55 protein-coding genes and 1 pseudogene (2 of these 56 cut by a window edge) are annotated in these 57,671 nt (G+C 38.5%); 16 read left to right on the top strand and 40 right to left on the bottom strand.

Annotation, left to right across the window (positions count from 1 at the left end; all coding sequences use genetic code 11):
* Positions 1-239, top strand: partial view of a Cof-type HAD-IIB family hydrolase gene (locus RQ973_RS00255; protein WP_311522307.1) — the 3' portion only. The gene continues 571 nt to the left of window position 1, outside the view; 239 of the gene's 810 nt are visible here — the last part of the coding sequence; its start codon lies off the left edge, out of view; it ends in the stop codon at positions 237-239.
* A 51-nt stretch (positions 240-290) separates the two neighbouring features.
* On the opposite strand, the gene RQ973_RS00260 is transcribed toward RQ973_RS00255, so the two are convergent.
* The 6 genes from RQ973_RS00260 to glmU form a co-directional block, all read right to left on the bottom strand.
* Positions 291-551 carry a SemiSWEET family transporter gene (locus RQ973_RS00260; RefSeq protein ID WP_311522310.1) on the bottom strand — a complete coding sequence of 87 codons (261 nt, stop codon included), beginning with the start codon at positions 549-551 and terminating at the stop codon, positions 291-293.
* Positions 552-865: 314 nt separating this feature from the next.
* Entirely contained in the window at positions 866-3,154 is a 2,289-nt protein-coding gene (pcrA, locus tag RQ973_RS00265) for a DNA helicase PcrA (protein WP_311522312.1), read from the bottom strand.
* A 140-nt stretch (positions 3,155-3,294) separates the two neighbouring features.
* Positions 3,295-3,990 carry a 5'-methylthioadenosine/adenosylhomocysteine nucleosidase gene (locus RQ973_RS00270; RefSeq protein WP_311522313.1) on the bottom strand — a complete coding sequence of 232 codons (696 nt, stop codon included), beginning with the start codon at positions 3,988-3,990 and terminating at the stop codon, positions 3,295-3,297.
* Positions 3,991-4,000: 10 nt separating this feature from the next.
* The gene (macP, locus tag RQ973_RS00275) at positions 4,001-4,312 is read right to left on the bottom strand and encodes a cell wall synthase accessory phosphoprotein MacP (RefSeq protein ID WP_060955683.1); all 312 of its coding nucleotides are present in this window, start codon (positions 4,310-4,312) and stop codon (positions 4,001-4,003) included.
* Positions 4,305-4,868, bottom strand: a complete 564-nt coding sequence (locus RQ973_RS00280) for an NUDIX hydrolase (protein ID WP_311522314.1) — start codon at positions 4,866-4,868, stop codon at positions 4,305-4,307. The genes macP and RQ973_RS00280 overlap by 8 nt, the downstream gene beginning before the upstream one ends.
* A 9-nt stretch (positions 4,869-4,877) precedes the next feature.
* Positions 4,878-6,257 carry a bifunctional UDP-N-acetylglucosamine diphosphorylase/glucosamine-1-phosphate N-acetyltransferase GlmU gene (gene glmU, locus RQ973_RS00285; RefSeq protein ID WP_311522316.1) on the bottom strand — a complete coding sequence of 460 codons (1,380 nt, stop codon included), beginning with the start codon at positions 6,255-6,257 and terminating at the stop codon, positions 4,878-4,880.
* Positions 6,258-6,413: 156 nt separating this feature from the next.
* Between glmU and RQ973_RS00290 the strand changes: the two genes are divergently transcribed.
* The 5 genes from RQ973_RS00290 (at position 6,414) to lysS (ending at position 10,900) form a co-directional block, all read left to right on the top strand.
* Positions 6,414-7,214, top strand: a complete 801-nt coding sequence (locus RQ973_RS00290; RefSeq protein WP_311522317.1) for a glycoside hydrolase family 25 protein — start codon at positions 6,414-6,416, stop codon at positions 7,212-7,214.
* A gap of 109 nt (positions 7,215-7,323) precedes the next feature.
* A complete protein-coding gene (locus RQ973_RS00295) occupies positions 7,324-8,166 on the top strand; it encodes a DUF368 domain-containing protein (RefSeq protein ID WP_311522318.1) in 843 nt (280 codons plus the stop codon).
* A complete protein-coding gene (locus RQ973_RS00300) occupies positions 8,166-8,645 on the top strand; it encodes an aminoacyl-tRNA deacylase (RefSeq protein ID WP_075230859.1) in 480 nt (159 codons plus the stop codon). The genes RQ973_RS00295 and RQ973_RS00300 overlap by 1 nt, the downstream gene beginning before the upstream one ends.
* A gap of 3 nt (positions 8,646-8,648) precedes the next feature.
* Positions 8,649-9,269, top strand: coding sequence for a histidine phosphatase family protein (locus tag RQ973_RS00305; protein ID WP_311522319.1), 621 nt, complete (start codon positions 8,649-8,651; stop codon positions 9,267-9,269).
* A gap of 140 nt (positions 9,270-9,409) precedes the next feature.
* Positions 9,410-10,900 (top strand): lysine--tRNA ligase, encoded by a 1,491-nt coding sequence (gene lysS, locus RQ973_RS00310; protein WP_075230861.1) that lies wholly within the window; start codon positions 9,410-9,412, stop codon positions 10,898-10,900.
* A gap of 90 nt (positions 10,901-10,990) precedes the next feature.
* On the opposite strand, the gene RQ973_RS00315 is transcribed toward lysS, so the two are convergent.
* The 3 genes from RQ973_RS00315 to RQ973_RS00325 form a co-directional block, all read right to left on the bottom strand.
* The gene (locus tag RQ973_RS00315; protein WP_311522320.1) at positions 10,991-12,661 is read right to left on the bottom strand and encodes a formate--tetrahydrofolate ligase; all 1,671 of its coding nucleotides are present in this window, start codon (positions 12,659-12,661) and stop codon (positions 10,991-10,993) included.
* 171 nt (positions 12,662-12,832) lie between these two features.
* Positions 12,833-14,308 (bottom strand): hypothetical protein, encoded by a 1,476-nt coding sequence (locus RQ973_RS00320; protein ID WP_311522321.1) that lies wholly within the window; start codon positions 14,306-14,308, stop codon positions 12,833-12,835.
* Entirely contained in the window at positions 14,289-15,488 is a 1,200-nt protein-coding gene (locus RQ973_RS00325) for a hypothetical protein (protein ID WP_311522322.1), read from the bottom strand. The genes RQ973_RS00320 and RQ973_RS00325 overlap by 20 nt, the downstream gene beginning before the upstream one ends.
* Before the next feature lie 141 nt (positions 15,489-15,629).
* On the opposite strand from RQ973_RS00325, the gene RQ973_RS00330 reads away from it, so the two are divergent.
* From RQ973_RS00330 to RQ973_RS00340, 3 genes are read left to right on the top strand one after another with little or no spacing between them, the layout of a single operon-like run.
* Complete coding sequence (locus RQ973_RS00330; RefSeq protein ID WP_075231313.1) at positions 15,630-16,319, top strand: phosphopantothenate--cysteine ligase; 690 nt, start codon at positions 15,630-15,632, stop codon at positions 16,317-16,319.
* An 11-nt stretch (positions 16,320-16,330) separates the two neighbouring features.
* On the top strand, positions 16,331-16,882 hold the full coding sequence (gene coaC / locus RQ973_RS00335; RefSeq protein WP_311522323.1) for a phosphopantothenoylcysteine decarboxylase: 552 nt from the start codon (positions 16,331-16,333) through the stop codon (positions 16,880-16,882).
* Entirely contained in the window at positions 16,866-17,429 is a 564-nt protein-coding gene (locus tag RQ973_RS00340; protein ID WP_001042711.1) for an ECF transporter S component, read from the top strand. Before coaC ends, RQ973_RS00340 begins: the two co-directional genes overlap by 17 nt.
* A gap of 192 nt (positions 17,430-17,621) precedes the next feature.
* Here RQ973_RS00340 and udk read toward each other — a convergent pair whose 3' ends face one another.
* The 3 genes from udk to RQ973_RS00355 all read right to left on the bottom strand — a co-directional run bounded on the left by udk (position 17,622) and on the right by RQ973_RS00355 (position 20,386).
* Positions 17,622-18,260, bottom strand: coding sequence for a uridine kinase (gene udk / locus RQ973_RS00345; protein ID WP_007555045.1), 639 nt, complete (start codon positions 18,258-18,260; stop codon positions 17,622-17,624).
* 124 nt (positions 18,261-18,384) lie between these two features.
* A complete protein-coding gene (gene ptsP / locus RQ973_RS00350; protein ID WP_025171271.1) occupies positions 18,385-20,118 on the bottom strand; it encodes a phosphoenolpyruvate--protein phosphotransferase in 1,734 nt (577 codons plus the stop codon).
* Between the two features lie 4 nt (positions 20,119-20,122).
* Positions 20,123-20,386 carry a phosphocarrier protein HPr gene (locus tag RQ973_RS00355; RefSeq protein ID WP_000146952.1) on the bottom strand — a complete coding sequence of 88 codons (264 nt, stop codon included), beginning with the start codon at positions 20,384-20,386 and terminating at the stop codon, positions 20,123-20,125.
* A 363-nt stretch (positions 20,387-20,749) separates the two neighbouring features.
* On the opposite strand from RQ973_RS00355, the gene nrdH reads away from it, so the two are divergent.
* The 6 genes from nrdH (at position 20,750) to RQ973_RS00385 (ending at position 28,263) form a co-directional block, all read left to right on the top strand.
* Positions 20,750-20,968: a glutaredoxin-like protein NrdH gene (gene nrdH / locus RQ973_RS00360; RefSeq protein ID WP_000259242.1), complete on the top strand. Its 219-nt coding sequence runs from the start codon at positions 20,750-20,752 to the stop codon at positions 20,966-20,968.
* Between the two features lie 68 nt (positions 20,969-21,036).
* Complete coding sequence (gene nrdE / locus RQ973_RS00365) at positions 21,037-23,196, top strand: class 1b ribonucleoside-diphosphate reductase subunit alpha (protein ID WP_311522326.1); 2,160 nt, start codon at positions 21,037-21,039, stop codon at positions 23,194-23,196.
* Between the two features lie 173 nt (positions 23,197-23,369).
* Positions 23,370-24,332 carry a class 1b ribonucleoside-diphosphate reductase subunit beta gene (gene nrdF / locus RQ973_RS00370; RefSeq protein ID WP_049526102.1) on the top strand — a complete coding sequence of 321 codons (963 nt, stop codon included), beginning with the start codon at positions 23,370-23,372 and terminating at the stop codon, positions 24,330-24,332.
* A gap of 128 nt (positions 24,333-24,460) precedes the next feature.
* Positions 24,461-25,228 carry a DeoR/GlpR family DNA-binding transcription regulator gene (locus tag RQ973_RS00375; RefSeq protein ID WP_311522327.1) on the top strand — a complete coding sequence of 256 codons (768 nt, stop codon included), beginning with the start codon at positions 24,461-24,463 and terminating at the stop codon, positions 25,226-25,228.
* A 274-nt stretch (positions 25,229-25,502) separates the two neighbouring features.
* The gene (locus tag RQ973_RS00380) at positions 25,503-27,842 is read left to right on the top strand and encodes a Xaa-Pro dipeptidyl-peptidase (RefSeq protein WP_311522329.1); all 2,340 of its coding nucleotides are present in this window, start codon (positions 25,503-25,505) and stop codon (positions 27,840-27,842) included.
* Entirely contained in the window at positions 27,793-28,263 is a 471-nt protein-coding gene (locus RQ973_RS00385; RefSeq protein ID WP_311522330.1) for an arginine repressor, read from the top strand. The genes RQ973_RS00380 and RQ973_RS00385 overlap by 50 nt, the downstream gene beginning before the upstream one ends.
* 141 nt (positions 28,264-28,404) lie before the next feature.
* Here RQ973_RS00385 and tnpA read toward each other — a convergent pair whose 3' ends face one another.
* The 16 genes from tnpA to RQ973_RS00465 form a co-directional block, all read right to left on the bottom strand.
* Positions 28,405-28,869 carry an IS200/IS605 family transposase gene (tnpA, locus tag RQ973_RS00390; protein WP_311522332.1) on the bottom strand — a complete coding sequence of 155 codons (465 nt, stop codon included), beginning with the start codon at positions 28,867-28,869 and terminating at the stop codon, positions 28,405-28,407.
* A gap of 185 nt (positions 28,870-29,054) precedes the next feature.
* The gene (locus RQ973_RS00395; RefSeq protein WP_311522333.1) at positions 29,055-29,219 is read right to left on the bottom strand and encodes a hypothetical protein; all 165 of its coding nucleotides are present in this window, start codon (positions 29,217-29,219) and stop codon (positions 29,055-29,057) included.
* Between the two features lie 9 nt (positions 29,220-29,228).
* Positions 29,229-30,539, bottom strand: a complete 1,311-nt coding sequence (gene obgE, locus RQ973_RS00400; protein ID WP_153224708.1) for a GTPase ObgE — start codon at positions 30,537-30,539, stop codon at positions 29,229-29,231.
* 75 nt (positions 30,540-30,614) lie between these two features.
* Complete coding sequence (locus tag RQ973_RS00405) at positions 30,615-30,749, bottom strand: DUF4044 domain-containing protein (RefSeq protein WP_049548929.1); 135 nt, start codon at positions 30,747-30,749, stop codon at positions 30,615-30,617.
* 30 nt (positions 30,750-30,779) lie between these two features.
* Positions 30,780-30,971, bottom strand: a complete 192-nt coding sequence (locus RQ973_RS00410) for a PspC domain-containing protein (protein WP_075229473.1) — start codon at positions 30,969-30,971, stop codon at positions 30,780-30,782.
* 26 nt (positions 30,972-30,997) lie between these two features.
* A complete protein-coding gene (locus RQ973_RS00415; RefSeq protein WP_153224709.1) occupies positions 30,998-32,314 on the bottom strand; it encodes a glycosyltransferase family 4 protein in 1,317 nt (438 codons plus the stop codon).
* 8 nt (positions 32,315-32,322) lie between these two features.
* Positions 32,323-33,375, bottom strand: a complete 1,053-nt coding sequence (locus tag RQ973_RS00420) for a glycosyltransferase family 4 protein (RefSeq protein WP_311522336.1) — start codon at positions 33,373-33,375, stop codon at positions 32,323-32,325.
* A gap of 99 nt (positions 33,376-33,474) precedes the next feature.
* Positions 33,475-33,804, bottom strand: coding sequence for a metal-sulfur cluster assembly factor (locus RQ973_RS00425; protein WP_000331926.1), 330 nt, complete (start codon positions 33,802-33,804; stop codon positions 33,475-33,477).
* Between the two features lie 17 nt (positions 33,805-33,821).
* A complete protein-coding gene (gene rpoD / locus RQ973_RS00430) occupies positions 33,822-34,931 on the bottom strand; it encodes an RNA polymerase sigma factor RpoD (RefSeq protein ID WP_000201894.1) in 1,110 nt (369 codons plus the stop codon).
* Between the two features lie 2 nt (positions 34,932-34,933).
* Entirely contained in the window at positions 34,934-36,694 is a 1,761-nt protein-coding gene (dnaG, locus tag RQ973_RS00435; RefSeq protein ID WP_311522337.1) for a DNA primase, read from the bottom strand.
* Positions 36,695-36,874: 180 nt separating this feature from the next.
* The gene (locus RQ973_RS00440) at positions 36,875-37,306 is read right to left on the bottom strand and encodes a hypothetical protein (RefSeq protein ID WP_049548925.1); all 432 of its coding nucleotides are present in this window, start codon (positions 37,304-37,306) and stop codon (positions 36,875-36,877) included.
* A 280-nt stretch (positions 37,307-37,586) separates the two neighbouring features.
* The gene (locus RQ973_RS00445; protein ID WP_049548924.1) at positions 37,587-38,345 is read right to left on the bottom strand and encodes an ABC transporter ATP-binding protein; all 759 of its coding nucleotides are present in this window, start codon (positions 38,343-38,345) and stop codon (positions 37,587-37,589) included.
* Entirely contained in the window at positions 38,342-39,208 is an 867-nt protein-coding gene (locus tag RQ973_RS00450; protein WP_049548923.1) for an ABC transporter permease, read from the bottom strand. The genes RQ973_RS00445 and RQ973_RS00450 overlap by 4 nt, the downstream gene beginning before the upstream one ends.
* 60 nt (positions 39,209-39,268) lie before the next feature.
* Positions 39,269-40,270 carry a tryptophan ABC transporter substrate-binding protein gene (trpX, locus tag RQ973_RS00455; RefSeq protein WP_049548922.1) on the bottom strand — a complete coding sequence of 334 codons (1,002 nt, stop codon included), beginning with the start codon at positions 40,268-40,270 and terminating at the stop codon, positions 39,269-39,271.
* Positions 40,271-40,754: 484 nt separating this feature from the next.
* Positions 40,755-41,873: a hypothetical protein gene (locus RQ973_RS00460; protein ID WP_049548921.1), complete on the bottom strand. Its 1,119-nt coding sequence runs from the start codon at positions 41,871-41,873 to the stop codon at positions 40,755-40,757.
* A 2-nt stretch (positions 41,874-41,875) separates the two neighbouring features.
* Entirely contained in the window at positions 41,876-42,589 is a 714-nt protein-coding gene (locus RQ973_RS00465; RefSeq protein WP_049548920.1) for a YiiX/YebB-like N1pC/P60 family cysteine hydrolase, read from the bottom strand.
* Positions 42,590-43,000: 411 nt separating this feature from the next.
* Here RQ973_RS00465 and RQ973_RS00470 point away from each other — a divergent pair.
* A pseudogene (locus tag RQ973_RS00470) lies at positions 43,001-43,204 on the top strand (IS30 family transposase); the annotation flags it as partial.
* A gap of 34 nt (positions 43,205-43,238) precedes the next feature.
* On the opposite strand, the gene ppc reads toward RQ973_RS00470, so the two are convergent.
* From ppc to rnr, 12 genes are all read right to left on the bottom strand, one after another.
* Positions 43,239-46,064, bottom strand: a complete 2,826-nt coding sequence (ppc, locus tag RQ973_RS00475) for a phosphoenolpyruvate carboxylase (protein WP_311522342.1) — start codon at positions 46,062-46,064, stop codon at positions 43,239-43,241.
* 25 nt (positions 46,065-46,089) lie between these two features.
* Complete coding sequence (ftsW, locus tag RQ973_RS00480; protein WP_049548918.1) at positions 46,090-47,301, bottom strand: cell division peptidoglycan polymerase FtsW; 1,212 nt, start codon at positions 47,299-47,301, stop codon at positions 46,090-46,092.
* Between the two features lie 272 nt (positions 47,302-47,573).
* The gene (prsA, locus tag RQ973_RS00485; protein WP_311522343.1) at positions 47,574-48,515 is read right to left on the bottom strand and encodes a peptidylprolyl isomerase PrsA; all 942 of its coding nucleotides are present in this window, start codon (positions 48,513-48,515) and stop codon (positions 47,574-47,576) included.
* A gap of 190 nt (positions 48,516-48,705) precedes the next feature.
* Positions 48,706-49,710 (bottom strand): LPXTG cell wall anchor domain-containing protein, encoded by a 1,005-nt coding sequence (locus tag RQ973_RS00490; RefSeq protein ID WP_311522344.1) that lies wholly within the window; start codon positions 49,708-49,710, stop codon positions 48,706-48,708.
* A gap of 303 nt (positions 49,711-50,013) precedes the next feature.
* Entirely contained in the window at positions 50,014-50,637 is a 624-nt protein-coding gene (locus RQ973_RS00495) for a recombinase family protein (protein WP_311522345.1), read from the bottom strand.
* A gap of 48 nt (positions 50,638-50,685) precedes the next feature.
* The gene (locus RQ973_RS00500) at positions 50,686-51,399 is read right to left on the bottom strand and encodes an O-methyltransferase (protein ID WP_311522346.1); all 714 of its coding nucleotides are present in this window, start codon (positions 51,397-51,399) and stop codon (positions 50,686-50,688) included.
* A gap of 5 nt (positions 51,400-51,404) precedes the next feature.
* Positions 51,405-53,207, bottom strand: coding sequence for an oligoendopeptidase F (pepF, locus tag RQ973_RS00505; protein ID WP_311522347.1), 1,803 nt, complete (start codon positions 53,205-53,207; stop codon positions 51,405-51,407).
* Between the two features lie 18 nt (positions 53,208-53,225).
* Positions 53,226-54,182, bottom strand: coding sequence for a competence protein CoiA family protein (locus RQ973_RS00510; protein WP_311522348.1), 957 nt, complete (start codon positions 54,180-54,182; stop codon positions 53,226-53,228).
* A 94-nt stretch (positions 54,183-54,276) separates the two neighbouring features.
* Positions 54,277-55,425 carry a hypothetical protein gene (locus RQ973_RS00515; protein WP_311522349.1) on the bottom strand — a complete coding sequence of 383 codons (1,149 nt, stop codon included), beginning with the start codon at positions 55,423-55,425 and terminating at the stop codon, positions 54,277-54,279.
* Between the two features lie 203 nt (positions 55,426-55,628).
* Complete coding sequence (tehB, locus tag RQ973_RS00520) at positions 55,629-56,489, bottom strand: SAM-dependent methyltransferase TehB (protein WP_248034186.1); 861 nt, start codon at positions 56,487-56,489, stop codon at positions 55,629-55,631.
* A gap of 14 nt (positions 56,490-56,503) precedes the next feature.
* The gene (gene smpB / locus RQ973_RS00525) at positions 56,504-56,971 is read right to left on the bottom strand and encodes an SsrA-binding protein SmpB (protein ID WP_153224728.1); all 468 of its coding nucleotides are present in this window, start codon (positions 56,969-56,971) and stop codon (positions 56,504-56,506) included.
* Positions 56,934-57,671, bottom strand: partial view of a ribonuclease R gene (rnr, locus tag RQ973_RS00530; protein WP_311522350.1) — the final stretch only. The gene runs 1,605 nt beyond the window's last position; 738 of the gene's 2,343 nt are visible here — the last part of the coding sequence; its start codon lies off the right edge, out of view; it ends in the stop codon at positions 56,934-56,936. Before rnr ends, smpB begins: the two co-directional genes overlap by 38 nt.

The following is a 57,671-nucleotide window of genomic DNA, read 5'->3' on the forward strand; positions in this document are numbered from 1 at the left end:
TGCCACTCGGTACAACCAAGGCTTCTGCTCTTTCTCGTTTGGCTGAGATTTTGGATATCCAACCTTCTGAAATCATGGCAATGGGTGATGCCAATAACGATATTGAGATGTTAGAATTTGCAGGGCTTGGGATTGCCATGGGAAATGCTAGCGACTATGTCAAATCTCTCGCGGATGCCGTAACTGCCAGCAATGAAGAAGATGGTGTTGCACGCGCTATTGAGAAATATATTTTGTAGAATACTAAAAAGCAACTAACAGTTCATTCTGCTAATTGCTTTTTTTCTGTATTAAATTAAAGCTGTCAATGCGGTAATAATCCCAAAAACAATACCTGGTGCATTGGCTGCTGCCAAAGGAATATCACGTTCTTTTTTAAAGAGTCCGTAGTATACCCAAAGACTGCAGTTAATTGCAGCTACTGCTGGTTGGATAAAGTTTCCTTTTTGACCCGCAAGGTTGTTCATAATTTGAGGAATATATGAGATATACATCATAACAGACATAAAGGTTGCAATCCAACCCAATGTTTTCATTTGTTTTTCAGACATTTTCTTCTCCTTTCAAAAAACAGTCTCAATTATACACTATTTTTTTAAATCATGTAAGCAAAATACTTCTTTGTTAAGAAAATGTAAACTATCACAAGATTGTGATAAGAGGAACAGAAAAAATGGCGGTGGGACAGAAATCGATAGACAAAGTCTTGATTTCGTAGTCCCAGCCCCGCGAGGATGATTAGGAGCTTTTTGGAGTCTAAAAGACGAACAAAAAGTTCAATCAGCTACCGCGTCAAAGTTTGATTGCTAATAAAAAATGAGGTCGAGATCTTTGGTCCCAACCTCATCTTATTCATTTAGAAAGCTTACTTCTTTTCAATCGGTGCTACACTGGCTAGGAGTTTTTTGAGGCCGACTTCTGGGAAATTGATTTTCAATTCCTGAGTAGATCCACTTCCTGAAACTTCTAGAACAGTTCCTTCGCCCCATTTCTTATGAAGGGCAATATCACCAATAGACCAGCTTGTCTCACTAGAAGCCGATTTGCTATTAGACGCAAATTGTCCAAAAGGTAGTCCTTTTGATTCAATTGATCTTGGTGCTGCGTTGCGTTTACGATCTTGTAGAGCTTGAGCTAGGCTCATGCCTTGACCAAAGGCGACACCTCCACTACTATAGGATGCTTTGAAGCTACTATTAGCAGGACGCGCCAAACCTTGATAAGTTAACAAATCTGAACTAATCTCATTGATAAAGCGTGTTGGGCGATTATAGTTCGTTCGACCAAATAGCAAGCGTGAGTTAGCATTAGTCAGATAGAGAATTTTCTCTGCACGCGTGATACCGACATAGGCTAGACGGCGTTCCTCTTCTAGTTCATCCATGTCTTCTGCTGCACGACTAAGTGGAAAGACATTTTCTTCCATTCCAATTAAGAATACAACTGGAAACTCGAGTCCCTTGGCCGCATGGAGTGTCATCAAGGTTACTTCTGATGTTTCCTGACTGCCAGAGTCTGTATCTGCAATCAAGGCCAAATCGTTCAAGAAGCGACTGAGCTTATCCAAGCCATTTTCCTCTTCCTGATTATCTGGATTATCATCAAAGTTCTTGGTAACAGAAAGGAACTCTTCGATATTTTCAACACGAGCCTTGCTTTCCAAAGTCGCCTGGGCATTGAGAATATCTACGTAGCCTGTCTTTTCCAAGACTGCTTCCACTAACTCAGTAATGCTTAATTGATCCAGTTGCTCCCGCAAATCAAGAATCATATTGGCAAAATCCCAGATTGACTGGGCTGCCTTACCTTTAATACCTGATAACATGATGTTAGCTGAAGCATCTAGCATAGACATATTTTGTAGGTTGGCAAAGTCACGGATTTTATCTACTGTTCCTGGTCCAATGCCACGCTTTGGTTCATTAATAATTCGCTCAAAACTGATATTATCACTCAAATTGGCGATGAGATTAAGATATGCGATAATATCACGGATTTCCTTTCGGCTATAGAACTTAGTTCCACCGACCATAGTATAAGGAATATTAGACTTAAGCAGAGCTTCTTCAATGGTACGAGACTGGGCATTAGTACGGTAAAGAACTGCAAAGTCCTTGTGAAGGAAGTTTTGACTACGACCAAGTTCATCAATGGTTTTGGCGACAAAGACAGCCTCGTCTTGTTCATCATTAGCACGATAGTAGACAATCTGTTCCCCATCCGCATTTTGAGTCCAGAGATTCTTAGGACGACGATTTTTATTGTTTTTGATGACATCATTAGCTGCTTGGAGTATGGTTTTGGTTGAGCGGTAATTTTCCTCCAATAAAACAACCTTGGCTTGAGGATAATCCTTCTCAAAATCCAAGATATTCTGCATATCAGCACCACGCCAACCGTAGATAGACTGGTCAGCATCCCCAACTACGCAGATATTTTGGAAACGAGAAGCCAAGAGTTTAACGAGTTGATACTGAGCATGGTTGGTATCTTGATACTCATCAACATGAATGTACTGGAACTTCTGTTGGTAATAAGTCAAAACATCGGGATTTTGATCAAAAAGACGTAGAGTCAACATAATCAAGTCATCAAAGTCCACCGACTCTGACTGACGAAGTTCTTTTTGATAGGCCGTATAACACTTAGCTACAATTTGAGTGTACATATCTCCTGCCTGGGCACCATAAGCAACATCGTCAATCAGATCATTCTTAGCATTGGAGATGGTTCCCAAAATAGTGCGTTCATTCCATTTTTTAGGATCCAAGTTCAACTGCTTGAGAATACGTTTCATGAGCGTTCGCTGCTCTCCAGGATCCACAATCGTGAAATTGCGATTATAGCCAATGTGGTCCGCATCGTGACGTAGGATGCGCACGCACATAGAGTGGAAGGTCGCGATCAAACAATCCTGGGTAGCTGGATTGAGTCCATAAGCACGCTCCTTCATTTCACGCGCCGCTTTATTGGTAAAGGTAATGGCCAAGATATTCCATGGGTTGACCATCTTTTCATCAATTAAGTAAGCAATACGGTGGGTTAAAACACGAGTCTTACCAGATCCCGCCCCCGCCATGATCAGCAAAGGTCCTTCTGTGGTTTGAACGGCCTCGGCTTGACGGTCATTCATCCCCTTTAATAATTCGTTCATTTTCTCTTCCTTATTCTTCAAGTCAATGTTTCTATTATATCAAAAAAGTTTGAAAATAACTTTTCTTAGGAGCCTTCTGATTACTTTAGGAGATTAGACAAGAAAAGAACACTGGATGAGTGTTCTTAGTAATTTTTCTATTAATCCTTTATAGACTGCAAAAGCGTCATTAGGGTTTGGGCAGAACGACGTCCTGCCTCTACGATAAATTCATCAAAGGAAACGGATGCTTCATGGTTGGCATTGTCACTCATGGCACGAACGACTAAGAAAGGAAGGTTCAAAGCCTGAGCTGCTTGAGCAATGGCTGCCCCTTCCATCTCTACAGCAAGAACTTGAGGGAAATGTTCTTTTATCGCTTTGATTTTATCTTCTCCAGCAACAAAACTGTCTCCTGTCGCAATCAAACCTAAATGCCAAGTTTGGTCCAGTTTAGACAAACTCTCTTGAATAAAGCTGATAAACTTTTTGTCTGATTCAAAATAGAGAGGCTGTTGAGCCATTTGACCGTAATCATAGCCAAAGGCAGTCACATCAACATCGTGGTAGGCAAGCTTGTCTGCAATCACTACATCCCCTACTGCGATTCCACTTGCCACTGCACCAGCAGAACCAGTATTAATCACTGCATCGACTTGAAAGTGATCCGCTAAGATAGCGACACTCATAGCAGACATGACTTTACCAATACCACTCTCTACAAGTACAAGCTCAACAGAACCAATCTTACCAGTATGATAGCTATTTCCCAGAACCTTTTCTTCACTGGCTTCGTCCAAGTGTTGAATCAAGTAAACTAGCTCTTCTGGCATAGCTGCAATAATTCCAATTTTCATGATAGACCCCTTAAATAAATCTCATTGCTAGAATCAACAAAATCAAGAGAAAAATGACTGCAAAAAGAATCTTGTTTAATTTAGAATTAAAGACATTTCTCTTAGTATTTTCAATCCGACGACTTTTGTGAATAGAAGGTTCAACTTCGATGGTCAGGGTATCCTGGCTAAAACCATGATCTCTGGTTCGTGAATAGCCAAAATTTTGAGAAGAAGTCGGTAAAATCTTAGTTTCCTCATCATCTAGCAAGGGAGGGCCTGAGATGTCCTCTCCACGATTGGCACGTTCAATCATTTCATCTGTTAATAAAGGTTTACCCATGGGTTCCTCCACTATTTTTTTGTAATTCCCAGTACTGAATAGCCATGATAGTCTTGGCATCACAAATATCACCTGACTGGATCAGTTCTTTAGCTTGGTCAAGACTGACTTCAAGTAACTCTAAAGTCTCATCTTCATCCTGAGGACGAGGATTTTCAACTTTTGTCAAATCACTTGCCAAGTAAAGTTTTAAGCGCTCGTTACAAAATCCAATCGCAGAGTAAAAATCATAGAGAAGGCTTAATTTACCAGTATAGGCTGCTTCTTCTTCTAATTCACGAAGTGCTGCAGCTTCTGGATCTGCATTCTCCCCTACTTCAAGCTTACCTGCAGGAATTTCATAAGAGACTTTTTCAATTGCCTTGCGATATTGTTTAACAAGGACAATCTTATTTTCTGGAGTAACTGCAAGAACGCAAACTGCCCCATTGTGGAAAATCAAATCACGTTGCGCTCTACCTTTTCCAGAAGGTAGTTCAACCTGATCTTGAACTAGCTGAAAAATAGGTCCTTTATAAATTTCTTTACGACTAAGCGTCTTTTCTTCAAATTCCATCGTTAGCTCCTATTTATTGTTAGGATGATGAGGGAGGCGAGTTGCATATTCATCCTTATTGACTTGACGCCCTCGTCCAATAGCAATGGCATCAGCTGGGACATCCTTAGTAATGGTTGAACCTGCCCCAACAAGAGAGTTATCTCCGAGTTCTACTGGAGCAATGATGGTTGAATTTGAACCAACGAAAACATTGTTACCAATGGTTGTTTTAAACTTGTGTTGACCATCGTAATTTACAGTGATGGTTCCTGCACCGAAGTTGACATCACTACCAACTTCACAGTTACCAATATAAGTCAAATGACCAGCTTTTGTATTTTCACCGATGCTTGAACCTTTGACTTCAACAAAGTTCCCGATATGTACATCTTTCGCAAGGCTTGAGCCTGGACGGATATGAGCATAAGGTCCAACTGTAACACCATCAGCAACCGTGCTTTCTTCAATCATCGAGTTTGTAATCACTGCCCCTGAACCGATAGTGCTATCAAGGATATAAGTTCCATTGGTCAAAACAGTTCCTGCACCAATCTTACTAGAACCTTTGAGGGTTACATTTGCTTCAATTTGAACTTCTGGAGCAATCTCAACATCGATGTCAATGTAAGTAGCTTCAGGATTCACAAAACTAACTCCATTGACCATATGCGCTTGGTTAATACGGCGACGCATGATGCCTTCAGCTGTCGCAAGGGCAACACGGTCATTAACTCCGAGACTTTCATCAAAGTCTTTCAGAGTATAGGCTCCGACTTTTTCTCCAGCTTCACGGAAAATGCCGATGACATCAGTGATGTAGTATTCGCCTTGGGCATTGTTGGTGTTGATATTCTTCAAAGCTTCAAAGAAACGAGCATTATCAAAGACATAGGTTCCTGTATTGATTTCCTTGATTTGTTTTTCAAAATCAGTCGCATCCTTCTGCTCCACGATACGAAGCACTTCAGCATTCTCGTTACGAACAATACGCCCATAACCAAATGGATCTTCAGCTTCTGCAGTTAGGATTGTCGCTACATTCTTGTGATTAACGTGGAAATCAATCAAGTTCTTAAGACTTTCACCAGTAATGAGTGGTGTGTCACCAGCAATAACCAATGTTTGTCCAGAAAGTCCTTCAAGAATTGGCTCAGCCATCATAACCGCATGACCAGTTCCTAATTGCTCAGACTGTCTTACAAAATCAGTTTGACCAGCTAAAACTTGCTCCACAAGTTCTGCCTTATGTCCAACAACCGTTACTGTTTTTTCAGGATTGATGGCCCCTACACTACGAAAAACATGCTCAAGCATTGAAATTCCTGCAACCTTGTGCATGACTTTTGGTAGATCTGACTTCATACGAGTACCTTTACCCGCTGCTAAAATAACTGCATAATTTGCCATAATTTTCTCTTTTCTATAGAAATTCCCTTATATTATATCATAAATTTGCTTTTTCAAACACAAAAGATGGTAAATGCTCTAAAACATCGCATTCTCTAGATGATTTCGAGTATTTTTTTTTGATTTTTTTCACCATTTACGATACACTATAAAGGTATGAGAAAGAAAATAAATCCTGTTTTTATTTTTACTGTATTAGCTACTCTCGTGGGTATTTTAATCATCAATAGACCCAAGTTCGAAGACCATCCAGTCAAAACAAAGCAAAATCCAGTTCAAGTAGAAACTCAAGCTTTACATAATATCAACAAGCCGATTATTGATGTTTCTGGCTGGCAAAGACCATCAGAGATCAATTATGACACCTTAACTCAAAATATTTCAGGTGCAATCGTTCGGGTTCATAGTGGAGCTCAAGCTTCTGTTGAAAATGATGCTTCATTTAAAAATGGGGTTGATAAGGCTTATAAAGAACATATCACAGAATTTCAAAAACGGAATATTCCAGTCGCTGTTTATGCCTATGTAGCTGGTAAAAATGTCGAAGAAATTGAAAAAGCTGCCGAAGTTTTTTATAATGCTGCTTCTCCCTATAATCCTAGCTACTATTGGTTGGATGTTGAAGAAAAGACTATGTCTGACATGAACCAGGGTGTTGAGGCTTTTCGTGCTAAATTAGCTTCATTGGGTGCAAAAAATATCGGTATCTATGTTGGTGTTTACTTTATGGAGGAACATAGTATCAGCGTTGATAATTATTCAGCTATCTGGATACCTTCCTACGGAACCAACTCAGGTTACTATGAAAGTGCTCCAAAAACAGATCTTAGCTATGACCTTCACCAATACACTTCACATGGAAATCTTGGTGGATTTGAACATCACCTCGATTTGAATCTCATTTCTTCATCAAAGAACAAGGAAGAAACCTTTAGAAAATTGTTTTTAAATCCTTAATCACTATCACAATAAGCAAGTCAGACATTGCTTTCTGCTTGCTTTTCTTTATTTTTCAGTATTAAATTACTGTTTTATCTTTATAGAATATGAATCTCGGAGGAACTCTATGTTATCATGGCTATCAAAAATTATTAAGGGAATTGTTATTGCTCTCGGTTTCATTCTACCAGGGATTTCTGGCGGCGTTCTGGCTGCTATCTTAGGAATTTATGAAAGAATGATTCGTTTTCTTGCCCATCCTTTTAAGAATTTAAAAGAAGATGTACTCTTTTTCCTTCCTGTCGGTATTGGGATGCTTCTAGGTATCGGACTTTTCTCCTATCCAATCGAGTATCTTTTAGAGAATTATCAAGTGTACGTATTGTGGAGTTTTGCTGGAGCTATCATTGGTACCATCCCAAGTCTTGTCAAAGAATCAACTCGTGACTCTGATAGAGACAAGGTTGACCACATATGGTTTTGGGCAACCTTCATCATCTCAGGTATCGCCCTCTACGCCTTGAATTTTGTAGTAGGTTCTCTATCTGCAAGCTTCCTTAACTTTACACTGGCTGGTTGTTTGTTGGCGCTTGGTATTTTGGTTCCAGGGCTTAGTCCTTCTAATCTTCTCTTGATTCTTGGCCTTTATGGCCCTATGTTAACAGGGTTCAAGACTTTTGATTTGTTAGGAACCTTCTTACCAATTGGGATTGGGCTTCTTATCACTCTGATTATCTTCTCAAAATTCATGGACTACGCTCTTCGCCTATATCACTCACGTGTGTATCATTTTATCATTGGAATTGTACTATCAAGTACACTTTTGATCCTTATTCCAAACGCTGGCAATGCTGAAAGTATTAGTTACAGTGGTTTGTCACTAGTTTCATATGTACTGATTGCTTTCTTCTTCGCACTAGGGATTTGGTTGGGAATCTGGATGAGTCAATTGGAGGATAAGTATAAATAATGGCAAAAAAAGTAAAAGTCAAGAAAACCTTGGTCCAACAAATTTTAACCAAGGCAGGAATAAACCATACGGGTATTCAAATTAATGCCCTGGAAGGTGAGATGCCTCAAGGTTATGAAAAGAGTCAGATTTTTAAGACTCTAGCACTTCTGGGAGATAAGACTGGACCCATTATCGGCATTCTTCCTATCACTGAACACCTTTCTGAAAAGAAGCTTGCTAAGATTTCTGGTAATAAGAAAGTCAGCATGATTCCACAAAAAGACCTCGAAAAGACAACAGGCTATATCCATGGCGCCAATAATCCAGTTGGAATTCGTCAAAAACATAACTACCCTATCTTTATCGATCAAAGTGCACTTGAGCTTGAAGAAATGATCGTTTCGGCAGGTGAAGTTGGGCATAGTATTATTATCAACCCAAAAGACCTTGCAAGCTTTGTTAAAGCAGAATTTGCAGATATTATAGAAGGACAATGATCAATGAAACTATACTTTGTTCGCCACGGTAAAACTCTTTGGAATCTTGAAGGACGTTTTCAAGGGGCAAGTGGTGACTCACCACTCCTTGAGAAATCCATTGAGACCTTAAAACAATTGGGCCAGTATCTCCAGGAAATTCCATTTAATGTGATTTATTCTAGTGATCTTCCTCGTGCCGTAACTTCTGCTCAGATTATCCAAAGTCAACTGAAAGATAGCTGTCCCTTACAAGAAACATCCCTTCTAAGAGAATGGCAACTTGGAAAACTTGAAGGAGCAAAATTTGCAACTTTAAAAGCAATCTATCCCGATCAAATGAATGCTCTCCGTAGCAATTTAGCGAAGTTTGATTCGACTATGTTTGGTGCTGAGTCCGTTTATCAAACAACACAACGAACTATCAATTTTGTTAAATCACTTCAAGATCAAGATTTTGATCATGTTTTAATCGTCGGTCACGGAGCCAATCTCACAGCCAGCATTCAATCTCTTCTTGGCTATGATACTCCACTACTTAGAAAAGATGGTGGTTTAGCAAATGCAAGTGTTACTATTCTGGAAACCCAAGACTTTAAAAACTTCAACCTCATAGTCTGGAACGACACTTCTTATCAGAATTAGAACTGAACTTAACTATCACTGTTAAGTTCTTTTTAGATTTTGTAGAATATCCGTGAATTTATTTGACTTTTATGATAAAATGGGAGTATCGCAAAAAAGACTCATCGTATCAAGAATTGAGTAAAAACTAGGAGGAAAAAATGTCAACAGAACATATGGAAGAACTAAATGACCAGCAGATCGTTCGCCGTGAAAAAATGGCTGCGCTCCGCGAACAAGGAATCGATCCATTCGGTAAACGATTTGAACGCACTGCTAACTCACAAGAATTAAAAGATAAATATGCTGACCTTGATAAAGAACAATTACACGAATTAAACGAGACTGCTACTATCGCTGGACGTTTAGTAACAAAACGCGGTAAGGGTAAAGTTGGATTTGCCCACCTTCAAGACCGCGAAGGTCAAATTCAAATCTACGTTCGTAAAGATGCTGTCGGTGAAGAAAACTACGAAATCTTTAAAAAGGCTGACTTGGGAGACTTCCTTGGTGTCGAAGGGGAAGTGATGCGTACAGATATGGGAGAGCTCTCTATCAAAGCTACTCACATCACACACTTGTCTAAGGCTCTTCGTCCACTTCCAGAGAAATTCCACGGTTTGACAGACGTTGAAACAATCTACCGTAAACGTTATCTTGATTTGATTTCTAACCGCGAAAGCTTCGAACGTTTTGTTACTCGTTCAAAAATCATCTCTGAAATCCGTCGTTACCTTGATCAAAAAGGTTTCCTTGAAGTTGAAACACCTGTTCTTCACAATGAGGCTGGTGGAGCATCTGCGCGTCCATTTATCACTCACCACAATGCTCAAAATATTGATATGGTGCTTCGTATCGCGACTGAGCTTCACTTAAAACGTCTTATCGTCGGTGGTATGGAACGTGTTTATGAGATTGGCCGTATCTTCCGTAACGAAGGAATGGATGCTACACACAACCCTGAGTTCACTTCTATCGAAGTTTACCAAGCTTATGCAGACTTCCAAGACATTATGGACTTAACTGAAGGCATTATCCAACACGCTGCTAAATCAGTTAAAGGTGATGGTCCAGTCAACTATCAAGGAACTGAGATCAAGATCAATGAACCATTTAAACGTGTACACATGGTTGATGCAATCAAGGAAATTACAGGTGTTGATTTCTGGAAAGATATGACTTTAGAAGAAGCTAAGGCAATCGCAGCTGAAAAGAAAGTTCCAGTTGAAAAACACTATACTGAAGTTGGTCATATCATCAATGCTTTCTTTGAAGAATTTGTTGAAGAGACTTTGATTCAACCTACCTTTGTCTATGGTCATCCAGTAGCTGTATCTCCACTTGCTAAGAAGAACCCTGAAGATGATCGCTTTACTGATCGTTTCGAGCTCTTCATCATGACTAAAGAATACGGAAATGCCTTTACTGAGTTGAACGACCCAATCGACCAGCTTAGCCGTTTTGAAGCTCAAGCCAAAGCCAAAGAACTTGGTGACGATGAAGCTACAGGTATTGACTACGACTACATCGAAGCCCTTGAATACGGTATGCCTCCAACAGGTGGTTTGGGAATCGGTATTGACCGTCTCTGCATGCTCCTCACTGATACTACTACTATCCGTGATGTATTGCTCTTCCCAACTATGAAATAAAATACAAATCTCCTAGTTACATTCTAGGAGATTTTTTAGTATTCAAATAAAAGACAAACTCGATTTTGAGCTTGTCTTTTTGTTGTTCAATTAGAATAATCCAAGAACAGTTCCATCACTTTCAACATCCATGTTGAGAGCGGCAGGACGTTTTGGAAGTCCAGGCATGGTCATGACATCACCAGTAAGGGCAACGATAAAGCCTGCACCAAGTTTTGGTACCAATTCACGAATAGTAATTTCAAAGTTTTCAGGTGCTCCAAGTGCATTTGGATTATCTGAGAAACTGTACTGTGTCTTAGCCATACAGATTGGCAATTTATCCCAACCATTTTGAACGATTTGTGCAATTTGGGTTTTAGCTTTCTTCTCAAAGTTTACTTTGCTACCACGATAGATTTCAGTGACAATCTTTTCAATCTTTTCTTGAACAGAAAGGTCGTTGTCATACAAACGTGTATAATTTGCTGGATTTTCGTCAATTGTTTTGACGAGAGTTTCAGCCAAAGCCACTCCTCCTTCAGCTCCATCAGCCCATACGCTCGCTAATTCGACTGGTACATCGATTGAAGCACAAAGTTCTTTCAAGGCTGCGATTTCAGCTTCTGTATCAGATACAAATTCATTGATAGCAACAACTGCTGTAATACCAAACTTACGGATATTCTCAACGTGGCGTTTCAAGTTTGCAAATCCAGCACGTACTGCTTCCACATTTTCCTCTGTCAGAGCATCTTTAGCAACTCCACCATTCATTTTAAGGGCACGAAGAGTCGCTACAATGACTACTGCACTTGGAGCTGTTGGCAAGTTTGGAGTCTTGATATCCAGGAACTTCTCTGCACCAAGGTCTGCACCAAAGCCAGCTTCTGTCACTGTGTAATCTGCTAAACGTAAAGCAGTTTTTGTTGCTAATACAGAGTTGCAACCATGAGCGATATTGGCAAATGGGCCACCGTGTACGAATGCAGGTGTACCATATATTGTTTGAACCAAGTTGGGTTTAATAGCATCTTTCAAAATCAATGCCAAGGCACCCTCAACCTGTAAATCACCAACTGAAACTGGTGTGCGATCATAACGGTAGCCGATGACGATATTAGCCAAACGACGTTTCAAATCTTCAATATCAGTTGCCAAACAAAGGATAGCCATGATCTCTGAAGCAACTGTGATATCAAATCCATCTTCGCGAGGAATACCATTAAGAGGACCACCGAGTCCAACAGTTACATGACGAAGAGCACGGTCGTTTAAGTCAACAACACGTTTCCAAAGAATACGACGTTGGTCAATTCCTAGCTCATTTCCTTGGTGCAAGTGATTGTCAATCAAGGCAGAAAGAGCATTGTTGGCAGTTGTGATAGCATGCATATCACCAGTAAAGTGAAGGTTTATATCTTCCATTGGTAGTACTTGAGCATAACCACCACCAGCTGCACCTCCTTTAATCCCCATTACAGGACCAAGAGAAGGTTCGCGAATAGCAATCATGGTTTTCTTACCAATCTTATTTAAAGCATCAGCAAGTCCGATGGTAATGGTTGACTTTCCTTCACCTGCTGGCGTTGGGTTAATAGCTGTCACCAAAATCAACTTACCAACTGGATTTGCCTCAACCTCACGAATTTTATCAAAGCTAAGTTTAGCCTTGTACTTTCCATACAACTCCAAATCATCGTATGAAATACCGAGTTTCTCAACAACATCAACAATCGGTTTTAACTCAATACTCTGTGCAATTTCAATATCTGTTTTCATAACAAACTCCTCTACCTCAAATGTGTTAATTCATTATAACACAAAACAAGATTTTTAACAGACATAAAGCTTGATAACGTTCGTAAATATACCGCTCTTAAAGGATTTATCGGCTACTATTTAAATTTTTATATGCCTTTATAGGTTTTAACTATATTTGAAAGCTTTCTACTAACTCAGAAAGTAACTATCAATTTCGGATAAATCATGTAGAATTTCGTCATCAGAAACTCCTATATACTCAGCTAATTCAATTGAATACTCAAAACGAAGACGTGTATTGATAGATAGATCAAAAGAGTAATCCTGTAATCGTCCTAGTTTATGATATTTATCCATAATATCATTAAAAATAATCTTGTATTTATCATCTAAGTTTTTGATATGGTTATCTAAGTTTTCCCTGTAATTTTGAATTAATTCCTGTTCCCTATCACTTAAAATCCCTTTGCCTATTTCCCAAATTATTGAAGTAGCAATTGAACCTACTACTGCTCCTAAGACAGGGACAGGAATAAGTGTTTGCCCAACACATGAACCAATTGTCGCTAATGTTGTATCCAATGTATTGATAGTTATAAAATTTATAAATTCATCCTCAGTAATCTCATTTGTTCTAAGTTTAGTAATAATATCTACCATACCGTAACTTGCTGTTACAAACGCACTTGCATTAGGAGCACTCATTTTAAAAACATTAGTGAGACCATAAATCACGTAACCTGATATACAACCTTTTACCGCACCTTCCACTGTTTCTAATCCACAGTCTAACCAATCTGATTGTTCAAATTCAAAAATTGTTTTTCCTTCTTTGTATTTCCCATACACAGCTGACATTAATGCTAAACCACCTTGTAAAAGAAAAGTATTTTTTGCAATCTTGTTAGCTTCTCTTAAATTTGGTAAAGAATTTTTTTTGGCAAGAATTTTCTTCTTAGCTAATTCTCTCCGCTTTACTTTGACCTTTTTATCAATTTTTATTTTCTCTAAGTCTAATACTTTATTAATTGAATTTCTTTTAGCATCATCATAATTTAGAACAGATGATTTCATCCAAGATTTATATGAAGTAAGTCCCTTGCTTTCGGTAATATCATTAATCATTTGTCGTATATCAGTAATTTGTTTAATAGATAATCTTTTACCATTAAATTCAACTTCTTTGGCGCCAGCCATAATTTTTTCGTATACTAACACGTGATCTTTTGGAAACATCATTTTCATTTTTTTACTGTAATGAAATGATTGAGCTAGTTCATCACGTAAATTATTATAAAACTTCATTTGAATGGTATTTCTACCAATTAATAAATCGGCTGGTCCATTATCATTCAATACTTTTACAATAGGATTTAATCCTTCAAAAGCTCTTCTCGCATTCACAATTCCTGCTTCTGCAAATTCAGCAATAAAACCGTGACCGCCGTATTCACCTCCACGATTCTTTAGAATAACGTCTTCAATGTTATCTCTAGCATAGTTTAAGATTTTAGAGGCATTGTCCTTGTTTAAAATGACATGTCGAGCTTCATCCTCAATCATTTTCATAGTAATTTGTAAGTCTTGAATTCTCAAGTTGTTTAAACAATTGACATAAGCACCTATCCCTTGATAAAATGCTCTATTAACAGCCTGATTCATCATTTATTTTAATTTCCTTATTAATCATCGAAGTAAGTGAGAGGGTTGAATTTACTAAACTACCTGCTTGATACTTTTCATCATCTGTAAATAAGTTATAATCTTTTCCAATTAAAGAAAGATTAGCTAAGTAGATCCCCTCAGTTTGCTTTTCAATTAAATTAATTAATTCAGTAATTTCTATTATTGATTTTTCAGTTTGTCTAATCAATAACTCAATTTTCTTTTGTTCATCAAGCGCTTCTTTAGCTACTTCTTCATTTTTTCTATTAGCAAAAACACCTGCTCCTACAGACGCTGTTAACATCAAACCAGCAATCCCCCAGCCTACAGGCCCCACCATGGCTAGAAAGGCATTGCCAGCAGCCATACCTCCTCCGCCCGCTGCTAGGCTTCCTCTACCTAACCAAGCTAATGCCGCACTATTTCTTGCTGCACCTGTCAAACTAGAAATTGCTGTTCCTGTTGATGCGACACCAAAAGTAGTTGCAACTCCCATAGCTGCAGTAGGACCTAAAGTTGCGACTGTCACACCTAAAGCACTTAAAGAAGCTGTAGCTGCCGTACTACCGCTGGCTAATTCTGCTTCTTTGATTGCCTGAGTAATAGCTAACTGCTTATCTTCGAAATTCTGTATTTCAACAATTATTTCTTCTAACTTTGTTTCAAATTCTTTCGGTTTATTTGCTAATTTACTAATTCTTTCTTCAATGATTTTGACAACTTTGATCGCCTTGTCTCTACTTTTATAAAGCTCAGTCGATTTATTCGTTAGATCTGTAGCTTTTTCATTATATATTTGAATAGATTCATGGTAATTCGCAACAGCTTCGGACCTTAGTTTACCATTAAAAAGATCTATTGAATCAATTTGTGTTTTTGCTTCCGTTGCAACTTTACCAGCTTGATTAAGCGTGCCAGATGCAACCTCTGTTACTTGTTGAACAGTATCATTCGCTACTGTAGCAGCTTGACCTGAAACGTCTGAAACAACATTTCCTATCTTATTTGATACATCTCCTATTACTTTTACAGAATCTGATAATAAATCTCCTGTAACTTTCCCAGCGCTATCTAAAGCTTTTCCAGCTTCATTAAGTACGCTACTGGTTGTCTTACTAGCATCATCAATTACTTTACTAGCTTCTTTAACCATATTATCTGCAAACTTAAAAAAGTCCATAACGGCTTCCCCTTTTCATATATAACTAAAATAATTATCTTATATCTTAAATTAATTGTCAATAATAATATAGTTATAAAGTTTAGTTATATTTTATCGCTTTCATTTTACTTACTGCTCATTTTTTTGTACAATAGTTCTATGAAAATTTTAGTTACATCTGGTGGTACAAGCGAAGCCATTGATAGAGTTCGCTCCATTACCAACCACTCTACTGGTAGACTTGGTAAAGTTATAACTGAGACTTTACTGAAGGCTGGGCATCAGGTTTGTCTGATTACTACGCAACAAGCACTAAAACCAGCACCACACTCAAATTTATCCATCATTGAAATCAAAAACACTTCCGATTTACTTCGAAAGATGAAACGGATTGTTCCTGATTATCAAGTTTTGATTCATTCCATGGCAGTCTCTGACTATAGTCCTGTTTACATGACTGGTCTTGACCAAGTCCAAGCAAGCCAAGATTTAAGTGAGTTTTTGCATAAGAAAAATATGGAAACAAAGATCTCCTCTAAGGCTGAGGTGCAAGTCCTATTTCTCAAGAAAAATCCAAAAATTATTGCTCTTGTCAAAGAATGGAACCCCAATATTCATCTCATCGGCTTTAAACTGCTTGTCGATGTTACCAAGGAGCATCTGATTCAAATCGCTAGAGAAAGTCTTGAAAAGAATCAAGCTGACTTGATTGTCGCTAATGACCTCACTCAGATTAATGAAAATCAGCACCTGGCTTATCTAGTAGAAGAAAAAGATTATCAGCTTTCTACTAGCAAGCAAGAAATTGCTGACTTGTTAACCAAGAGAATTCAAGAACTTGATCGTTAGAAAGGAAAATTATGGCTCGTATTACACTCGCTGTTACAGGCTCTATCGCTTCTTACAAGGCTGCTGATTTGGTTAGTAACTTGAAGAAACAGGGGCATTCTGTAACTGTACTTATGACCCAGGCTGCGACTGCCTTTATCCAACCTTTAACCCTTCAAGTCCTATCTCAAAATACGGTACATCTAGATGTTATGCAGGAACCTTATCCTGACAAAGTCAATCATATCGAACTTGGCAAAGAAACAGATTTGTTTATCCTTGCCCCTGCTACTGCTAATACGATTGCAAAACTAGCACACGGTTTCGCAGATAATATGGTAACCTCTACTGCTCTTGCCTTGCCCCACTATGTTCCAAAACTAGTGGCGCCTGCTATGAATACCAAAATGTATGACCATCCAGCAACTCAAACAAACTTAAAAACTTTAGAAACTTATGGTTATACAATTATTGCTCCAAAAGAGTCCCTACTGGCCTGTGGCGATGTAGGACGTGGTGCTCTTGCTGATCTTGATACTATTTTACAACAGATAAAGGAAAAACTTCATGAACAAACGCTCTAATATTGCTCCTATTGCTATCTTTTTTGCCAGCATGATTGTCATTCATTTGCTGAGCTCTATTGTCTTTAATGTCTTGCCATTTCCAATTAAACCAACCATTGTCCATATCCCAGTCATCATTGCTAGTATCATCTACGGACCACGGATTGGGGCTATCTTAGGTTTCTTGATGGGAATGATTAGCTTGACTGTCAATACGATCACTATTCTCCCAACTAGCTACCTCTTCTCTCCATTTGTACCAAACGGTAACATCTACTCCCTAGTTATTGCGATTGTACCACGCATCCTTATTGGTTTAACTCCATACTTTGTCTACAAACTCCTCAAAAACAAGGCAGGGCTTATCTTCGCGGGAGCACTTGGTTCCCTCACAAATACTGTATTTGTACTAGGCGGAATCTTCTTCCTCTTTGGAAATGTTTTTGATGGAAATATCCAAAAACTATTAGCTACTGTTATCTCAACAAATTCTATCGCAGAACTCATAATCTCAGCAATACTTACCCTAGTTATTGTTCCGAGACTTGAAAAAATCAAAAAATAAGAGGTCGGGAAAATCCCGGCCTCGATTTTTATTTGCCCTAAGTAACTGACTTTGTATTTAATTAAGATTACAGACTTCTAAAAGTCCCTTTGACGAGACTATCTAAAAGCATGATTGTAAAGATTCACGGATATGAGAAAAAGGTTCAATCTTGATAAAATCTTTACTTTCCCACAGCCTTTTATCTGCTTATTATTGGGCAAGACGTGCTTCTTCTAAAATCTTTTCAATCTTTGTTGTCAGCAAATCAATAGCTACTGTATTGGTCACTCCTTCTGGAATAACGATATCTGCATAACGCTTTGTTGGCTCGATAAATTGATGATACATGGGTTTCACCACACCAAGGTATTGGTCAATAACGCTATCCAGGCTACGACCACGCTCTTCCATATCACGTTTAATACGGCGAATGATACGGACATCATCATCTGTATCTACGAAAATCTTGATATCCATCAAATCACGAAGTCGTTTGTCCTCCAAAACCAAGATTCCTTCTACGATAAAGACATCCTGAGGTTCTTGACGATAAGTTTTAGAACTTCTGGTATGGGCAGCATAATCATAGGTAGGAATATCAACTGGACGACCTGCCAACAACTCTTTGATTTGCTCAATCATCAAATCAGTATCAAAAGCAAAAGGATGGTCATAGTTGGTCTTAATACGCTCTTCAAAGGTTAGATGAGATTGATCTTTATAGTAGGAATCATGCTCAATCATAGAGATTTTTTCATTTGGAAAATGTGACAAGATTGCTTTAGATACGCTTGTCTTTCCTCCTCCAGATCCCCCTGTTACTCCGATAATGATTGGTCTATTTTGCATTGTATCCTCCTTGTATTTTCCCTTGTCTATTTTACCATATTTTTGATAAATTTTACAGATGGAGTTTTCTAGAAAATAGAAAAAAAAATCCTCATAGCTAGAAGCTACAAGGATTTGTAATTGATTAATCGAAGTTAACGTATTCTTTAGAAAGTTCAAGAACTTCTTCCATTGTTGAACATTCAGTAAGAGCACGGTTAGCGTATTCTTGCATTTTAGCAGTGTCGAGTTTCTTCATCAAGCTACGTGTACGAAGTACAGATGTTGCTGACATAGAGAACTCATCCAAGCCCATTCCGACAAGAAGTGGAACAGCTGTTTGGTCACCAGCCATTTCACCACACATACCAGCCCATTTACCTTCAGCGTGAGCTGCTTTGATAACGTTGTTGATCAAACGAAGGATTGATGGGTTGTATGGTTGGTAAAGGTATGAAACTTGTTCGTTCATACGGTCTGCCGCCATTGTGTATTGGATCAAGTCGTTTGTACCAATTGAGAAGAAGTCAACTTCTTTTGCAAATTGGTCTGCAAGCATAGCTGCTGCAGGAATTTCGATCATGATACCAACTTGGATGTCATCCGCAACTGCAACACCTTCAGCAAGAAGGTTAGCTTTTTCTTCATCGAAGACTGCTTTAGCTGCACGGAATTCTTTCAAAAGCGCAACCATTGGGAACATGATACGCAATTGACCGTGTACAGAAGCACGAAGAAGAGCACGGATTTGAGTGCGGAACATTGCGTCTCCAGTTTCAGAGATAGAGATACGAAGAGCACGGAATCCAAGGAATGGGTTCATTTCATGAGGCATATCGAAGTAAGGAAGTTCCTTGTCACCACCGATATCCATTGTACGGACAACAACTGGTTTACCGTTCATTCCTTCAAGGACAGCCTTGTATGCTTCGTACTGCTCATCTTCAGTTGGGAAGTCTTGAGAATCCATGTACAAGAACTCTGTACGGTAAAGACCTACAGCTTCTGCACCGTTGTCATTAACACCTTCAACGTCTTTTGGAGTACCAATGTTTGCTGCCAATTCGAAGTGTTTACCATCAGCAGTAACAGTTTGAGCATCCTTCAAAAGTGCCCATTCAGCTTTTTGTTGAGCGTAAGCTTCACCAGCTGCTTTAAATTCAGCCGCTTGTTCTTCAGTCGGGTTGATAATCACTTCACCTGTAATACCGTTAACAGCAAGTAGGTCACCATCTTTGACAATTTCAGTGATATTGTTTGTACCCAAAACAGCAGCGATTTCAAGTGTACGAGCCATGATAGCTGAGTGACTTGTACGACCACCAATGTTTGTTACAAAAGCTTTTACAAAGTTTTTGTCTAATTGAGCTGTATCAGATGGAGTCAAGTCGTGAGCAATCACGATCACTTCTTCATTGATAGAAGCTGGGTTTGGCAATTTTTTACCAAGGAGGTTAGCCAATACACGTTTTGTTACGTCGCGGATATCTGCTGCACGTTCTTGCATGTATGGGTTGTCTTCCATGCCTTCAAAGATTGTGATAAACATGTCTGTAACTTCTTTCAGACCCGCTTCTGCATTCACTTTCTTAGCACGGATAGTTTCTTTGATTTGACCAATCAATTCAGGGTCAGCAAGAACCATCAAGTGGGCGTCAAATACTTGTGCCGCTTCTTCACCAAGCGTACCTACAGCCTTCTCGCGGATAAGAGAAAGCTCGTTTTGAGAAGCTTCAAGAGCAACATCCAAACGAGCCTCTTCTGCATTTGTATCTTCGACTGTAACAGTCTCGAATGATAAATCCGGTTGAACGAGTAGATATGCTTTTGCAACTGCAACACCGTCAGATGCTGCGATTCCTTTAAGCATTTCTGTCATTTCCTTATGCCAATCCTTCTTTTTCCATTGTTTCTGAGATTGCAGCGATAGCGTCATCAGCGTCTGCACCTTCAGCAGTGATTGTAACGTCAGCACCTTGACCAACACCAAGGCTCATTACACCCATGATAGATTTAAGGTTAACTGATTTACCTTTGTACTCAAGAGTGATATCTGAAGCAAATTTGCTAGCTGTTTGTACCAACAATGTTGCTGGACGTGCGTGAATACCTGTTTCTGCCACTACGTGGAAATCTTTAGAAGCCATAGTTTGACTCTCCTTTAATAGTTTTCTTGTTGAGTTACATATCTGATAACCCTTACAATTTAGTATTATATCACCTTCATTGATATTTTTCAAGTATTTTATGGACTTTCTTCAATTTCCTTTCAGATAACTTGCTGAAAATCTTCTATTAAATTTAGCAAAACACAGTATGTAGTTTTTGTCGAGACACCTATAATGAAATCATTGCTTTTTCTGTAATTATTTTTCAATACTACACTATATATTGTGTTTGTTAGTAAAATCAGTAAAATAAGTACACAAGATTTAGTTTTAGAAAGTTGACAAAGTTTTTTTTTCTGATATACTAAGAAAGTAATAATTTTTTAAAGAGGAGTTACAGAAATGGTAACCGTATATTCTAAAAACAACTGTGTCCAATGTAAAATGACGAAACGTTTTTTAGACAGTAATAATGTTGAATATAAAGAAATCAATCTTGATGAACAGCCTGAATACATTGATCAAGTAAAAGAGCTTGGCTTTAGTGCCGCTCCTATCATTCAGACACCAACAGAGGTTTTCTCTGGTTTCCAACCAGGTAAACTCAAACAACTTGCTTAAGAATCAAGACAAAAGCTTCTATGTCTATCTTAGAAGCCTTTCTTTTGTAATTAGATAAAGGATTTTTTATGGGATTAAAACAACTTGAAGATGTGACTTACTTCCGTCTTAATAACGAAATTAACCGTCCTGTGAATGGACAAATCATGCTTCACAAAGACAAGGAAGCTCTTGAAGCCTTCTTTAAAGAAAATGTTGTACCAAATACAATGGTTTTCAACTCAATTACGGATAAAATCAACTTCCTCATTGAGCATAACTACATTGAGACAGCATTTATCAAGAAATACTGTCCAGAATTTTTGGAAGAACTGCATCAATTTATCAAGGATCAAAACTTCCAATTTAAGTCTTTCATGGCTGCCTATAAATTCTATAATCAGTATGCTTTGAAAACTAATGATGGGGAATACTATCTTGAAAGCATGGAAGACCGCGTCTTCTTTAACGCCCTTTACTTTGCTGATGGTGATGAAGCGATTGCTATTGATATCGCCAATGAAATCATCCACCAACGTTATCAACCTGCTACTCCTTCTTTCTTGAATGCAGGCCGTGCGCGTCGTGGTGAGTTGGTATCTTGCTTCTTGATCCAGGTAACCGATGATATGAACTCTATCGGACGTTCTATCAACTCAGCTCTTCAACTTTCACGTATCGGTGGTGGCGTGGGAATTTCCCTCAGCAACCTTCGTGAAGCTGGAGCTCCTATTAAAGGATACGAGGGTGCCGCTTCTGGTGTCGTACCTGTTATGAAGCTTTTTGAAGATAGCTTCTCTTACTCAAACCAATTGGGTCAACGTCAAGGTGCCGGTGTTGTTTACCTCAATGTCTTTCACCCAGATATTATCGCCTTCCTTTCAACTAAGAAAGAAAACGCAGATGAAAAAGTTCGTGTTAAGACCCTTTCACTTGGTGTTGTGGTACCAGATAAATTCTACGAATTAGCACGTAAGAATGAGGAAATGTACCTATTCAGCCCTTACTCTGTAGAGCTTGAATACGGTGTGCCATTCAACTACATCGACATCACTGAAAAATACGATGAACTAGTTGCAAATCCAAACATCCGTAAAACAAAAATCAAGGCGCGTGATTTGGAAACTGAAATCTCTAAATTGCAACAAGAATCTGGTTATCCTTATGTAGTCAACATTGATACTGCTAACCGTGCAAATCCTGTTGATGGAAAGATCATCATGAGTAACTTGTGTTCTGAGATTCTTCAAGTCCAAGAACCAAGTCTTATCAACGATGCTCAAGAATTCCTTAAAATGGGGACTGATGTCTCATGTAACCTTGGTTCAACAAACGTGGTCAACATGATGACTTCACCTGACTTTGGTCGTTCTATCCGTGCTATGGTTCGTGCTTTAACTTTCGTTACAGATAGTTCACACATCGTAGCTGTTCCTACCATCGACCATGGAAATAGCCAAGCTCACACCTTCGGACTTGGAGCTATGGGACTTCACAGCTACCTTGCCCAACAACTGATTGAATATGGATCACCTGAGTCTGTTGAATTTACAAGCATTTACTTTATGCTTATGAACTACTGGACCTTGGTTGAGTCAAACAATATCGCACGTGAACGTGGTGTTACCTTCCACAACTTTGAGAAATCAGACTATGCTAACGGAAGCTACTTTGATAAGTATTTGACTGGAGAATTTCTTCCGAAATCAGACCGTGTTAAAGAACTCTTCAAAGATATCTTTATCCCTACTGCTGCTGATTGGGCTGAACTTCGTGATAAAGTTAAAGCAGATGGTCTTTACCACCAAAACCGCCTTGCTGTAGCGCCGAATGGTTCTATCAGCTATATCAACGATGTATCTGCTTCTATCCACCCGATCACGCAACGTATCGAAGAACGCCAAGAGAAGAAAATTGGTAAGATCTACTACCCTGCTGCAGGATTGTCAACAGAAACCATTCCTTACTACACTTCTGCTTACGACATGGATATGCGTAAAGTCATTGATGTTTATGCAGCTGCAACTGAACACGTAGACCAAGGACTTTCACTCACACTCTTCATGCGCAGTGATATCCCAACAGGTCTTTACGAATGGAAATCAGAAAATAAACAAACAACACGTGACTTGTCTATCCTTCGTAACTATGCCTTCAACAAAGGTATCAAGTCTATCTACTACGTCCGTACCTTTACAGATGATGGTGGAGAAGTCGGTGCTAACCAATGTGAGAGCTGTGTGATTTAATTCAACTCTCAAAAAAATTACATTTACTTAATCCATTTAACGTATTTTGCTGATAAAATCATGTAAGAACATAAAAGTCGGGCCTCCGACTTTTTGTTCGATTATAGAATAGAATTATGATAAAATAAGAATGATTATGTTATCGTATTACTACACACAGAAAGAGATTTCAAATGAAAACTTACTACAAAGCTATTAACTGGAATGCCATCGAAGATGTCATCGACAAATCAACCTGGGAAAAGCTGACTGAGCAATTCTGGCTCGATACGCGTATTCCCTTGTCAAATGACCTAGATGACTGGAGAAAGCTTTCTAACAAGGAAAAAGACCTTGTTGGTAAAGTTTTTGGAGGTTTGACCCTTTTGGATACCATGCAATCAGAAACTGGTGTTCAAGCCCTTCGTGCTGATATTCGTACGCCTCACGAGGAAGCTGTTTTTAACAATATCCAATTTATGGAATCTGTTCATGCTAAGTCTTACTCTTCTATCTTCTCAACCTTAAATACCAAGTCTGAAATTGAAGAAATTTTTGAATGGACTAATACCAATCCATATCTTCAGAAAAAAGCTGAAATTATTAATGAAATCTACCTAAACGGAACGCCACTTGAAAAGAAAGTAGCTAGTGTTTTTCTTGAAACCTTCCTCTTCTACTCTGGTTTCTTCACTCCTCTCTACTATCTTGGAAACAACAAGTTGGCCAACGTAGCTGAGATCATCAAGTTGATTATTCGTGACGAGTCTGTACACGGAACCTACATCGGCTACAAATTCCAACTTGGTTTCAATGAATTGCCAGAAGATGAACAAGAAAAACTCAAAGAATGGATGTACGACCTTCTCTATACTCTTTATGAGAATGAAGAAGGCTACACAGAGAGCCTCTATGACGAAGTCGGATGGACCGAAGAGGTTAAAACCTTCCTTCGCTACAATGCAAATAAGGCTCTTATGAATTTGGGGCAAGATCCTCTCTTCCCTGACTCAGCGGACGATGTCAACCCAATCGTTATGAACGGGATTTCAACTGGTACATCAAACCACGACTTCTTCTCTCAAGTTGGTAATGGCTATCTACTTGGTGAAGTTGAAGCTATGCAGGATGATGACTATAACTATGGACTAAATTAATACCTAACCTAAAAAAACATCTAAGTTTAATTACAAACCAGATGTTTTTTTTTGTTTATTTTTGTTTTCTTTAAGTTGCTTAGCTGTTTAAAATATGATAAAATAATATTAGATTTGGGGGTGGTTCAATGCTGAAGCAAGAAAAATTAGATACTATTTTAGAAATTGTTAATACAAAAGGAACTATCACTGTTAAAGAGATTATGAATCGCCTTGATATTTCCGATATGACAGCTAGACGATATTTACAAGAGTTAGCGGATAAGGATTTACTGGTTCGAGTTCATGGAGGAGCTGAAAAACTTCGAACAGGTTCCTTATTAAATAATGAGCGTTCTAACGTTGAAAAACAAGGGCTACAAACAGCAGAAAAACAAGAAATTGCTCGCTTTGCAGGTCACTTAGTTGAAGAAAGAGAAACTATTTTCATTGGTCCAGGTACCACATTAGAATTCTTTGCGCGTGAGCTTCCTATCGATAACATTCGTGTTGTTACCAATAGTTTGCCTGTATTTCTTATTCTAAACGAGCGTAAGCTAACTGATCTCATTCTAATCGGTGGTAATTATCGTTCAATTACAGGAGCTTTTGTCGGTACTCTCACTCTTCAAGATATCGCTAGTTTGCAATTTTCAAAAGCCTTCGTTAGTTGTAATGGTATCAAGGATCAAGCTATCGCTACTTTTAGTGAAGACGAAGGTGAAGCGCAGAAATTAGCACTTGAAAACGCCAACAAAAAATATCTCCTAGCTGACCATAGCAAATTTGATAAATTTGATTTCTTCACATTTTACAATATCTCAGATATCGACACCATTATAACGGATTCAAAATTAAGTGACCAAACACTCCAATCACTGTCTAAACAAACTAAAATTATCAAGTCAAAACCTTAAACTCTACAACTAGTCATAGAATTTAGTAGCTACTACTAATTCCATGGCTAGTTTTTTATTTTATATTAAGCGTGCAATCTAAAATATTTCAATTATTTTTCAAATCTATGATTTCTGTATTTTTAATTTAATAGATTCCTCGAATCTGTCTTTTTATATTCCATTTCACGAAGTCATCCTTTTTAGTTTATTATAACAGTTACTTGTATTTTCTATCATTTCCTCTACTTTTTTGATATAATAAATTTAGAATGATTCTTCAAAGGAGGCATCTATGCGTTTTAATCAATTCAGTTACTATCCTGTAAGCCAACAAGAAGCTTTACAGGAATTATCCAGCCTTGGATTCAAGCTTGACCAATCAAATTCTGATAAAGAACTGTTTGAAGCTTTTGTTAGAACTTGCTTTTTCAATTACAAAAATACAGATTATCCCCTCTCAACTTTAGCTGTAGATAAAGAAACTGATCTGCTCACTTTCTTCAATTCTGATCGTGAATTAACTGCAGAGATTTTCTATACTGTTGCCTTTCAGTTGCTTGGTTTCAGCTACTTAACGGACTTTGAAGATGGTCTTGTTTTTCACAAAGAAACGGCATTCCCTATTGTATACGGAGATTTGATTGACAATCTCTATCAACTCCTTAACACGCGCACTAAAAAGGGAAATACCTTGATCGATCAATTGGTTAGCGATGGTCTTATCCCTGAGGACAATGATTACCACCACTTCAATGGCAAGAGCTTGGCAACCTTCTCTGCAAACAATGCTATTCGGAAAGTTGTTTATGTGGAAAGTCGTATTAATTCTGATAATGATGGACTGCCAGATCTTATCAAGGTAAACATTATTCGTCCATCTTACCACGGCAAAATTCCAGCTGTTATGACGGCAAGTCCTTACCATCAAGGAACCAATGATAAAGCAAGTGATAAAGCTCTTTACAAAATGGAAGCTGAGCTAGAAGTCAAGGAAGCACATGAAATTTCTCTAGAAAAACCAACATTAGACTTGGTTGAACCTGTTGGAGAAGCTGAACTCGTTCCAGAAGCTGAAGAAAAACTCACTCATATCAATAGCAGCTACACACTTAACGACTACTTCCTTCCAAGAGGATTTGCAAATATCTACGTATCTGGTCTTGGAACCAAGGATTCTCAAGGTCAAATGACCAACGGAGATTACCGCCAAGTTGAAGCCTATAAAAATGTTATTGATTGGCTCAATGGTCGTTGTCGTGCCTTCACAGACCACAGTCGTAAACGTCAGGTCAAGGCTGACTGGTCAAATGGAAAAGTTGCCACTACTGGTCTTTCTTATCTAGGAACAATGTCTAATGGTCTTGCAACTACAGGAGTTGATGGTTTAGAAGTCATTATTGCTGAAGCCGGTATTTCTTCTTGGTACAACTATTATCGAGAAAATGGTCTGGTAACAAGCCCTGGTGGCTATCCAGGGGAGGACTTCGATTCATTAGATGAATTAACTTATTCTCGTAATCTCTTAGCTGGTGACTATATTCGTGGAAACGAAGCTCATAAAGAGTCTATAGAAGAACTGAAGAAAAATCTAGACCGTAAAACTGGAGATTATAACCAATTTTGGCATGACAGAAACTACCTACTTAATGCCCACAAGGTCAAAGCTGAGGTTGTTTTTACACACGGTTCACAAGACTGGAATGTAAAACCACTTCATGTCTATCAAATGTTCAATGCTCTTCCAAGCAATATTAAGAAACATCTCTTTTATCATAACGGTGCCCATGTTTATATGAACAACTGGCAATCTATCGATTTCCGTGAATCCATGAATGCTCTTTTGACACAGAAATTATTGGGGCATGAAACTGATTACCGACTTCCAAGAATCGTTTGGCAAGACAATACAGCTCCTCAAACATGGATGACTTTTGAAGATTTTGGAAATCAAACTGACCACAAAACTTTCACATTAGGTACTGAAGAAGCTGTCATTCAAAACCACTATGAAGACTCTGACTTTGAACGTTTTGGAAAAAACTATCAAACCTTTAATAATGAATTGTATCAAGGGAAAGTCAATCAGGTAACTATTGATCTGCCAGTGACAGAGGACCTTCATCTCAATGGGCGTGTTAAACTAAACCTCCGTCTCAAATCAAGCACCAATAAAGGCTTACTATCTGCCCAACTTCTCGAACTTGGTCAAAAGAAATACCTACAACCGTATCCAGGAGTCTTGTCTGCTCGTACGATTGATAATGGTCGTTACCATATGCTGGAAAATCTTTGCGAGCTACCATTTAGCCCAAATGCTCAACGTGTTATCACCAAAGGCTATCTCAATCTTCAAAATCGTTATGATTTATTGAAAATTGAAGAAGTTAAGCCTGATGAATGGATGGAATTCCAATTTGAACTCCAACCAACTATTTACAAACTAAAAGAAAGCGATACAGTACGTCTCGTTCTTTACACAACAGACTTTGAGATTACTGTACGTGACAATACAGACTATCACTTGACTGTCGACCTTGCACAGTCTAGTCTTGAGATACCTTTTCAAAGGGAGGTAACTGTAGATGAACAAAGCCGAGCAAAGACACCAGCTCATCCGAGCCCTAATCACTAAACAAAAAATTCATACCCAAACTGAATTACAAGAACTACTGATTGAAAACGGAGTACAGGTCACACAAGCAACACTTTCACGAGATATCAATCTGATGAATCTTTCTAAGATTCGTGAAGGTGAACACTCCTATTATTCAATCAACACTGACTCTACATCCAAGTGGGAAAAACGCCTAGAAGTGTATATGGAGGAAGCCCTCTACATGATGCATCCTGTTCAACACCAGGTTGTCATCAAAACCTATCCAGGTTTGGCGCAATCCTTTGGATCCATCTTAGATGCTCTAAACTTCCCTGAAATTGTGGCTACTATCTGTGGCAATGATGTCTGTTTGGTTATCTGCGAGGATAAAGAACAAGCTCAATCTTGCTTTGAACGTCTCAAACAATTTGCACCACCTCTATTCTTTGATCGCTAATCATAACCACCCGTCTAACGGGTGGTTTGCACCAGGGCTATAAGCCCAAATTACCAGCCAGCGCCTAAAGACGCTGGCTTTCACGTTGTTCAAGCCTCATTGCTCTTGACTCGTCACTTGCCTCTTAAAGAGGCGTGAGTATTACTTGCCACTATCCCTAAAGGGATCCTCATATTCTTTTACACTTAATTTATCTAGTGCTATATCATGCTTTTCCTGATCTTGTATGTATTTCCTTATCGTGGCTTCATTAAGCCCTACTGTACTCACATAATAACCTTCTGCCCAGAAATGCCGATTCCCAAACTTGTACTTGAGGTTGGCGTGTTTGTCAAACATCATGAGTGCACTTTTACCTTTTAAATAACCCATGAAACTCGAAACACTTATCCTTGGTGGAATACTTACTAACATATGTACATGGTCTGGCATTAAGTGACCCTCGATAATTTCAACTCCCTTATAACTACACAAGCGATGAAATATTTCACCTAAACTACTCCGATATTGATTATAGATGACTTTTCGTCTATACTTAGGGGTGAACACAATGTGATACTTACAGTGCCACTTTGTGTGTGATAAACTATGAGACTTTTGTACCATGGTTTTCTCCTTTCGCTTTACAATTGGCTTGAACACCTTTATTGTATCGCGTTTGGAGTTTTTTTGGTATAACCTTCGACGCGCACCCGCATAGCGGGTGGTTTATTTGTCTCGCACCTCACGGAGCGAGACGGACTAATAGTCACATAATAAAATCCCGTGATGGCTATCATCACGGGTTAATTTTATGATTTGTTATTTCCAGCTTGCTTTTTAGTTCTTGCTAGTCTCAAAGCACGATTTGGATTGAGGCGATTAAACAGTTCTTCTAACTTTTTCTCATTCCAGACGTCTGCTGCAGAAACAAAATTTCCATCAGCATCACGGAAAGATATCGGTTTATCTCCCATAGCTATCTCCTAGTCTACAAACTCAAACTCAAACTTACCGATACGAACCAAATCTCCATCCTTGGCGCCACGAGCACGGAGAGCTTCATCAACTCCCATACCACGCAACTGACGAGCAAACTTCATGACAGACTCATCACGATCAAAGTTAGTCATGTTAAAGAGTTTGATGAGTTTTTCACCTGAAAGTACCCAAGTTGCATCGTCATCACGACTAATTTCAAATGGTTTTTCTTCTTCGTCAAAGCCATAATAAACTTCTTCTTCCATTTCTGACTCGTCATAAAGAAGGAATTCTGGAGTCTTATCAAGGAGCTCTGCTGTTGCATCTAGTAAAGGTGCTAAACCTTGTTTAGTCAAACCTGATATTGGGAAGATTGCTGGTAATTCCTCGAACTCATCAAAGTTAGTTGCCAATTTTTTCTTGAATTCTTCAAGGTTTTCCTGACTTTCTGGCATATCCATCTTATTAGCAACAATGATTTGGGGACGCTCCATTAGACGAAGGTTGTAAGATTCCAACTCTTTGTTAATAGCTAGATAATCTTCGTAAGGATCGCGACCTTCACTGGCTGACATATCGATGATGTGAAGGATAACGCGAGTACGCTCAATATGGCGAAGGAATTGAGTTCCCAAGCCCACACCTTGACTTGCTCCTTCAATCAAACCAGGAAGGTCTGCCACTGCAAAGGACTCACCTGATTGGGTACGGACCATACCAAGATTTGGAACGATTGTTGTAAAGTGATAGGCACCAATTTTAGGTTTTGCAGAGGTAATTACGCTGAGCAGAGTTGATTTTCCAACTGAAGGGAATCCAACCAAACCAACATCCGCAAGAATTTTAAGTTCTAACTGTAATTCGCGCTCCTGACCAGGTTCTCCATTCTCAGAGATCTCTGGAGCAGGATTTTTTGGTGTCGCAAAACGGATGTTCCCACGACCACCACGACCTCCATGAGCCACGATGAACTCTTGGCCGTTCTCTATCAAATCAGTGAGAACTTTCCCAGTCTCCGCATCACGTACAGTTGTACCTTGAGGCACTCGAACAATCAAGTCTTCTGCCCCTCTACCATGCATTCCTTTGGTCATCCCTTTTTCACCCGATTGGGCTTTGAAATGACGATTGTAACGGAAGTCCATCAGGGTACGTAAACCTTCATCTACAACAAAGACAACGTTACCTCCACGGCCTCCATCGCCACCCCATGGACCGCCATTAGGGACGTATTTTTCACGGCGAAAGGCAACCATCCCATCGCCACCATTTCCAGCCTTGACCTTAATCTTGGCTGTATCTAAAAACATACTCATATTCTTTTCTCACTTTAAAAAGGGCTGGGAAATCCCAGTCACCAACTATTACTACTTGCTAGAAAATCTAGCATTTTAAAATCTGCTAAATACACCAATGGCTGTAGCAAAGATACCTGCTAAGGTTACAAACAACATAATCAAAACGACGAATAGTGTCAATTTCTCAAAAAATGTTTTTTTACGTTTTCCATTATCACCAAATGCCATTATTCTCTCCTTTTCTATAATTCCCTATTTTTAATATTCTTCCGAAACTGGAGCAATTGCCCATAAAATTAAGTAAGCAATAAGTCCACTACCATAACAAAAAGCTAGAACTCCCCAGATTACACGTACAATTGTAGGATCAATATCAAAATAATTAGCTAGACCAGCGCATACTCCACCGATTTTTTGATCTCGACTACTTCTCATAAATTTCTTTTTCATTTCTTCATTTCCTTTCTTTGATGATCCTAGTCATTCCAATAATCTCTCAAATCATTCAACTGTTTCTTAGATGCCTTTAACATTCGTTTAGAACTTTTGACTGGAACTGAAACTGCCTGTTGTGGTATATAAAATACTGTCTTTAAAATACGTTTCGTAACAGGTTCATCTGCAGTCAATTCTTTTTCAAAATTGTTTGAGATGATAGCATCCAAATAAAACTCATGGACTCTCTTAGCAAAATTCTCAGCTGAAATTTCATACAATTTTTCAGCCAAAAGTTTCTCATCCATCTTTGGAGTTGCAATTAAAGCTTCTAAAATAGCCCCTGCTAGATCTCTCTCTTCATAATAAAGCGTTCCAAACATTTTATGATTGATGAGGTTATCAAGATAGGGATTTCCATGAGCTATAATTGGTGTCTTGCTAGCCAAACTTTCTAGATAGGTTAACCCCTGAGTCTCACTTGTAGAAGCTGAAATGAAGAAGTCAGCAGCCTTATAGTAAAGTGCTGTCTCACTCGGAGCGATCATACCTGTAAAGATAACAGAATCCTGAATTTGCAAATCTCCTGCTTGCTCCTTGAGGTTTTCCAGATAAGGCCCATCACCAGCAACGACTAATTTCACCTTTTGTTCTTCTTTTAGAACCTCTGCAAATGCTGCCAGAACGGCTTGAATGTTCTTCTCGTAAGAAACACGTGAAAGACTAAGAAGCATCTTTTCATCTTCCTTAATACCTAGTTTAACCCGTAAGTCTGCGATATGTTCTGGTCCAATCTCTGGTCGTTCAAACTTGGCTAGCTCAATCCCTGTAGGAATAACACGCTTTTCAACTTTTACCTTATAATCTGATAAAAGGTCTCGCACAATTTCACTCGGACAAATCACACCATCAACATCATGAAGGAAGCCTCTCACAAGATACCTGACCATACCAGGACGAATCAACATCCCCTTAGCGATATAGTGGACATAATCCTCGTACTGGGTATGATAGGTATGAATGACTGGAATCTTCAACTCACGCGCTATCCAAATCCCTAATAAACCAAGAGAAAACTCAGTCTGCGTATGAATAATATCCAGCTTGTATTGTTTTGCTATCTCAAGAGCTTTCGTAAATCCACGATAGGCGAAACGACGATCTTTAAAGGCAAAGAAAGGAACACTAGGGATGCGAATAATCTGCCAGTCTTCATAACGATTAACATCCTTGTCTGTTGTTGTAAAGATAAAGACGGCATGTCCTTGCTTTTCAAGTTCTGTTTTTAAGGTTCGAATACTGGTCGCAACACCCGAGACCTGCGGGAAATAAGTATCTGTAAATAATCCAATTCGCATATACTACCTCATTTTTTTCCTAAATCTGCTTGCTCCCGATAGAATTTTAGCCAGATCTCAAGAAGATGCTCTTCTGAATATTCTCTTGAAATGGCCTTAGCCTTTTCTTTTAATTCTTTTAGTGCTTCTGGATGCTCTCGATATTCCAAGATAGCCGCTTTCATCTCTTCTACATCACTTGTTGGTCTGTAATTTCCTTCAAGAATGACCTTGTAAAGATCTAGATCACGAAGCATAATGGGTGCTTCACAACTCGCAGCTTCTAAAATAGTCATTGGAAAGAGCTCGTTATAACTTGGAAGCAAGAAAAGATCAGCCAAGGCATAGAGTTCTCTCATCCGTTCTGGATCAACAATCCCTGGGAAAATTAGATTTTCAGGAGGGTTATCCATAATCTTTTTATAGCGCTCATAACCATCGGTTATTCCCCCAAAAGAGAAGCCACCAGCCCAAATAAAAGTGATATCAGGTAATTCCTCAGCTAGAGTGATAAAGTCATCTATTCCTTTGCGCTTCTGAACCTGACCTGCACCAACGACTACAAACTGATTCTCATCAATCCCCATATCTTTACGAAGTTGTTCGACTTGCTCTATAGGAAGTGGATGCCATTTTTCTTTGTTGACAAAATTAGGAATATAGGTCACTTTTTCACGTGGAATTCCAGCAGCAACCAAATCCTCAATGAAGGTAGGATTAACCACAACCAGATGCTCCATACGCTCATAAAAAGAAAATACATAGCGTTTGACAATCCCCTTTAAGAAGAATGGAATCTTCAAACTACCTTCCAAGGTATCAGGTAAGAAGTGAACATAGCCAATCTTACGACCAGAACGTTTCTTCTGAAAAGTCGATAAATAATAGGGGAAATCAATGGTATGAAAATGAGTAACGTCCGCTTCGATTGGAAGATTTTCTGTTACGATCAGTTGGTCTTTCGCATCTCGTTTTAAAAGCTGTACCAGTTCACGGTAAGCCCCAGACACACCTTGGCCAGCTACCTTTTCACTTGAACTTAGCATATTGATGCGTAATTTCTCTTTTTCCATAGTAACCATTATACCATTTTCTTCAAATAAAATCAGCAAATAAAAAGAGAGATAGCATAAAAGCTGGGAATTCCTGGCGTCTACACTATTTCTCTTTTCATAATATACTTACTTGATACCTAAAGCAATACGAGCATAACGGCTCATTTTCTCAACTGTCCAAGCTGGATACCAAACTAATTTGACTTCAACATTTGTAACTTCTGGAACATCTGTCATAGCATCATAGATTTGGTCAGTTAAAAGATCTGCCAAGGGACAACCCATGGTTGTCAAGGTCATGTCAATTTCAGTCTCACCTGTATCACCATCAAAACGAATCTCGTAGATCAAGCCAAGATTGACAATATCAATCCCTAATTCTGGGTCAATCACTTCTTCTAAGGCTGTCAAAATACGTGTTTTGATATTTTCGATTTGTTCTTCTGTGTAAGCCATCTTCACTCTCCCTCAACTTAATCTTCAATAAAATCGCGAAGTGGTTTGCTTCGACTTGGCTGGCGAAGTTTTCTCAAAGCTTTTGCTTCAATTTGACGGATACGTTCACGAGTCACGTTAAAGACTTTACCAACATCCTCCAAGGTACGCATTTTCCCATCATCAAGACCAAAGCGGAGACGCAAGACATTCTCTTCACGGTCTGTCAATGTGTCTAACACTTCATCCAACTGCTCACGCAAAACGATACGAGTTGTATAGTCCACTGGATTTTCAATCACTTCATCCTCGATAAAATCACCAAGATGGCTATCGTCCTCTTCACCGATAGGTGTTTCAAGAGAAACAGGTTCTTGGGCAATCTTGAGGATTTCACGAACCTTATCAGGTGTCATATCCATGCGTTCAGCAATTTGTTCAGGAGTTGGATCTTGTCCCAACTCTTGAAGAAGATTACGTTGTTCACGAACAAGCTTGTTAATAGTTTCCACCATGTGAACTGGGATACGGATGGTACGAGCTTGGTCAGCAATGGCACGAGTAATGGCCTGACGAATCCACCAAGTCGCATAAGTTGAGAATTTGAATCCTTTAGAGTAGTCAAATTTATCAACGGCCTTCATCAAGCCCATGTTTCCTTCTTGGATCAAGTCAAGGAACTGCATTCCACGGCCAACATAACGTTTAGCGATAGATACAACCAAACGAAGGTTAGCTTCTGCAAGGCGTTGTTTAGCTTCGATATCACCCGCTTCAACAGCAAGGGCCAACTCTTTTTCCTCTTCATTTGTAAGCAGAGGAACAACCCCGATTTCTTTCAAATACATACGGACTGGGTCATTGACCTTAGCTGAGGTTGAACCGATCAAATCTTCATCAGTCAACTCTGGTTCTTCCTCAGTGCTCAAAACACGCGCACTTGGATTTCCTTCGTTGTCCGTAATTGAGATACCAGCATCTTGAATGCGTTGCAAAAGATTCTCAATACCTTCCACATCTAAAGTAAAGGGGATTACGAGGGCGTTATTGATTTCGTCATCTGTAGCCGTACCAGTTTTTTTATGATTGCGAATAAATTCCGCTACTTGGACGTCAAAGGTTGTTACTTCTTTTTGTTTTGTTGCCATTCTTACTCCATTCTTCTTTTTTGGGCAATTAAGCGTTCTAGCTCTTCTAATGCGGTGTCTGTATCACCGACATGGCTAGCTTCCTGAACTTTCTTTTTAATTTGCAGATTTTCCTGATTCAAAAGAGCTCTTTTTCGAGACTCTTCCACTTCAGCTAACTCGTGAGGGGACATCTCAGGTGGCAAATCTAAGGCTAGGACTTGATACCAAGCACTCTCCACTTCTCTGGTCTGATGAGCCAAATCCTCAGACGAGATACTTCCATTATCAATCAAGAGTCCATACAAGGTCTGAAACTCTGGAGTTTCAAAAATAAAGTCATCTCTTAAGCGGTAGTCATTGAGCACCAAGGGATGTTCCATCATTCGGTAGAGGATATGGGCTTCCGCTCTCATCACTGCTGTCAGTTGCTTGGTAACAGACATAGTGATAGGACTAGGACTATAGGTCTCCTTAACCTTCTCCTTTCTCTGTCTGACACGACTTTCATTGACAATATGTTCGACTTGCTGATAGTCAAAAGATGGCAAGTGATCCGTCAAAATGTGAATGTAGGAATTCTGAGCTGTGATAGAGGGTTCCTTGGCGATTAAGGGAGCAATTTTCTCTATGAATTCAATCTGAGCTTGTAGATTTTCACTGTTTTCCGGTCTGAAATGATGGATGTAAAACTCAACTGGACTGATGCGTGTATTGGTTAAGAGATAAGCCAAGTCTTGAGGAGAGTTTTTCTGCAAGTATTCATCCGGATCCATCGCGTCAGGAATCTGAACGACTTGGACAGGTATATCTTTAAGCTCGTCCAAGGCTTTAGCCGTCGCAGCTTGCCCAGCCTTATCTCCGTCATAGGTGACGATCACTTTTTTGGTAAAGCGTTTCAGATGCTCCACATGTTCACTCGTCAGTGCGGTACCCATAGAAGCAACTGCATTTTCAATACCAGCACGATAAGCCGCAATGACATCCATAAATCCTTCCATCAGGTAGATTTCAGGAGCCTTGCCCGATCCTTTTTTTACCCTCTCCAAATGATATAATTCGTAACTTTTGTTAAAAATTGCCGTCGCTCGACTATTTTTATACTTTCCAGTTTGAGAATCGGCCTCTTGCCATATACGACCAGAAAAGGCAATCACCTTTCCTTGATCATTTAAAAGAGGAAACATAATGCGATTATGAAAAGTATCAAAAAATTGGTTACTCTCAGATAGATAAAACAAACCCGAATCCAGCAAGTCCTTCTCACTATAATCATCTGCTAAACGCTGATATAGATAAGAGCGTTCTGCTGGAGCTAAACCAATCATAAAATGCTTGAGAACATCATCTGTTAAGCCACGTTTATAGAGATAGTTTCTCGCCTCTTCACCCATTTTAGTCGTCATGAGAATGGCATGATAAAAACGAGCGGCTTTCTCATGCATATCGTAGAGATTTTGATGGGGCGACCTAGGCTGTACAGAACCTTGAACAGGCGCTGCCATCTGAATCCCAAGTCTCTCAGCTAATATCCTCACCGCATCCGCAAAGGTTACCTGCTGATATTCCTCGATAAACTTAAAAACATCTCCAGAACGACCACATCCAAAGCAGTGGTAAAATTGCTTATCTTCGACCACGTTAAAGGAAGGGGTCTTTTCACCATGAAAAGGACAGAGCCCTAAAAAGTTCCGTCCAGATTTTTGTAAAGAAATCACTTCTCCTATGATTTCGACAATATTGGTATTGTTTTTGATCTCTTCGATGAGTCTCTTGTCAACCATAGACAATACCTCCATTTTATCACAGTTTACTCTAACTAGTATAGCTTATTTCTGAAAAAAAGTAAACCATTTCATACACTTTACATGAGACTATTTCATAAGTTTCCAGCTGTCATGAAAAAGTGAATCTTTTGAGCAAACCATTCTAATATTTGAAAGAAAAATAGAAAAAATTAAAGACTATTTCACTTGATTTTCGAGATTATTTTTTAATATCCTGCTAATATACTGACCATCTTTTCTACTGATACAAGCTGTTGCATAAGTCAATGGTGCTTTGTATACCTCTCCTCTATAGGATGGATCAGTCAAGACAGGCATTGAATAATAGGCGTTCTTTTTATTTTTAAGATCAATAAACCATTTTCCTCCTAGGTGTTTGCGAAAGGTTTCACCGATATAAACGGTCAAATAATCCAACATCTTGCGGTCTGCTATCAAAGCATGGTGGTCTTCGTAGTGAGCTAAGATCCAAGCCTCCAAATCATCCAAGGACTGCATACTATAGTCTAAATTTAGCCCTTCTTTCTCCGCAAAATCCCTTGTGAAATAGTCCATCTTAAATCCAATCTGAAAAATCCATTCCTGAAAATCTTCTTGTGTGTATGCCATTGTTCTACCTCCTCTACTATTTAATATTTAATTCTTATATGGATTATACTATAAAAAGCATCAAGTGAAAAGATGAAGAAAATATATATAGCAGATTGAACTTAGAATAGTACACTACAAATTCTAAAACATTTTTAGAAATTGATTTGACTTTCCTAATCTCTTTGTTCATATCTTATTTCAATCAACTATATTTTTCTAATAACTTTTTTATAACAAAAAGACTTAGAAATAGGATTCCCACTTCTAAGTTTTTAATGATAGATGTTTTAAAAATTATCTACTCAAACAACTGATAGTAATCAGAAATTTTCATCTTAGCTTTTTCATCCTTATTCAAATCTTGGATGATTCGGCCTTCTTTCATAACAATCAAACGATTTCCGTACTTGAGGGCATCCTCCATATGATGGGTAATCATAAGCGCAGTCAGCTTGTCCTTGCTGACAAAGTCATCTGTCAACTCCATCAAGGCCACACTTGTTTTAGGGTCAAGAGCTGCTGTGTGTTCATCCAACAACAGAAGTTCCGGACGTTTTAGCGTTGCCATCAAGAGACTTAAGGCCTGTCTTTGTCCACCTGACAAGAATTCAATGGGTGTATCCAAGTGTTTTTCTATACCATTTCCAACCTTCTCAATAGTTGCTTGAAATTCTTCCTTGTAAGCTGAGAGTCTTCTTGGAAATAGACCACGTTTTTCTCCACGAAACTTTGCAATCAAGAGGTTTTCTGCAACGGTCATACGAGGGGCAGTTCCCATCTTAGGATCCTGAAAGACTCGAGAAAGGTACTTGGCACGTTTTTCAGGGCTAAAATGAGTCACATCCTCACCCATAATACGAATGCTACCACTGGTTAAAGGCAAAGTTCCTGCGATGCTATTAAAGAGGGTTGACTTGCCTGCACCATTTCCACCCAGGATTGTGATGAAGTCATGTTCGTAAATATCAAGAGAAACATCGTTTAGGATAATTTTCTCCTCGTCAAAGCCATTTGTCACAATTTTTGTGGCATTTCTTAATTTTACAATTGCTGTCATTTGCTTAACTTGACTCCTTTCAAGTATTTATCCTTAAGTGTTGGAATTACAAGACAAGTTGCTAGGATAAGAGCACTGTACAAACGGAGGTAGCTAGTATTAAAGCCGAGAGCAATAACGCCCCATACCAAGAATTGATAACTGATGGAACCAACTACAATGGTAACCAAACGTTCTGCTAGGGTAAGACTCTTGAACAGAACTTCACCGATAATCAAACTTGCAAGACCAACAACGATAACACCGATACCACGAGAAACATCCGCGTAACCTTCTTGTTGGGCAATTAAGGCACCAGCAAGGGCGATAACACCATTTGACAAGACCAAGCCCATGAGCTCCATACGGCCTGTATTGATACCAAAACTACGAGCCATATCTGGATTATCTCCTGTTGCGATATAAGCTTGTCCCAATTTAGTATCTAGGAAGAAAAGCATGAGAAGGATAACCAAAGTCACAAAAATCAAACCTGTCAGTAATTGATTAATCTCAGATGAAAATGGAAGAACATCTTGGATTTGCTTGGTATTTAAAAGTCCAAGGTTAGCCCGTCCCATAATCATGAGCATGATAGAATGGCAAGAAGTCATGACCAGAATTCCAGACAAGAGTGTTGGAATCTTTCCTTTAGTGTAAAGAAGACCAGTCGCTAAACCAGCAAGACAGCCTGCTCCAACAGCTACTAAGGTAGCAAGAAAAGGATTAACGCCTTGAGTAATCAGTGTTACTGCAACTGCTCCTCCTAGTGGGAAGGAGCCCTCAGTTGTCATATCTGGAAAGTTCAGAATTCGAAAGGTCATAAAAATTCCCAAGCCCAGGATAGCCCAGACCAATCCCTGTGAAATAATCGATATTATCATGTTACATTCATTTCCTTCTTTTAAAAATTGGAGGAGATGTCTCCAACTCCTCCTACATTCTTATTCAATTACTTGACCAGCTTCTTTGAGAACTGATTCAGGAATTGTGATTCCAAGTTCTTGAGAGACTTTTTTATTAATAACTGATTTACCAGTTGAGAAGACATTAACTGGTGTATCTGCAGGTTTTTCCCCCTTCAAGACTTTGGCAATCATCTTACCGGTAGCAACACCAAGATCGTGTTGGTCCACAACGACTGATGCCAAACCACCTGCTTCTACCATGGCAGTCGCACTTGGGTAGATTGGTTTTTTAGCTGTTTGGTTGCTTGATACTACAGTTGAGAACGCAGATGCGATTGTGTTGTCAATTGGAATCCAGATTGCATCTACTTTACCAGTCATAACATTAACTGTTGAAGCAATTTCGTTCGTTGAAGGAACTGCAAATGTTTCTACTTTCAAACCAGCTTTTTCAGCATAAGTTTTGAATTCTTCAACTTGTGATTTTGAGTTATCTTCACTACTTGAGTAAAGAGCTCCAACCGTCTTGACATCAGGAGTCAATGTCTTGATCAATTCAACCTGTTGTTGAGCAGGGTTGTGGTCAGACACCCCAGTGATGTTCCCACCTGGTTTTTCCAAGTTTTGTACAAGGTTAGCTCCAGCTGGGTCTGTAATAGCTGCCATGATAACAGGAAGGTCTTTTGTTGCACTTGCGAGACCTTGAGCTGCAGGTGTTGCAATTCCGACAACTACATCGTTTCCGTTTGCGACTAATTGCTTACTCATTGTAGCAACCTTACTTTGGTCACCTTCTGAGTTCATAAAGTCGATTTTAATTTGGTCACCTTTATAGCCTTCTTCAGCAAGTCCATCTTGGATACCTTGGTAAATCAAATCGAGTGATGGGTGGCTGACAAACTGTAGAACACCAACCTTAGCAGTTTTATTTGCTGTCTCAGCTTTAGTTTCCTGCTTCGTTAAGCTAGAATACACCAAGCTTCCTCCAACTACAAGTGCTAATGCTACGATAATACCGAGTAGACGTTTGTTTTTCATAATTTTCTCCTTATTTCTTCTTAACTTATTATTTTTTTATTCAATCACTTATTCAAGCGACGCCATCGTTTGATTTCCATAATTTTTCCTCCCCATAGAAAAAGTCCTCACACAAAAAACTTGTGTGAGGACGTCGATGCGCGGTGCCACCTCAATTATAGGAACTAGTCCTATCGCTCTTACTCGCTAAAACGAGTTGCACTGTAAGGTGTGCTCACCGAATTCTTATGATTTCAAATTCTTAATAACATTCAGCCCAATTTTCATCACTTCCATCTATCTGTTTCCACCAACCACAGACTCTCTAAAAAATTTCAATGATTACTTTCTGAATGCTTAAATTATATCATTTTACTAAAACTTGTCAAGGGTTTTCATAAAATATTTTTAAAAAAATGTAAAATCAGAGAGAGTAAGTTAATCATATGCCTGTGGGAATTGGCTTAACAATGTAACATTACAAAAATCTATATAAATTTGCAAATTATTTTAACCAAATATGAAACATATCTTCATCAACTATTTTTTCAAGAATGATAGTATTTTCATTTATATCATATGCAATCAATTTATTACCTGCTAAAACTAATAAAATATTATCTTCGAGAAGCTTAATATCTTTTATGTAGTCTGTTTCAGCTGAAAATCCAAATTGAGATAGATTGATAAAGGTTGATTTATGACTAGTTACATCAAATAGACTGAAAGCAATTTTTCCTGAATCATTACTCTCATGCTCAATTGCTAACAAATTTTCTCCTAATTCAATAATGTTAACTGGACCAATTTCATCTAAATCAAAAAATTCCTTAAGTCCTGATTCCATATCATAGTGAAAAACTTTCCCCCAAAGTACTTTTTCCTTGGTCGAGTTAATTCGATATCCACCGGAAACTGAATAGAGTTGTTTACCCTTCACAATGCTATCGTCAAAAAAATAAGTCAAGTTAGGATCATCATAGAGAATTTCTTTATTTTCAAACTGTAATTTCTTGTTCTTTAGTGAAAAATGATGTAAGTAGGTTGGGTAATTATCATTACTTTTAACATCTACTCCCAAAAAGTAGATATTATCACCATCGTTTGAAAAATCTGTAGCAAAAACAGAATTTTTGAAAATATATTTATCTACTTCCTTTAAATTTGTATCAAAAACTGCAATAAAACTATCATCTGTATTTGCTTCAGAAGTGAAATAGTAGTCTGGATTTACGCCAGCTGTTGAAAAAGCATAATCAGAGGTCTTATTATAGTGAATCTTTCCAGTTTCAAAATCAACTGATATTATTCTACCTACTACACCTAAGGGTGGACCTTCTTCAGAAAATAGCAAATAACGATTGGAAATTTCTGCACGCTTAACAACTTGATTAATCTGGCCCTTAACTATCTCTATTTTTTCATCAGAAACTTTCTCAAATGAACTATCTTTAAAATTATACCCCTCCACACTGTGATATCCTAATAAATAAAAATCCACATCTGACTGTATAGAAAATTGTTTTGATGATGCAGCAGAATATCTTTGGATAAAAAATAACACTCCCATTAAAATAATAATGGCTACAACAATAACATGACCAACTTTTTGTTTATTATTCATAATCATTTATTCCTATAAACAATAGTGGTCTTAGGATTAGAGACAAATTCTCCAGGGTGTATAGCAATAGCTGATCCTATGTCATTGTCACTTTTATTCAAATCAACCCCAGCAGTATAGTAATAAGCAGCCCAAACTAATTGAGAACAATAAAAACTATTAGTTTGTTTTGCATTCCAAAAATTAGTGTTATACGGTTTATTGACTTGGTTTCCCGCCCACTGGCCAGCATTCCAGTCTTGCTGAACACTTGTAGCGTTTACTCCAACTTGCCAAATAGTGTATGTACTACTTGTCCATTTACCACTTCTAAGTCGAACTTTCTCCGTCACCCCTGGTGCTTCGGCAACAGAATATAGTCTCTGTGGCACTACTATCGCTGCATGCCAACTGTTAATTCTTCGAGTTCCTATACCTTGATCAGTTACACAAATTAGACCGTCTCGCCAACTCCAATCACCTATGCGAGATCTAGAATAGTTTTTTACATCATACCTAACAGGTTCTGACATCCCATTTTCAAGATACTCTTGTGTCCTGCTATCCATACTATCCAAAATACTTTGTTGTTCTGGAGTCAGTTGAATATCATTCCCAATAAACTTATTAGTTTCAATATATAAATCGGTACTTTCATTTGCATAAATAGTTTCAATACTTATGGTTGAAGCTAGGCATAAAAAAGATAAACCACTCAAAATTATAGATTTTCTCATAGAAATTTCTCCTCTTAGAACTCTATTATTAAATTCAATTAAAACAACAAGCAATTCCTAAATACTTTATATTATCCCCTCCATTTTATAACTCTAGTCATCAGCCTAATAGTTATTAAACAACCTATAATAACTATTCTACTAATATAAGCAGATTAATCTTTACATTTACAATTGTAAGCCCTTTCCTCAATATATAGAATAGCATTATATTTATGTTTTGTCAACGAATTTAATGCTCTATTTCGTTTTATATATATTTAGTTGACTAAAAGAAAGTCAAGAAAAATTTTTCGAACATCAATAATTTAAGCTAGGAGAATGGTCATTAGGAAATAGATAAAGTTCTAGTTATAAGGTGAAACAAAACTGTTTGCCTCTCTTGGCTGATCGAAAGAGTAGACATTAAATCATCCCTATGTCTCTTGGGAAAGGGGAACTAATGATAATCACAACTGGCTGATTCGTATAGGATTCCCTAAAAGAAAAAAGAAAACGACTCCTAAAGAAGTCGCCTTCATTGATAATCGGATGAATAACTATCCTAAAATACACTTGGGCTACAAGTTACTTTGGAAATTGCTATTTGCTATCCAACTTGAACTTGAGACTTAGCCAATCCCTACGTTTTTGGAAAATCTTGCTTGTATCAACCTGAATTACGTAATCCTGTAGCAATTCCGTTGATAGTTGTATGGATTAATCTTTCTTCATCTGAAGATAACTCACCACGGCGTTGACGCTTAATCAATTCCAACTGAATATAGTTAAGGATATTGAAATAAGGCATGCGGTAGTTGAGACTGTCTTTCAAATAGGTATTTTCTGCCAAGAGCTCCTCATGGCCTTCAATAGCCAAGATAACGTCCTTAGTCAACTGCCATTCATCTAAAATGGTATAGTAAATTGCTTGTACTTCTTCACTTTCACACAGTTTAGCGTATTCAAAGGCAATGTTCATATTTGATTTTGACAAGACCATATCGACATTGGATAGGAGTGATTGGAAGAATGGCCAGTTTTGATACATTTCACGAAGGAATTCAATATTTTTAGGATCTTGATCGATAAATTCCTTAAAGCTTGAACCAACTCCATACCAACCTGGGAACATGACACGACTTTGTGACCATGAGAATACCCAAGGAATAGCACGTAGACCACCGATTTCGGTAATTGTTTTACGAGCTGCTGGACGAGAACCAATATTGAAACTTGAAATAGCCTTGATTGGACTAGATTCAAAGAAATAATCATAGAAATGTTCATTTCCAAATACAAGTTCACGATAAATATCGTAGCTACGTTCTACTACTTGATCCATGATTGCTTCATAACGATTTGACGTATTGGTATCACTCTTCTTCTTGGTAATCATACGGTTGATAGCTGCTGAAACCAACATTTCAAGGTTATAGTAGGCTGCATCCTTGTTTCCGTATTTGTTGCCGATAACTTCTCCTTGCTCTGTCAATCGAATACGATCCTTAATTGACTTGAGCGGTTGAGAAGCAATGGCATCATAAGTAGGACCACCACCACGGCCAACGGTACCACCACGACCATGGAAGAAGGTTACTTTGACTCCAAATTCGTCACCAATAGCAGTCAATTGTTGTTGTGCCTTATAGAGTGTCCAACAAGATGATAGATAACCGCCATCCTTGTTACTATCAGAGTAGCCAAGCATGATTTCTTGGTAATTGTTTTTAGAAGCAATCCATTTCTTAGCAAGTGGTAGAGAGAAATACTTTCTCATAGTTTCTTCAGAATGATCCAAGTCTTCGATTGTTTCAAAGAGTGGTACAATCTGAACACGCGCTTTTTCAGCATCCACAAGACCGACTTCTTTGAGCATAATAGCCAACTCAAGCATATCTGACACACTTGTTGCATGTGAGATAATCGTTTGACGAATGACATCTTCTCCTAAACGATCTTTTAATTCACGTGCAGTTTTGAAAATAGCTAATTCTTTTTCGAGAAGTTCAGACTTCTCAGCATGAGTTGCAGACAAGATTTGAGGATCTTCTAACAATTCATGCAAAAGCAAGTCGCACTTTTCATCTTCTGACAAATCGCTATAGTGGTCATTGATTCCAGCAGATGCTAACAATTCAGCTACACAGGCTTCGTGGACGCTTGAATCTTGACGCATGTCGATGGAAGCCAAGAAGAAACCAAAGACTTCTACAGCTTCTAAAAGTTCTGCAAATTCACCTGTAAGCAAGGACTCTGCCTTGTTTTCAAGTAATGAATCCTTAATAGTATATAGGTCTTTTTTGAACTCTTCAACTGTTTCGTAAAATGGTGGACGATCTTCAGCTAGCTCTTGAATAGCTCCTGAAAGTCGATTGCTAATATAATCTGTAATCACTCCTTGTTGATGCCCTTGAGTACCAAGAAGACGTTCAACAGGATGACGTTCATCAGCTGACGAGCCAACAACAGACCATTCTTTTAAATTCAAGAGTGTTTGAATCAATTTGGATTGAATCAAATGAAAGGCGCGACGATAGGGTTCTTTCTCACGAAAGACTGATGTATCTCCAGACTGAGCAGCCATTTCTTCAACAGCTTTACTAGTTTTTGATAAATTAGTCGAGAGAGAGAAGGTACGATAGAGACTAGAAATCTTACTGATATAATAGTTCAAAACCACTTCACTTTGAATGGTAGCAGAACGCAGAAGTGTCTCAGCTGTTACAAATGGATTTCCATCACGGTCTCCGCCGATCCACATCCCCATTGTAATTGGTTTAGCTTGTTTTAGGTCAATTCCTTGTTCCTTTGCTAGACGCTTATACTCTAGCATCAAGTTAGGGACAGCCTGTAGGAAGGAACTATTGTAGTATTCCATAACATTCGTGATTTCGTTGGTTACTTTTAGTTTCTTCTCACGAATCATATCTGTCTGCATGATAATCTCAATATAGCGACGAAGATCATTATGCCATTTTTCTTTGTTAATGAGCCCCATTCTCACATCACGATATTTACGCAAAAGGGTATGGATATGAGTGGTCAAATCCAACATACTCTTACGTTGAACCTGAGTTGGGTGGGCGGTCAAAACTGGTACCACGTTCAAGTGTTCAAGAATCTCAGCAGCGTTTTCTTTTTCAGCCACCATTTTGATCGTTGTTGACAATTTACCCAGATAGTCTTGATCTACATTATTTAGATGGTTAATCTCATAAGCCAAGTCAACATCTTCTGAGATGTTAATTAAAAGAGGCAAAATAGAGAAGTATCTAGAAATGTAGACCATCTCATCATTTGAAAGACCTGTTACTACTTTATCTAGCCCTTGATAGTCAAGTTTTGAAGAAAGTTCTTTCAAGTGCATAATCTTATCAAAGGTTTCAGCAGGAAGCATATTTTTTGTGATATCTTCCAGCATATCTGTCAAGATTTGCACTTCTTCTTGTACAACAGCTTTGTTACTATAATTTTCTAACTTTTGAAGAGACATTTTTTTCTCCTTGTCATATTATGTCTTAGAGTTGCGCTTCTAATTCGCGATAGAGTTTGGCACGTTTTTCACTGGCATCAATATTCAACACAAAAGCGATGGCTACTGATAGGACCAAGAGACTATTTCCTCCTTGCGATAGGAAGGGGAAGGTTACCCCTGTTGAAGGAATCAAGCCTGAAATACCTCCAATGTTAACAAAAACCTGTATTAGAATCATACCACCAATACCGATTGCTACCATTGAGTTGAAAGGATCTCTCGCTCGAATTCCAACCAAAATAATACGAAGAATCAAGAAGAATAGAAGAGCCAAAATAAGACTAGCTCCTACAAATCCAAACTCCTCTATCACAATCGAAAAGACAAAGTCTGTATGGGCTTCTGGTAGATAACCTCGTTTTTCAATGGAATTTCCTAAACCAAGACCAAACCAGCCACCGTTAACCATTGCATAATAAGAATTGGCTAACTGATGCCCAGATCCTGCTAGGTCATTAAAGGGGTTGAAAAAAGCACTGAAACGCTTGGCAACATAACCAAAGACAGGAATCTTTGAGAATTTTTCAACACCGATAAAGCGAATGGCTGTTAAGGAAATCATAGAAACACCAGCTAGTAAGCCCAGAATAGTTGTGAACCACCGATAAGCTATTCCACTGATGGTATACATGAGCAAGGATACTAAAATCAAGATGGTTGCATTTCCAAGGTCAGGGAAGATTGCCAAACTACCTATCATGACCAAGAGGACAAACCGCCAATCATTAAAGGCTCTTGGCAACCACTGATTGAGGGTTAAAATTTGGAAGTCATAAACTGCTATCTCATCTTGTTGTTTTGAAAAACGCTGAGCCAAGTACCAAATGATAATAATCTTTAGATACTCTGCTGGTTGAATCGTGATCGGGCCAACCTTGATCCAGCCATAGGCTCCATTGATTGGACTACCGATTAAACGTGCTAGAGCCAATAATATCAACTCGACAAACATGACGATAAAGAGTAATCGCTCATTTCGCAGAAATCCTAATTTTAATTTATAAATTAAGGCTATTAAGAATAAACTGGCTATCCAGAAAATCCCCTGATTTCGCACTAGTTGTAATGCACTCTTTCCTTCCTGAATGAGGGACGCACTAGTTGTCGAATAAACTACTATCAATCCTAAAACGGATAACAGTAAATAAGGAATCAAAATGGAATAATTCAGCAGGTGCCTTTTACTTATTTTCATATGTCACCTATCTATCGGAAAAATATTTTTATTTTCCCTTATTATTTCTAGTTTTACATGCTATTATACCATTTTTTAGACTAGAAAAAAACTCTTACAGTGAAAACATTCGAATTTTACTCAAAACAGACTCTGGACTAGAATGTCTTGAGTGATCCCCTTATCCGATCTATCGAGCGTTTTAAGTTACTAGGACTTATAAAACTATAATGTTGATATTTTATAAACTTAAAAACTACCTTCCAGATAGAGGAAGGTAGTTCATTACTATCTTAGTTTGAGGCGCTACTGCTGCTGTCAGAAGTTGTTTCGCTTTTGATGTATTGTGTAAAGATATTTTGGAAGGACTGGTCTTTAACTTTAATGTTTGCATCCTGTAATTCTTTACTAATGACACCTTGGACAAAGGTTGCATCATTTTGTTTTTGAGTCAAAATGATTGTTTTAAGTTTTTCTTTGTAGTCATCCAAGTTTGAAGATTTTTCAGACTTCTTAGTTAGTTTCACAATGTAGAAACTACTTGTATAAGCTTGAGTTCCTGGAGCAGTGATAACATCTGAAATTCCGTTAACATCAAGCGCAAAAGCAGCTTTTTTAACCACGTCTGGCAATTCTGTTGATGCAGAGTCAAAGGTAATTTCTCCACCATTTTCTTTAGTCTTTTCATCTGTAGAATTGTCTTTTGCAAGTTGTGCAAAATCAGCTCCAGATTCTTTTGCTTTGGCAAGAACTTCCTTAGCCTTATCTTCACTGTCAAGTTTAATAATTTGAGCCGTTACTTCTGGAGTATACTCTTCAAATGCTTTTTTATAGTTTTCATCTGTTAATTCAGCTTCAGCGGCTTTCTTAACAGCATACTCAACTAATTTACTTGTACGAATTTGAGCTTTACGGCTTTCTGCAGTCATACCTGAACGAGCTAGAACTGTTTGATAGCTATCACCATATTTCTTTTGTTCTTCTGCAACTGCATCATCTACTTCTTTATCACTTACTTCTGAACCATATTGTTTTTCAAAAACTTTTTGAATGGTCATATTCAGCAAGACTTGTTGAGCAGTCGCATTATTTTTGACTTCTTCAAAGAATTGATGCTCAGTAATAACATCGCCTTTCATGCTAATCAAGTCAGTTCCTTCAGAACTGTTTGAACAAGCAGCCAAAGTAGCTACTGACAACAAGGTGATGGCTCCTGCCATTAGTTTTTTCTTCATGTTTACTCCTTTTTCTAAAAACGGTCGAAAATTTCTTTAGACCGACTCAATCATTATACCATATTTTAAAGCAGATAACTTAAATAAGACTAAAAATACTAGCTTTTAAATTTTAAATGATTCCAGTTTTTCTTATTCTAAAAAGAACCTGAACAACAGTTCAAGTTCTTGTTTATCGTGAGTTAATTTTTTAGTGACGTCCTTTGTAAGTCAGACCAGCTAGACCAATACTTGCAAGTAGGAGGCCAAATAGAGAAAGTGAAGAACTTTGTTCACCCGTGTTTGGCAAAGCTGGAGTTTCTTTTTTCGAAGTAGGTTTGTCAGCTTTAGAGTTTGAAGTTTGCCCAACAGGTTTCACAGGAGCTGTTGGAGCAGTATTCGAATTAGTTTGTGGTTTAAGCTCTGGCTTAACTTCTGGTTTTGAAGTATCAGAAGGTTTAGTTTCTGGCTTAACCTCTGGTTTTGAAGCATCAGAAGGCTTTGGGGCCGGCTTAACTTCTGGTTTTGAAGTATCAGAAGGCTGAGGTTCTGGCTTAACTTCTGGTTTCGGTGTTTCTGAAGGCTTAGGTTCTGGCTTAACTTCTGGTTTTGGTGTCTCTGAAGGCTTAGGTTCCGGTTTTACTTCTGGTTTCGGAGTCTCTGAAGGCTTAGGTTCCGGTTTTACTTCTGGTTTTGAAGTATCAGAAGGTTTAGGTTCTGGCTTAACTTCTGGTTTTGGTGTCTCTGAAGGCTTAGGTTCCGGTTTTACTTCTGGTTTCGGAGTCTCTGATGGCTTAGGTTCCGGTTTTACTTCTGGTTTCGGTGTATCAGATGGTTTGGCATCCGCATTTACCTTCTTATACTCTAGAAACATATATAGATATCCATCCGAAGAACCAAAATATGTATCCATTATCCGGTAGTCCACATTAAAACCAGGCATCCAGCTATATTTCGAAACTACCTCATAGCCATCAATATTTTTATGGATATTGATAGTTTCACCAGAGTTTAAAACTCCATGTTCTCGAAACATTATTTCTCCCGTATCTTCATCTAAATAATCGATACGATATTTGAGGGGCTCTTGATTTTCGTCAGCCTTTACGATGCTAACTCCAAAAACAGGCACATCGGTTAAAGCTGGCACAACAACACCAAGAACAGCAACAGATAGCAAAGAAACACCAAGTTTGGTTACTTTATTCGTTTTCATCATTTCCTCCTTAGGAATGTAGAATTACTTTTTAGGTGGGCAAATACTACAAAATCCTAATTTTTTTGATTTTAGTATTTCGAAAATACACCTCAAGTGCTTGAGCGACAAGGGTTTTGGTGTATCGCCTAAGGACCGTCAAACGATACACTTAAAAAAACAAAAAATACCAATCCAACACAGGCTCAAAACCTTGTTAAATTCGTATTTTCTGAAATATTCAAATCGTTATTTTGAATGTTTCGCAAAACGGTCGTTAATCGAAACATATTTACTCCTTCATTGTAGCATTTTATCTTGTTTTTAGCAAGAATTTTGCGAAATATTTTTACGATTGATGGCTACCTTGTTTCGTTCCAAGACTTTATAGATGGTTGAGGTCGAAATTCGTTCTGTTTTTGCTATTGTTCTGATGCTTGATTTCCCTGCTAAATACAGCTCAATAATTCTCTCTTCCTTATCTCTTGACATTCGCTTGGCACCTAGTTTGACACCATTTTCCTTGGCTTTACGAAGTCCTTCACGGGTTCGAAATCGCAGATTTTCCAGTTCACTTTCTGCCACAAATCCCAAAATGACGCAAAGTAACCTACCGATGAGCGAGTCGGTTTCCAGTTTTTCATGCAAACTGACTAGCTGAATATCCGAAGCATTAAATCGCTCGATCAGTTCTAGCAATTTAAACATGGAGCGAGTCAGGCGATCTAACTTATAGATTGTAAAAGTGACCTTCTTGCCATCCTTTGCAAGGTCACAAGCCATTTTTAAGGCTTTTTCGAGTTCTGGACGTGCATTGTTTGAACCAGATTCACGTTCGATAAAGAGGTGGTCACAGTGCTTGAGAGCCTCCATTTGCACCTCCAAGCCCAGATCTTGCTTGTGGGTAGAAACACGAGCATAGCCTATATTGATGGTGGTTTGAAACATAAAAATCCTCCTGTTTTTGATACAGAAGGATTATACGATTTTTTAAAATTATTCCATTTCTGGTAGACTTACATTTTCCACATTTTTTCTCAGCATGAGAATCCCATCTCCAAGAGGAACCAAGCTAGCGGTTAAGCCAGGATTGTCTAAGGTTGCATCAAATAATCTTTGCAAGCCACGATAAATCGTCCGTTGTCCACGTCGGACTTCCATAATATCCCTCGCAATATCTCCTCCTTGGAAAATATCATCCAAGACAACGACTCCACCTACTTCGAGGTGTTTGAGGATTTCTGGTAGAAAGACGATGTACTTGGATTTAGCAGAATCCATAAATACAAAATCATAGGTCTCAGTCAACGTTGACAGGACATCTACCGCATCACCTTCTAAGAGAGTGATTTGTTTGCGTTGATCAAATTTGGCAAAATTCTCCTTGGCAAAACCAATCATCTCAGGATTTCGGTCAATAGTGGTAATTTTTGAATTAGGTGAATGCTCTGCCATTAAAAGTGCTGAAAATCCAATAGCCGTCCCGATTTCCAAAATGTTTTTTGGTTGAATTGTTTCCATAAGGAAACGAAAATAAGCGACGGTTTCGTGAGGGATGATAGGAATATTCTCCTTGCGAGCAAAGTTTTCTAGCTCTTTTAGGGAACCCGTCACCTGCTTTTGTCTGTGGCGCATGAACTCGACAATCTCATGCTTGACAACAGGACGACGCATATTGTGATTGGCATTTTTGCTATAAGACTTTACCATCTGCCTTATGCCAATCCTAATTTTTCAACAAGAGCTTCAAACTCATCTAAACGGTGTTCAAAGACAGCAAAGGCATCGTTGAGGTAGTCTTCCTTCTCCATATCAACGCCTGCTTTTCTCATGACATTAAGTGGATAGTCTGACTTCCCTGCCTTGAGGTAATCGATATAGCGATCACGATCTTCTTGGCTACCATGTACAATCTTTTCAGCCAAGGCTGAAGCTGCTGCAAAGCCTGTTGAATATTGATACACATAGTAGTTGTAGTAGAAATGTGGAATACGAGCCCATTCATATTGAATTTCAGGATTATCTTCCTTACTCAAACCATAGTAAGCTTCATTCAAGTCGGCATAAAGCTCATTTAAGAACTCACTAGTCAAAACTTCTCCATTTTGGTCAGCTTGGTGGATAGCGTGCTCAAATTCAGCAAACTGAGTTTGACGGAAGACTGTACCACGGAATCCATCTAGGAAGTTGTTTAAGATTGCAAAGCGTGTTGCATCATCTTGAACTTCTTGCAATAATTTTTCTGTCAGGATGTTTTCATTAGTAGTTGAAGCAATTTCTGCTAAGAAAATCGAATAGTCTCCATAAACGTATGGCTGGGTTTCACGAGTATAGCTAGAGTGCATACTGTGTCCAGTTTCATGGACAAGAGTAAAGAGATTATCTAGATTGTCCTGCCAGTTAAGAAGCATGAAGGCATTTGTATCGTATGATCCACCTGAATATGCACCTGAACGCTTGCCTTGGTTTTCATAGACATCAATCCAACGTTCGCTAAAGGCACGTTTAACTCGACTCAAGTAATCATCACCAAGAACTGCCAAAGCTTCTTCTGCCTTCTTCAAGGCCTCCTCATAAGTAAAGCTGTACTCCACTGAAGACAATGGTGTATAGACATCGTACATTTTGAGGTCAGGAATTCCCAAGATTTTTGAACGTAGTGCAAGATAACGATGCAAAAGTGGCAAGTGTTTGCGAACTGCTGACACTAGATTGTCATAGACACTTTCTGGTACAAAGTTAGCCGCAAGAGCTGCTTCACGTGCACTCTTGTAATTACGAACCTTAGCACGATAGTTTTGCACTTTAACATTGGTCTGCAAGGTTTTAGCGTAGGTGTGTTGGAACTGCTCGTAAGTTGCATAAAGTGCTTCATAGGCACAACGACGTACCTCACGATTTTTTGATTCCATCAAACGTATGTAAGTTCCGTGAGAGAGTTGCACTTCATTGTCTTCGTCATCCAAAACGTAAGGGAAAGTAAGGTCAGCATTGTCTAGGATAGCAAAGGTTTCACTTGCCGACCCAAAGATTTCACTGGCTCCTGCAAGCAATTCTTCTTCACGCTGTGAAAGAACATGATCTTTCTTTTGTAAGAGCTGATCAAAAAAGTGTTTATAGAGCTCAAGTTTAGGTTCAGCAGACAAGAAAGCAGTCATTTGTTCCTCAGTAATCTCCATAAACTCTGGCTCGTAGAAAGAAAGTGCCTGATCAAGCTGGCTATAAAGCGTCATAGCCTTAGCATAGTATTCTTGATACTTAGCTTCGCGGGTGTCTTGGTCATTTTTCATATGCGCATAGACATAAAGCTTCTCCAACTGGCGCTCTAACTCTAGAGAACGTTCAGTAATTTCAAGCAAGCTCTGAGCACTGTCTAAAAGATGACCTACATATTGGTCAACTGTTTCCACTTCCTCTGACAGTTGGTTGAGGGCATCTTCCCAAGCCTGATCAGTAGCAAAGATCGTTGATAGATCCCATTTGTCTTTTTCATTTATTTCATTTCGTTGTAATACCATAAGATTCCTCCATCCTTTCTATTTTACCACATTTTTTAAGAAATATTGCTGATAAAAAGCTGGGGGATAGAGCTTTTGTGTGTCAGTTTTGGGATTTTGTTGATAATAGGCCTGAAAATTGTTGTAATAGCCCTGCAAATCTATAGTTATCTGGCAAAATTGACCTTTTTCTATAGGCCTTACTTGAGGATACCAGTCCTGATTCTTCAGATTCAAAAGGTTCTCCCCTCTCAAGTATGCCTGAGCTTGTTGCTTCATCCAATAAGGAGTTTGATAGTAGAGTTGTTTTTGAATGTAATGGCAAATGTTCTTATCTTGTTCGACCGAAAAAGTGATAAGATTTTGTTGCTGATAAGGAGTCCGTAATATTTCTAGAAGATTTCCTTTGTCATAAGAAAATTCCTTGACTTGATAATGGAGTTTTCCTTTCAAATCTTGGTGAAGGAGATACTTGAGTCTCAAAACCTGTTTTTTATGGTCTAACTCCCAAATATGAAAGCCCATGTTATTACTAAAGTAAAGAAAATCTCTCTGAAGTTTAGTTAGACGCTCTCTTAGCCAGAGCTTTTCCCCTAGTAGCCAAAGAACTTGAATTCCCAAACTTCGATAACCATTGCTTCTATCCCTCAAAAGGTCACAAGAAATGGGACTACACTGGATTTCTAGAGCTAGTTGCTTATTGATAAAGATATCTGCGATTTGCTTCAGTTCAGGTATGAGATATTCCATCTCAACCTCATCATTATTCTTAACCCAATAAAATAAACGTTTCTTGTTTTCCAGATGCTCTGGTCCTTCATTTTCATGGAAAAAATCACATTTTTTGAGACTTTCATGGGCAAAATGCCTTCTCACATTTTTTCCTTTTCTCATGCGAACACTTGTTCCACAAGCTGGACAATAATAATCTTGTTTGACTAGTTCATCCTCCAAGGCATTGACTAGGCGCCCGTTTTTATCTCTAGCTAAAAACATAAAACCTCCTTTTCTACTTTATTCGAAAAGGATAAGAAAAAGGCTGAGAAAAACAGCCTTTTCATAGATTATTTAACGACTTAAGAGAGAGTTTTTATCTGCTTTTTCTTTTAAGTTTCTTTTCCAACATCGGAATGATGTTAGAAATCTGATCATTTTTTATGACCAAGACTCCGTATTCATGGCAACGATTGATGTATACTGGATTTATTTTCCCAGAACAAACAATTAGTTTTAGACAACTTTCCCCGGCAAAATGGGTGGCATAAAGTTTTAATTCATTTATAGCCTCTACTGATAAGTCTGTCATTTTACAGGAAATAAAAACAATGGACCTACCTTTACGAAGGACAACATCAATCTCATTTTGTACATTATCAGCCTCAGGGAAAATACCATTCCAATCAATTTCAGCCCCAATCATACATTCATCAAAATACTCTGACTCTAGCGCTAGAAGGTAAAGATAGAGTTCTAAAATATGGCCTTTGCTCCGACAAAGCAGTTGGGCCTCGGGGGTAGAAAAAGTATAACTAACGTGTTTAGAAGTTTCCTCTTCAATATGGAGCAAGCCAGCATCTGTTAATAAGGAAATGATAGATTTAGGGTAATAATAACGTTTCCCATTATTCTCTAGCACTTTTCCTGTTTCAGAATGAATATTACTCGTCTTTGCCAGCGCAAAAAATTGTGTTACTTTTAACCACTCTTCAGGATTTGTAAGGGCAAAATTTGCCAGTTTTTTGATAGCAGCAATCTGTTTAGGCGTATGGAAAGGTTGCTTGGACTTTAGTAGTTTACCACCACGTAGGGCAATCAACTGCTGGATGGTTAGAGTTGGGACCACCAGGTTCTTTTTCTCCAATTTCCCAAGCTTCCAGTCATACTGTAGACCATGGTCAACATCCATTGCAAGAAGTGGTATATTTCTCTCCAAAGCATACTGATAAAGAACCATTGCTAATAGATTATCTCCGCCAAAAGCATCGATGGTCACTGAATCATAGTTAGTCAAGAAAAGATTCAAATCATCCGTAATCTTATCTAGACTTATTTGCCGAAAATGCACTTGTTTTACATGGGAAACTTGATCCAGCAAAAAATGTTTCAAGGCCAATCTTTCATCTTCTGTAATTTTTTTCAAGGAGAGAAATAAAACCTCATCACAATCACAAATAAAAGTCTGATAAACATTTTTCTCGATAGTGTGATGATCAAAAAGTTCGACTAAAAGACTAGGCATATCGCTACCTCCCTATTAAAAATTTGCTAGTTGTATAGAAAATTTAAAATTACTTAGAATAAACTTCATAGAAATATGGGTTAAGAGATTGTCTTAATCATTTTCTACACTTCTAGTATAGCATAATTACAATAATTCATTCTCAAATCTTTATATAGAAAAACGAATAGAAGATTTTTCTATCCTCTATTCGTTTTATTAGCTTATTTTACCTTTTTAGCCAACATGGTCGCAAATCGTAGTTGGATACGATTGCCATTTTCGTCACGACGGTGCAAATGACCAGGATTTTCATTGTACTTCACTAACTCCCAGTCCTGGTAGTAATTTGCCAATTCCCCTTCTTTAAAGGTGAATGGGAAGTTCACTGAACATGGATAATCTTCTGTATCCATAGCACACACTATCAAATTGTAACCTCCAATTGAGGTTTGTTCTTGCATGTTTTGGATAATAGCAGGAATACGTTCTGCTTGTAAAAACATGAGCACAACCGTTGATACGATAAAATCATAAGTTTGTCCAATGCTAGCTGAATTGATATCGTAGAGACCTACAGGCATTTCTAAATCTTCTTGCTCTACGATACTTTGCAACATTTCAAGGGATAGCTCATTTTGATCTACAGCTGTGACATCAAATCCATGTTGAGCGAGAAAGAGGGCGTTTCTTCCTTGACCACATCCTAGGTCAAGTGCCTTACATGGCTTCACCGTCTGCATAGCTTCTAAAACCTCCGAATGAACTGGATTGCTATTGTATTTCTTTGGGAAATAATCCTCTGGTTTACAATAAAATTCCAGATACCATTCTACATCATCTGTGGCAGCTTCCACTCTGTGCCAAGCTTGAGGTTGCGCCATAGGATTATCGGCACCTGCTTCAAAGAGGTGCTCAGCTATAACTTCCCCCTCCTCAGTCAATTCAATAAACTTAAGAGCCCCTTTTAATACGGTAATCTTGCCCCAGGTTCCGACCTTAGTATTGTGTTTTCTTTGAACAGCTTCTGGCATGGTGTCTTTATTCCAGACAGGCATGCGTTTATAGGCAACTAGTTTTTCCATTTACTTCACTCTTTCTATCGATGGTTAACTGCTTTCATAACACGCGCAATGTCTCGGTCTTGCTCACGACGTTTAATCGACTCACGTTTATCGTAGTCATGTTTTCCTTTAGCAAGTCCTAAAAGAAGCTTGGCATAGCCGTCTTTGATGTAGACTTTAAGTGGAACCAGAGTCATCCCTGTCCCTTTGGTTTCTTGCTCCAATTTCTGGATTTGTTTTTTATGAAGGAGAAGTTTACGACGACGTTCTGGCTCCTGGTTCCAGATGTTGCCCTCCTCATAAGGAGCGATATGGACATTGCTCAGCCAAACTTCCCCATTCTTAACCTGAGCAAACCCATCTTTCAGATTGATGCGGGCTGCTCGAACACTTTTGATTTCTGTACCAGTGAGGACCATTCCTGCTTCAATGGTATCAACAATTGTATAATCGTGGCTTGCTTTCTTATTTTGTGCGACGACCTTTCCCTCGCCCTTTGCCATGCTTAGCTCCTTTCTTTGCTACTTCCTTATAAAAAGGTTTCTTGCTCTTTTTCTTCTTGTCTTTTGATGAATGCTTGCGCTTATCACTTGAGCGACCAGCTTTTCTCTTGTCTTCTTTCTTATCCGAACGACTACCTCTATCCTTGCGGCCAGAGTCTTTCAAACCTTTCTCAATCACATCAAATTCGCTTGGAATAAAGGAGAAATCAATCTCCCCTGTCATCTTATCGGCTCTTTCGACACGAATGCGTATCTGTTGTCCCACACGGAAGGTTGTCCCTGATTTCTCCCCACGAAGAGTCAAATCACGTTCGTTAAAATGATAGAACTCAGGTAAATTAGTAATGTGAATCAAGCCTTCGACTGTATTTGGCAATTCAACAAAAAGACCAAACTTGACGATACTTGAAACGACTGCATCATACTCTTCACCCACAAACTCTTCCATGTATTCAGCTTTTTTCATGGCTTCAACTTCACGCTCTGCCTCAATAGCTCTGCGCTCACGATTTGAAGACTGGGTCGCAATCTCAGGAATTACTTGTTCAAAATGCTCCGCTACTTCCTTAGAACGTCCATAGTCACGAATCATACGATGAACAAGGAGGTCCGGATAACGGCGAATCGGACTGGTAAAGTGAGTGTAATAGTCCGCAGCTAGTCCATAATGACCGTGATTATGCTCAGAATAACGAGCCTG

It is taken from the genome of uncultured Streptococcus sp. (assembly GCF_963511325.1).
Classification (GTDB): domain Bacteria; phylum Bacillota; class Bacilli; order Lactobacillales; family Streptococcaceae; genus Streptococcus.

Bases quoted from the DNA above. Each gene is read 5' to 3' on its own strand.
- RQ973_RS00340 (WP_001042711.1), top strand. From the start codon at position 16,866: ATGAACAAACGCTCTAATATTGCTCCTATTGCTATCTTTTTTGCCAGC.
- RQ973_RS00290 (WP_311522317.1), top strand. From the start codon at position 6,414: ATGAGAAAGAAAATAAATCCTGTTTTTATTTTTACTGTATTAGCTACT.
- RQ973_RS00300 (WP_075230859.1), top strand. From the start codon at position 8,166: ATGGCAAAAAAAGTAAAAGTCAAGAAAACCTTGGTCCAACAAATTTTA.
- ppc (WP_311522342.1), bottom strand. From the start codon at position 46,064: ATGTCTCTTCAAAAGTTAGAAAATTATAGTAACAAAGCTGTTGTACAA.
- tnpA (WP_311522332.1), bottom strand. From the start codon at position 28,869: ATGGTACAAAAGTCTCATAGTTTATCACACACAAAGTGGCACTGTAAG.
- RQ973_RS00305 (WP_311522319.1), top strand. From the start codon at position 8,649: ATGAAACTATACTTTGTTCGCCACGGTAAAACTCTTTGGAATCTTGAA.
- pepF (WP_311522347.1), bottom strand. From the start codon at position 53,207: ATGGTATTACAACGAAATGAAATAAATGAAAAAGACAAATGGGATCTA.
- trpX (WP_049548922.1), bottom strand. From the start codon at position 40,270: ATGAAAAACAAACGTCTACTCGGTATTATCGTAGCATTAGCACTTGTA.
- RQ973_RS00465 (WP_049548920.1), bottom strand. From the start codon at position 42,589: ATGAGAAAATCTATAATTTTGAGTGGTTTATCTTTTTTATGCCTAGCT.
- macP (WP_060955683.1), bottom strand. From the start codon at position 4,312: ATGGGTAAACCTTTATTAACAGATGAAATGATTGAACGTGCCAATCGT.
- tehB (WP_248034186.1), bottom strand. From the start codon at position 56,489: ATGGAAAAACTAGTTGCCTATAAACGCATGCCTGTCTGGAATAAAGAC.
- RQ973_RS00440 (WP_049548925.1), bottom strand. From the start codon at position 37,306: ATGGCATACACACAAGAAGATTTTCAGGAATGGATTTTTCAGATTGGA.
- RQ973_RS00445 (WP_049548924.1), bottom strand. From the start codon at position 38,345: ATGACAGCAATTGTAAAATTAAGAAATGCCACAAAAATTGTGACAAAT.
- nrdH (WP_000259242.1), top strand. From the start codon at position 20,750: ATGGTAACCGTATATTCTAAAAACAACTGTGTCCAATGTAAAATGACG.
- RQ973_RS00420 (WP_311522336.1), bottom strand. From the start codon at position 33,375: ATGGTTACTATGGAAAAAGAGAAATTACGCATCAATATGCTAAGTTCA.
- RQ973_RS00425 (WP_000331926.1), bottom strand. From the start codon at position 33,804: ATGGCTTACACAGAAGAACAAATCGAAAATATCAAAACACGTATTTTG.
- RQ973_RS00295 (WP_311522318.1), top strand. From the start codon at position 7,324: ATGTTATCATGGCTATCAAAAATTATTAAGGGAATTGTTATTGCTCTC.
- RQ973_RS00280 (WP_311522314.1), bottom strand. From the start codon at position 4,868: ATGGAATTTGAAGAAAAGACGCTTAGTCGTAAAGAAATTTATAAAGGA.
- pcrA (WP_311522312.1), bottom strand. From the start codon at position 3,154: ATGAACGAATTATTAAAGGGGATGAATGACCGTCAAGCCGAGGCCGTT.
- nrdE (WP_311522326.1), top strand. From the start codon at position 21,037: ATGGGATTAAAACAACTTGAAGATGTGACTTACTTCCGTCTTAATAAC.
- RQ973_RS00320 (WP_311522321.1), bottom strand. From the start codon at position 14,308: ATGATGAATCAGGCTGTTAATAGAGCATTTTATCAAGGGATAGGTGCT.
- RQ973_RS00375 (WP_311522327.1), top strand. From the start codon at position 24,461: ATGCTGAAGCAAGAAAAATTAGATACTATTTTAGAAATTGTTAATACA.
- RQ973_RS00395 (WP_311522333.1), bottom strand. From the start codon at position 29,219: ATGGGAGATAAACCGATATCTTTCCGTGATGCTGATGGAAATTTTGTT.
- RQ973_RS00515 (WP_311522349.1), bottom strand. From the start codon at position 55,425: ATGCCTAGTCTTTTAGTCGAACTTTTTGATCATCACACTATCGAGAAA.
- RQ973_RS00410 (WP_075229473.1), bottom strand. From the start codon at position 30,971: ATGAAAAAGAAATTTATGAGAAGTAGTCGAGATCAAAAAATCGGTGGA.
- smpB (WP_153224728.1), bottom strand. From the start codon at position 56,971: ATGGCAAAGGGCGAGGGAAAGGTCGTCGCACAAAATAAGAAAGCAAGC.
- RQ973_RS00510 (WP_311522348.1), bottom strand. From the start codon at position 54,182: ATGTTTTTAGCTAGAGATAAAAACGGGCGCCTAGTCAATGCCTTGGAG.
- udk (WP_007555045.1), bottom strand. From the start codon at position 18,260: ATGCAAAATAGACCAATCATTATCGGAGTAACAGGGGGATCTGGAGGA.
- RQ973_RS00325 (WP_311522322.1), bottom strand. From the start codon at position 15,488: ATGGACTTTTTTAAGTTTGCAGATAATATGGTTAAAGAAGCTAGTAAA.
- RQ973_RS00330 (WP_075231313.1), top strand. From the start codon at position 15,630: ATGAAAATTTTAGTTACATCTGGTGGTACAAGCGAAGCCATTGATAGA.
- nrdF (WP_049526102.1), top strand. From the start codon at position 23,370: ATGAAAACTTACTACAAAGCTATTAACTGGAATGCCATCGAAGATGTC.
- RQ973_RS00315 (WP_311522320.1), bottom strand. From the start codon at position 12,661: ATGAAAACAGATATTGAAATTGCACAGAGTATTGAGTTAAAACCGATT.
- ftsW (WP_049548918.1), bottom strand. From the start codon at position 47,301: ATGAAAATAAGTAAAAGGCACCTGCTGAATTATTCCATTTTGATTCCT.
- RQ973_RS00495 (WP_311522345.1), bottom strand. From the start codon at position 50,637: ATGTTTCAAACCACCATCAATATAGGCTATGCTCGTGTTTCTACCCAC.
- RQ973_RS00380 (WP_311522329.1), top strand. From the start codon at position 25,503: ATGCGTTTTAATCAATTCAGTTACTATCCTGTAAGCCAACAAGAAGCT.
- RQ973_RS00460 (WP_049548921.1), bottom strand. From the start codon at position 41,873: ATGAATAATAAACAAAAAGTTGGTCATGTTATTGTTGTAGCCATTATT.
- rpoD (WP_000201894.1), bottom strand. From the start codon at position 34,931: ATGGCAACAAAACAAAAAGAAGTAACAACCTTTGACGTCCAAGTAGCG.
- RQ973_RS00385 (WP_311522330.1), top strand. From the start codon at position 27,793: ATGAACAAAGCCGAGCAAAGACACCAGCTCATCCGAGCCCTAATCACT.
- glmU (WP_311522316.1), bottom strand. From the start codon at position 6,257: ATGGCAAATTATGCAGTTATTTTAGCAGCGGGTAAAGGTACTCGTATG.
- obgE (WP_153224708.1), bottom strand. From the start codon at position 30,539: ATGAGTATGTTTTTAGATACAGCCAAGATTAAGGTCAAGGCTGGAAAT.
- dnaG (WP_311522337.1), bottom strand. From the start codon at position 36,694: ATGGTTGACAAGAGACTCATCGAAGAGATCAAAAACAATACCAATATT.
- RQ973_RS00355 (WP_000146952.1), bottom strand. From the start codon at position 20,386: ATGGCTTCTAAAGATTTCCACGTAGTGGCAGAAACAGGTATTCACGCA.
- prsA (WP_311522343.1), bottom strand. From the start codon at position 48,515: ATGAAGAAAAAACTAATGGCAGGAGCCATCACCTTGTTGTCAGTAGCT.
- RQ973_RS00405 (WP_049548929.1), bottom strand. From the start codon at position 30,749: ATGGCATTTGGTGATAATGGAAAACGTAAAAAAACATTTTTTGAGAAA.
- coaC (WP_311522323.1), top strand. From the start codon at position 16,331: ATGGCTCGTATTACACTCGCTGTTACAGGCTCTATCGCTTCTTACAAG.
- RQ973_RS00450 (WP_049548923.1), bottom strand. From the start codon at position 39,208: ATGATAATATCGATTATTTCACAGGGATTGGTCTGGGCTATCCTGGGC.
- RQ973_RS00415 (WP_153224709.1), bottom strand. From the start codon at position 32,314: ATGCGAATTGGATTATTTACAGATACTTATTTCCCGCAGGTCTCGGGT.
- lysS (WP_075230861.1), top strand. From the start codon at position 9,410: ATGTCAACAGAACATATGGAAGAACTAAATGACCAGCAGATCGTTCGC.
- RQ973_RS00490 (WP_311522344.1), bottom strand. From the start codon at position 49,710: ATGAAAACGAATAAAGTAACCAAACTTGGTGTTTCTTTGCTATCTGTT.
- RQ973_RS00270 (WP_311522313.1), bottom strand. From the start codon at position 3,990: ATGAAAATTGGAATTATTGCAGCTATGCCAGAAGAGCTAGTTTACTTG.
- RQ973_RS00500 (WP_311522346.1), bottom strand. From the start codon at position 51,399: ATGGTAAAGTCTTATAGCAAAAATGCCAATCACAATATGCGTCGTCCT.
- RQ973_RS00260 (WP_311522310.1), bottom strand. From the start codon at position 551: ATGTCTGAAAAACAAATGAAAACATTGGGTTGGATTGCAACCTTTATG.
- ptsP (WP_025171271.1), bottom strand. From the start codon at position 20,118: ATGACAGAAATGCTTAAAGGAATCGCAGCATCTGACGGTGTTGCAGTT.